The 57671-nt window shown below is 71.2% G+C and carries 41 protein-coding genes and 2 riboswitches; of the genes, 25 read left to right on the forward strand and 16 right to left on the reverse strand.

Annotated elements, in window-relative coordinates; genetic code table 11:
* Nucleotides 1-76: 76 nt before the first annotated feature.
* On the reverse strand, nt 77-928 hold the full coding sequence (locus KV106_RS04760; protein ID WP_261206607.1) for a nucleotidyltransferase family protein: 852 nt from the start codon (nt 926-928) through the stop codon (nt 77-79).
* Nucleotides 929-1061: 133 nt separating this feature from the next.
* Between KV106_RS04760 and KV106_RS04765 the strand changes: the two genes are divergently transcribed.
* The gene (locus KV106_RS04765; RefSeq protein WP_261206609.1) at nt 1062-1838 is read left to right on the forward strand and encodes a metallophosphoesterase family protein; all 777 of its coding nucleotides are present in this window, start codon (nt 1062-1064) and stop codon (nt 1836-1838) included.
* Between the two features lie 18 nt (nt 1839-1856).
* Here KV106_RS04765 and KV106_RS04770 read toward each other — a convergent pair whose 3' ends face one another.
* Nucleotides 1857-2588: a GntR family transcriptional regulator gene (locus KV106_RS04770; protein WP_209542800.1), complete on the reverse strand. Its 732-nt coding sequence runs from the start codon at nt 2586-2588 to the stop codon at nt 1857-1859.
* Nucleotides 2589-2681: 93 nt separating this feature from the next.
* Between KV106_RS04770 and KV106_RS04775 the strand changes: the two genes are divergently transcribed.
* Genes KV106_RS04775 through KV106_RS04785 form a run of 3 tightly spaced genes read left to right on the forward strand, consistent with a single transcriptional unit; the run spans nt 2682 to nt 6876 of the window.
* Nucleotides 2682-4058, forward strand: a complete 1377-nt coding sequence (locus KV106_RS04775; protein ID WP_261206615.1) for a class-II fumarase/aspartase family protein — start codon at nt 2682-2684, stop codon at nt 4056-4058.
* A 24-nt stretch (nt 4059-4082) separates the two neighbouring features.
* Entirely contained in the window at nt 4083-5438 is a 1356-nt protein-coding gene (locus KV106_RS04780; protein ID WP_057597397.1) for a cation:dicarboxylate symporter family transporter, read from the forward strand.
* Between the two features lie 13 nt (nt 5439-5451).
* A complete protein-coding gene (locus KV106_RS04785) occupies nt 5452-6876 on the forward strand; it encodes a class II fumarate hydratase (RefSeq protein WP_261206618.1) in 1425 nt (474 codons plus the stop codon).
* Here KV106_RS04785 and KV106_RS04790 read toward each other — a convergent pair.
* Entirely contained in the window at nt 6842-7546 is a 705-nt protein-coding gene (locus KV106_RS04790; protein WP_057597399.1) for a glutathione binding-like protein, read from the reverse strand. The genes KV106_RS04785 and KV106_RS04790 overlap by 35 nt on opposite strands.
* A gap of 214 nt (nt 7547-7760) precedes the next feature.
* Between KV106_RS04790 and KV106_RS04795 the strand changes: the two genes are divergently transcribed.
* The 5 genes from KV106_RS04795 (at nt 7761) to KV106_RS04815 (ending at nt 22319) form a co-directional block, all read left to right on the forward strand.
* Entirely contained in the window at nt 7761-8489 is a 729-nt protein-coding gene (locus KV106_RS04795; RefSeq protein ID WP_261206621.1) for a secretin and TonB N-terminal domain-containing protein, read from the forward strand.
* Nucleotides 8486-8998, forward strand: a complete 513-nt coding sequence (locus KV106_RS04800) for an RNA polymerase sigma factor (protein WP_057597401.1) — start codon at nt 8486-8488, stop codon at nt 8996-8998. Before KV106_RS04795 ends, KV106_RS04800 begins: the two co-directional genes overlap by 4 nt.
* Before the next feature lie 90 nt (nt 8999-9088).
* Nucleotides 9089-10084, forward strand: coding sequence for a FecR family protein (locus KV106_RS04805; protein WP_261206623.1), 996 nt, complete (start codon nt 9089-9091; stop codon nt 10082-10084).
* 193 nt (nt 10085-10277) lie between these two features.
* Complete coding sequence (locus tag KV106_RS04810; RefSeq protein WP_261206625.1) at nt 10278-21590, forward strand: filamentous haemagglutinin family protein; 11313 nt, start codon at nt 10278-10280, stop codon at nt 21588-21590.
* A gap of 102 nt (nt 21591-21692) precedes the next feature.
* Nucleotides 21693-22319: an RNA polymerase sigma factor gene (locus KV106_RS04815; RefSeq protein WP_261206627.1), complete on the forward strand. Its 627-nt coding sequence runs from the start codon at nt 21693-21695 to the stop codon at nt 22317-22319.
* Here KV106_RS04815 and KV106_RS04820 read toward each other — a convergent pair.
* Nucleotides 22316-23101 (reverse strand): IclR family transcriptional regulator domain-containing protein, encoded by a 786-nt coding sequence (locus KV106_RS04820; RefSeq protein ID WP_057596426.1) that lies wholly within the window; start codon nt 23099-23101, stop codon nt 22316-22318. The genes KV106_RS04815 and KV106_RS04820 overlap by 4 nt on opposite strands.
* A gap of 199 nt (nt 23102-23300) precedes the next feature.
* Between KV106_RS04820 and KV106_RS04825 the strand changes: the two genes are divergently transcribed.
* From KV106_RS04825 to KV106_RS04875, 11 genes are all read left to right on the forward strand, one after another.
* Entirely contained in the window at nt 23301-24215 is a 915-nt protein-coding gene (locus tag KV106_RS04825) for a shikimate dehydrogenase family protein (protein WP_261206631.1), read from the forward strand.
* Nucleotides 24216-24241: 26 nt separating this feature from the next.
* Complete coding sequence (locus tag KV106_RS04830; protein WP_261206633.1) at nt 24242-25075, forward strand: shikimate dehydrogenase family protein; 834 nt, start codon at nt 24242-24244, stop codon at nt 25073-25075.
* Between the two features lie 21 nt (nt 25076-25096).
* Entirely contained in the window at nt 25097-26296 is a 1200-nt protein-coding gene (pcaB, locus tag KV106_RS04835) for a 3-carboxy-cis,cis-muconate cycloisomerase (RefSeq protein ID WP_261206635.1), read from the forward strand.
* A gap of 35 nt (nt 26297-26331) precedes the next feature.
* A complete protein-coding gene (locus KV106_RS04840) occupies nt 26332-26757 on the forward strand; it encodes a carboxymuconolactone decarboxylase family protein (protein ID WP_057596430.1) in 426 nt (141 codons plus the stop codon).
* Nucleotides 26754-27983 (forward strand): MFS transporter, encoded by a 1230-nt coding sequence (locus tag KV106_RS04845; RefSeq protein ID WP_261206638.1) that lies wholly within the window; start codon nt 26754-26756, stop codon nt 27981-27983. Before KV106_RS04840 ends, KV106_RS04845 begins: the two co-directional genes overlap by 4 nt.
* Complete coding sequence (locus KV106_RS04850) at nt 27980-28744, forward strand: alpha/beta fold hydrolase (RefSeq protein ID WP_261206641.1); 765 nt, start codon at nt 27980-27982, stop codon at nt 28742-28744. Before KV106_RS04845 ends, KV106_RS04850 begins: the two co-directional genes overlap by 4 nt.
* A 191-nt stretch (nt 28745-28935) precedes the next feature.
* Nucleotides 28936-30801 carry a bifunctional sugar phosphate isomerase/epimerase/4-hydroxyphenylpyruvate dioxygenase family protein gene (locus KV106_RS04855; RefSeq protein ID WP_261207440.1) on the forward strand — a complete coding sequence of 622 codons (1866 nt, stop codon included), beginning with the start codon at nt 28936-28938 and terminating at the stop codon, nt 30799-30801.
* 56 nt (nt 30802-30857) lie between these two features.
* Nucleotides 30858-32270, forward strand: coding sequence for an MFS transporter (locus KV106_RS04860; RefSeq protein WP_261206643.1), 1413 nt, complete (start codon nt 30858-30860; stop codon nt 32268-32270).
* Between the two features lie 61 nt (nt 32271-32331).
* Nucleotides 32332-33027 (forward strand): DsbA family oxidoreductase, encoded by a 696-nt coding sequence (locus tag KV106_RS04865; RefSeq protein ID WP_261206645.1) that lies wholly within the window; start codon nt 32332-32334, stop codon nt 33025-33027.
* Between the two features lie 101 nt (nt 33028-33128).
* Nucleotides 33129-34712, forward strand: coding sequence for a DUF1800 domain-containing protein (locus KV106_RS04870; protein WP_261206647.1), 1584 nt, complete (start codon nt 33129-33131; stop codon nt 34710-34712).
* A 25-nt stretch (nt 34713-34737) separates the two neighbouring features.
* The gene (locus KV106_RS04875) at nt 34738-35949 is read left to right on the forward strand and encodes a DUF1501 domain-containing protein (protein WP_261206648.1); all 1212 of its coding nucleotides are present in this window, start codon (nt 34738-34740) and stop codon (nt 35947-35949) included.
* 3 nt (nt 35950-35952) lie between these two features.
* Here KV106_RS04875 and KV106_RS04880 read toward each other — a convergent pair whose 3' ends face one another.
* Nucleotides 35953-36579, reverse strand: coding sequence for a hypothetical protein (locus KV106_RS04880; protein WP_261206650.1), 627 nt, complete (start codon nt 36577-36579; stop codon nt 35953-35955).
* Between the two features lie 15 nt (nt 36580-36594).
* Complete coding sequence (locus KV106_RS04885) at nt 36595-37518, reverse strand: hypothetical protein (RefSeq protein WP_261206652.1); 924 nt, start codon at nt 37516-37518, stop codon at nt 36595-36597.
* 223 nt (nt 37519-37741) lie between these two features.
* On the opposite strand from KV106_RS04885, the gene KV106_RS04890 reads away from it, so the two are divergent.
* The 3 genes from KV106_RS04890 to KV106_RS04900 all read left to right on the forward strand — a co-directional run bounded on the left by KV106_RS04890 (nt 37742) and on the right by KV106_RS04900 (nt 40613).
* On the forward strand, nt 37742-38803 hold the full coding sequence (locus KV106_RS04890) for an NAD(P)H-dependent flavin oxidoreductase (protein ID WP_057596436.1): 1062 nt from the start codon (nt 37742-37744) through the stop codon (nt 38801-38803).
* 30 nt (nt 38804-38833) lie between these two features.
* Nucleotides 38834-39502, forward strand: a complete 669-nt coding sequence (locus KV106_RS04895; RefSeq protein ID WP_261206657.1) for an alpha/beta hydrolase — start codon at nt 38834-38836, stop codon at nt 39500-39502.
* A gap of 178 nt (nt 39503-39680) precedes the next feature.
* A complete protein-coding gene (locus KV106_RS04900; RefSeq protein WP_409976480.1) occupies nt 39681-40613 on the forward strand; it encodes a DUF3014 domain-containing protein in 933 nt (310 codons plus the stop codon).
* Here KV106_RS04900 and KV106_RS04905 read toward each other — a convergent pair.
* From KV106_RS04905 to KV106_RS04925, 5 genes are read right to left on the reverse strand one after another with little or no spacing between them, the layout of a single operon-like run.
* Nucleotides 40610-41206: a glycerol-3-phosphate responsive antiterminator gene (locus tag KV106_RS04905; RefSeq protein WP_057596439.1), complete on the reverse strand. Its 597-nt coding sequence runs from the start codon at nt 41204-41206 to the stop codon at nt 40610-40612. The genes KV106_RS04900 and KV106_RS04905 overlap by 4 nt on opposite strands.
* A 10-nt stretch (nt 41207-41216) precedes the next feature.
* On the reverse strand, nt 41217-42767 hold the full coding sequence (locus KV106_RS04910; protein ID WP_261206660.1) for an FAD-binding oxidoreductase: 1551 nt from the start codon (nt 42765-42767) through the stop codon (nt 41217-41219).
* Nucleotides 42764-44443: a glycerol-3-phosphate dehydrogenase/oxidase gene (locus KV106_RS04915; RefSeq protein WP_208510386.1), complete on the reverse strand. Its 1680-nt coding sequence runs from the start codon at nt 44441-44443 to the stop codon at nt 42764-42766. Before KV106_RS04915 ends, KV106_RS04910 begins: the two co-directional genes overlap by 4 nt.
* The gene (locus KV106_RS04920; RefSeq protein WP_261206668.1) at nt 44440-45999 is read right to left on the reverse strand and encodes an FGGY family carbohydrate kinase; all 1560 of its coding nucleotides are present in this window, start codon (nt 45997-45999) and stop codon (nt 44440-44442) included. The genes KV106_RS04915 and KV106_RS04920 overlap by 4 nt, the downstream gene beginning before the upstream one ends.
* A complete protein-coding gene (locus KV106_RS04925) occupies nt 45996-47465 on the reverse strand; it encodes an MFS transporter (RefSeq protein ID WP_261206670.1) in 1470 nt (489 codons plus the stop codon). The genes KV106_RS04920 and KV106_RS04925 overlap by 4 nt, the downstream gene beginning before the upstream one ends.
* 270 nt (nt 47466-47735) lie before the next feature.
* Between KV106_RS04925 and KV106_RS04930 the strand changes: the two genes are divergently transcribed.
* Nucleotides 47736-49301, forward strand: a complete 1566-nt coding sequence (locus KV106_RS04930) for a CocE/NonD family hydrolase (RefSeq protein WP_261206672.1) — start codon at nt 47736-47738, stop codon at nt 49299-49301.
* Here the strand turns inward: KV106_RS04930 and KV106_RS04935 are convergent.
* The 5 genes from KV106_RS04935 to KV106_RS04955 form a co-directional block, all read right to left on the reverse strand.
* Entirely contained in the window at nt 49244-49975 is a 732-nt protein-coding gene (locus tag KV106_RS04935) for a Crp/Fnr family transcriptional regulator (RefSeq protein WP_261206674.1), read from the reverse strand. The two genes, KV106_RS04930 and KV106_RS04935, sit on opposite strands and share 58 nt — an antisense overlap.
* Nucleotides 49976-49980: 5 nt before the next feature.
* Complete coding sequence (gcvP, locus tag KV106_RS04940) at nt 49981-52893, reverse strand: aminomethyl-transferring glycine dehydrogenase (protein ID WP_057607547.1); 2913 nt, start codon at nt 52891-52893, stop codon at nt 49981-49983.
* A 75-nt stretch (nt 52894-52968) separates the two neighbouring features.
* Nucleotides 52969-53340, reverse strand: coding sequence for a glycine cleavage system protein GcvH (gene gcvH, locus KV106_RS04945; protein ID WP_093344930.1), 372 nt, complete (start codon nt 53338-53340; stop codon nt 52969-52971).
* A gap of 48 nt (nt 53341-53388) precedes the next feature.
* Nucleotides 53389-54588: a glycine cleavage system aminomethyltransferase GcvT gene (gcvT, locus tag KV106_RS04950; protein ID WP_261206685.1), complete on the reverse strand. Its 1200-nt coding sequence runs from the start codon at nt 54586-54588 to the stop codon at nt 53389-53391.
* A gap of 15 nt (nt 54589-54603) precedes the next feature.
* Nucleotides 54604-54710: riboswitch (glycine riboswitch) on the reverse strand.
* A 20-nt stretch (nt 54711-54730) separates the two neighbouring features.
* Nucleotides 54731-54814, reverse strand: a riboswitch (glycine riboswitch).
* A 23-nt stretch (nt 54815-54837) separates the two neighbouring features.
* Nucleotides 54838-55389: a hypothetical protein gene (locus tag KV106_RS04955; protein WP_261206686.1), complete on the reverse strand. Its 552-nt coding sequence runs from the start codon at nt 55387-55389 to the stop codon at nt 54838-54840.
* A 203-nt stretch (nt 55390-55592) separates the two neighbouring features.
* Between KV106_RS04955 and KV106_RS04960 the strand changes: the two genes are divergently transcribed.
* Nucleotides 55593-57632 carry an acyltransferase family protein gene (locus KV106_RS04960; protein ID WP_261206688.1) on the forward strand — a complete coding sequence of 680 codons (2040 nt, stop codon included), beginning with the start codon at nt 55593-55595 and terminating at the stop codon, nt 57630-57632.
* Nucleotides 57633-57671 lie beyond the last annotated feature (39 nt).

Here is a 57671-nt window from a genome sequence, read left to right on the forward strand (position 1 = left end):
GGCATCGGGTGGCGTGGCTCGCGTGGGCAGCTCGGTCAATGCGGGGGTGGGTGTTCGCGTGAAGTGGTGAGATCGCTCAGTCCAGGGGTTTCCCGTCCTGGGCCTCGGCCCGCGCGGGAATCGCCTCGGTCCACACCGCGATGTCCTCGGGCGTCATCGTGCTCGCGGGCGTGAGGCGTCCATCGACATAGCCGAGCCGCTCGATGTCGTGCAGGAACTGCTCGCGCGAGAGCAGGGTGCCGGCGCACACGTTGTCCCCCGGGGCCGCCGTCGCGCGCAGCTCGCCGGCGAGGCGGCTCATCAGCAGCGTCATCACCCAGCCGGGCACGTGGTCGCGCTCGGCGGGATAGATGTAGCCGAACAGCGTGAGGTGCGCGAGCAGCACGCGCCAGTGCGCGCCGAAGCGCTCGAGCAGCCCGGGCCAGTCGAGCCGCTGCGCGTTGACCTGCAGCAGGTGCGCGATGTCGCCGCCGTCGTAGCGCTCGCGCTCCATGATGAAGGCCTTCGACACCAGGCAGTCCTCCACGTTGGCGACGCAGACGGAAACGCCGAGCACGTCGGCGCGGCAGTTGCCGTGGAACCAGCGCGCGTCCACGGGCATGAGGCCGTTGCCCGAATTGAAGATCAGGTCGATGAACTCCTCGCCGTCGTAGACCTTGCCGAGCCAATGCGGAAAAGTCATCTCGGTGCGCCAGCCATGCGCGAGCGCGACCTGCGCGATGCGCTCGTAGTCCTCGCGGCGGATGAAGAGGTCGAGGTCCTTGGTCGAGCGGCGGATGCCCGTGTAGCAGGCCTGCGCGAACGCGCCACCGACGAGGAACGGAACGCCGGCCTCGTCGAGCGCACGCAGCGCGCGCCGGTAGAAATCGGCCACCCGCGGCTCGACTTCGTCTTCGAGCGAGGGCGCGAGCATGGTGGAGGGCGTCATGCACGCAGTGAATGCCGCCGCGCCGACGGCAGGGCAGGGGCAAAGGACCCCATCGAATGTCAGACGGGCGCCTACAAGCGCAGCGGGATGAGGCCGATGACGGCGCCCGGCGGCGGGGCGCACGGTGCATTGCATGCCTACCCCCAAATCATCCACCCACGTCCGTTTCGCCGCCGTCGGCGACATCCATGTGCAGAAGGACTCCGCGGGTTCGCTGCGCGACTTCTTCGCGCAGGCCGCCGACGAGGCCGACGCGCTGCTGCTGTGCGGCGACCTGACCGACTACGGCACCGCCGAGGAGGCCCGGGTGCTGGCGGAGGAACTCAGCGGCCTCTCGATTCCCATCGTCGCCGTGCTGGGCAACCACGACTTCGAGTCGGGCACGCCCGAGGTGGTGAACGAGGCGCTGACGCGGATCGGCGTGCGCATGCTCGACGGCTCGGCCTGCGAGATCGAGGGCGTGGGCATCGCGGGCGTCAAGGGCTTCGCGGGCGGCTTCGGCCGCGCCTCGCTCGGCGCCTGGGGCGAGCCCGCGATCAAGATGTTCGTGCAGGAGGCGCTCAACGAGGCGATGAAGCTCGAGTCGGCGCTGGCCAAGCTGCGCACCCGGCGCCGCATCGCGATGCTGCACTACGCGCCGATCGTGGGCACGGTGCAGGGCGAGCCGAGCGAGATCTTCGCCTTCCTCGGCAGCAGCCGGCTCGAGGAGCCGCTGCTGCGCTACCCGATCGATGCCGTGTTCCACGGCCATGCGCACCGCGGCACGCTCGAGGGCCGCACCATCAACGGCACGCCGGTCTACAACGTCGCCAAGCCGCTGCTGCAGCGCAGCCGGCCCGACGTGCCGCCGTTCCATCTCTACGAAGTGCCGCGCGAGCCTGCCTCGGAACCCGAGCTGGCCGCGCACTGAGCCGACGACGACGCGGGCTCAACCCTTCGCGCGTTGAAGGCGCGTGGTGATGAAGAAGCGCTCGCCCGGGTGCGTGGCGACCGAACTCACGAGCACCTCGCCCTCGGCATCGAGGTAGCGCCGCAGGATCTGCAAGGTCGCGCTGCCGGGCTCGATGCGCAGCTTGCGTGCCATCGCCGCCGAGGCATCGACCGCGCGCACCTGCTGCACGATCTCGGCCACGCGCAGGCCGTAGTGCTGCTCGAGCAGCGCGCTGACCAGCGTGTCGGGCGCGGCGCGCACCAACGCCTCGAGCGCGGCGTACTGGGTGTCGACGTAGATGTCGGTCCAGCCCAGCGGCAGGCCCTGCGGGCCTTCCTCCATGCGCAGGCTCGAGATGCGCAGCCAGCGCGTGCCTTCCTCGCAACCGAGCAGGCGCGACAGCGCGGCATTGCTCGCGATGGTGTCGATCTCGGGCGCCAGGCGCAGGTGGGCGGCGCCGTACTGCATCAGGTCCTCCACCGAGGCCAGCGACTGCTGGAAGCCCATGCGCGCCACCGTCGATTCCACGCGCGTGCCCACGTTCTTGCGCCGCGACACCAGGCCCGCGTCCTGCAGCTCCTGCAGCGCCATGCGCACCGTGTGGCGGCTGATCCCGTAGTGATCGCGCAGCTCGAGTTCGGTCGGCAGCAGCGAGCCCAGCGGGAAGCGTCCCGAGGCGATGCCTTCCTTCAGTTCCTGGGCGATGTCGGTGAAGCGCGGCTTGTTCATGGTGGCCCCGATTTTGACCTAAGGGTAAACCCTATTCATTCATATGTCCGGACATATTAAATTAAATATGTCCGAACATATCAAGGCCCGTCCATGTCCTCCGCCTCCCTTCCGATGGCCAGCACCGTCGTCGATTCGATCCTTTTCCGCGATGCCTTCGGCACGGCGGCTATGCGCGCGCTGTTCTCCGACGTGGCGCTGATCCAGCGCTACATCGACGCCGAGATCGCGCTGGCGCGCGCCGAGGCGAAGGTGGGCGTGATCCCGGCCGACGCGGCCGAGGTCATCGCGCGCGAGTCGCGCATCGAGCGCATCGACTTCGACCACATGCGTCACGAGACCGACATCGTGGGCTACCCGATCCTGCCGCTGGTGCACCAGCTGGTGGCCATGTGCGGCGACGCGGGCCGCTACGTGCACTGGGGCGCGACCACGCAGGACATCATGGACACGGCCGTCGCGCTGCAGGTGCGCGACGCGCTCGACCTGGTCGACGCCGAGATCCGCGAGCTGCGCGGCATCCTGGCCGACCTCGCGCGCAAGCACCGCGACACGCCGATGGCCGGGCGCACGCACCTGCAGCAGGCGCTGCCCGTGACCTTCGGCTACAAGGTCGCGATCTGGCTCGCCATGTTCGACCGCCACCAGCAGCGCCTGGCCGAACTGCGCCCGCGCGTGGCCGTGGTCGAGTTCGCGGGCGCGGCCGGCACGCTGGCCTCGCTGGGCGACAAGGGCTTCGAGGTGCAGGCGGCGATGGCCGAGGAGCTCAAGCTCGGCGTACCCGCGACCACCTGGCACGTGGCGCGCGACGGCTTTGCCGAGGCGGTGAACCTGCTGGCGCTGGTCACCGGCTCGCTCGGCAAGATCGCGCTCGACATCATGATCATGGCCTCGACCGAGTTCGCCGAGGTCTACGAGCCCTTCGTCAAGGGACGCGGCGCGAGCAGCACCATGCCGCAGAAGCGCAACCCGATCTCGAGCGAGCTGATGCTCGCGGCCTCGAAGGCGGTGCGCCAGCATGCGGGCCTGATGGTCGATGCGATGGTGCAGGACTTCGAGCGCGCCACCGGCCCCTGGCATGCCGAGTGGATCGCGATCCCCGAGAGCTTCATCCTCACGGCCGGCGCGCTGCACCAGGCCAAGTTCGCGCTCGGCGGACTGATCGTCGACGAGGCGCGCATGAAGCACAACCTGGGCATCAGCCGCGGCCTGATCGTGGCCGAGGCCGTGATGATGGGCATGGCGCCGCACATCGGCCGCCAGCAGGCGCACGATGTGGTCTACGACGCCTGCCGCGCCGTCAACGAGAAGGGCGGCACGCTGGCCGAGGCGCTGGCCGCGCTGCCCGAAGTCACGGCGCATTTCGACCGCGCGGCCATCGATCGCCTGACCGACCCCTCCAACTACCTGGGCCTCGCGCCCCGGATGGTGGACCGCGCGCTGGCGCTGTCCGCGCAGGTCCGGGGCTGAGCCCGGGCACCCAAGGAGACAACCATGCTCAACGATTCCACCCTGGTCGCACCGCCGAAGAAGCAGCCCTGGTACCGAAGGCTCGGCATGCAGGTGCTGGTCGCGCTGCTGCTGGGCATCGCGGTCGGCTTCCTGTTCCCGAAGTTCGCGGGGCAGCTCAAGCTGCTCGGCGACATGTTCCTCTCGCTCATCAAGGCGGGCGTGGCGCCGCTGGTGTTCCTCACCATCGTGCACGGCATCGCCTCGGCCGGCGACGTGCGCAGCGCGGGGCGCGTGGGCTGGCGCTCGCTGGTGTATTTCGAGGTGATCTCGACCATCGCGCTGGTCATCGGCCTGCTCGCGGGCAACCTGCTGCAGACCGGCAAGGGCATGACCTCGGTGGCCGGCGCGGCCGCGGCACCGGCGGTGAAGGCCGCCGCGCCGCAGGGCTTCCTCGAGTTCATGGCGCACATCGTGCCCGACAACTTCGTCGGCGCCTTCGCCAAGGGCGAGCTGCTGCAGGTGGTGGTGCTGGCGGTGATGGTGGGCATCGGCATCCTCGCGATTCCCGAGAGCCGGCGCGAGAAGATCAACGGCGGCCTCGATATCGTCTCGGAGGTGCTGTTCTCCTTCATCAACCTGGTGATGAAGCTCGCGCCCATCGGCACCTTCGGCGCGGTGGCCTACTCGGTGGGCAGCAACGGCTCGGCGGTGCTGGTGGCGCTGGCGCAGCTGGTGCTGAGCTTCTACGCGGTGATCGTGCTGTTCATCGCGGTGGTGCTGGGGCTGGTGGCGAAGTTCGCGGGCTTCAGCCTGTGGCGCTTCCTGCGCTACATCAAGGACGAGATCCTGATCGTGCTGGGCACCGCCTCCTCGGAGAGCGCGCTGCCGCGCCTGCTCGTGAAGCTCGAGCGCCTGGGCTGCGCCAAGCAGACCGTGGGCCTGGTGCTGCCCACGGGCTATGCCTTCAACCTCGACGGCACCTCGATCTTCATGGCCATGGGCGTGATGTTCATCGCGCATGCTTACGGCGTGCCGCTCACGCTCGACCACCAGATCGGCATCCTGCTGCTGATGCTGCTGACCTCGAAGGGCGCGGCCACGGTCTCGGGTGGCTCGTTCGTGGTGTTCGCGGCCACCGTCACCTCGACCGGGCTGCTGCCGGTCGAGGGCCTGGCGGTGATCTTCGGCGTCTACCGCTTCCTGTCGATGGCCATCTCGACCTGCAACGTGATCGGCAACAGCGTGGCCACCGTGGTGGTCGCCAAATGGTCGGGCACCTTCGACGCGCAGCAGGCCGAGCGCCATCTCTACCCCGAGCGCTACCCCGACACCGCACGGGCCGACCAGGACCTCGACGACGGCGTGGCGCCCGTCGACGCCCATCCCGCGCGGGCCTGACGCGATGACTGCCATGACCGCCATGCGCATCGAACGCGACGCCTTCGGCCCCGTCGAGATTCCGGCCGACCGCTACTGGGGCGCGCAGACCCAGCGCGCGCTGGGGGTCTTCGAGATCGGCGAGGAGCGTTTTCCGGCCTGCCTGATCCATGCCTTCGGCCTGCAGAAGATGGCCGCGGCGCGCGCCAACCTGCGCTGCGGCGCGCTCGACGCGGCCCAGGCGGCGCCGATCGTCGAGGCCGCGGCCGAGCTGCGCGACGGCCGCTTCGATGATCACTTTCCGCTCACGGTGTGGCAGACGGGCTCGGGCACGCAGACCAACATGAACGCGAACGAGGTCATCGCCAACCGCGCGAACGAACTGCTGGGGCAGCCGCTCGGTACCAAGTCGCCGGTGCATCCCAACGACCACGTGAACGCCTCGCAGTCGTCGAACGACAGCTTTCCGACCGTGATGCACATCGCGACCGCGCTCGAGCTGCGCGAGCGCCTGCGGCCCGCGCTGCAGCTGCTGCGCCAGCGCCTGCAGGAACGCGCCGAGGCCTTCGCGGACGTGCTCAAGATCGCGCGCACCCACCTGATGGACGCGGTGCCGATGACGCTGGGGCAGAGCTTCGATGCCTTCGCGCGCCAGGTCGGCCACGGCATCGACCGCATCGACGCCACCTTCGCGCGCCTGCAGCTGTTGGCCCAGGGCGGCACCGCGGCGGGCACCGGGCTCAATGCGCCGCCGGGCTTCGATGCCGCCTTCTGCGAGGAACTGGGCGCGCTCTGCGGCATCGCCTTCGCGCCCAATCCCAGCAAGTTCGAGGGCATGGCCTCGCACGATGCACTGGTGGAGGTGTCGGGCGCGCTCAACGTGCTCGCGGCCTCGCTCGTGAAGATGGCCAACGACCTGCGGCTCTTGGGCTCGGGCCCGCGCTGCGGCCTGGGCGAGCTGCGCATTCCGGACGACGGGCTCACGAGCTCGATCATGCCGGGCAAGCGCAACCCGACCATCGCCGAGGTGGTGGTGCAGGCCGGGCTGCAGGCCATGGGCAACCACCTCACCATCACCATGGCGGGCGCCTCGGGCAGCTTCGAGCTCAACGTGGCCAAGCCGCTGATCATCCAGAACCTGCTGCAGTCGATCCGCGTGCTGGCCGATGCCTCGCGCGTGTTCGCCGAGCGGCTGGTGAAGGACATCGAGCCCGAGCGCGAGCGGCTGGCGGCGAACGTCGACAACGCGCTGCTGGCCGTGACGGCGCTGAACCCGGTGCTGGGCTACGACCGCGTGGCGAGCATCACGCGCGAGGCGCTCGCGCGCGGCATCGCGCCGCGCGCGGCGGCCATCGCGCTGGGACTGATCGACGGCGACGCATACGACCGGCTCGTCGACCCGGCGGCGATGGCGGGAGCCGGCCTCAGGCGGCCTTCGGAATCGTCAGCCCCGCGATGACGGCGGGCCGCGCCACGAAGCGCTCGAGCACGCGCGCCACGTTCGGGAAGCTGTCGAAGCCGACCAGCTCGCGCGCCTCGTAGAAGCCGATCAGGTTGCGGATCCACGGGAAGCTCGCGATGTCGGCGATGCTGTAGTCGTCGCCCATGATCCATTCGCGGCCGGCCAGGTGCTTGTCGAGCACGCCGAGCAGGCGCTTCGATTCGGCCACGTAGCGGTCGCGCGGGCGCTTGTCCTCGAACTCCTTGCCGGCGAATTTGTGGAAGAAGCCGAGCTGGCCGAACATCGGGCCGATGCCGCCCATCTGGAACATCACCCATTGCAGGGTCTCGTAGCGCTTCGCGGGGTCGGTGCTCAGCAGCTTGCCGGTCTTCTCGGCCAGGTAGAACAGGATCGCGCCCGACTCGAACAGCGGCAGCGGCTGTCCGCCCGGGCCGTCGGGATCGATGATCGCGGGGATCTTGTTGTTGGGATTCAGCGAGAGGAAGGCTTCCGACATCTGGTCGTTGCTGCCGAAGCTCACGAGGTGCGGCTCGTAGGGCAGGCCGATCTCCTCCAGCATGATCGAGACCTTCACGCCGTTGGGCGTGGGCAGCGAGTAGAGCTGCAGCCGCTCGGGGTGCCGGGCGGGCCACTTCTGGGTGATCGGGAAGTCGGCGAGGGAGGTCATGGCGAGGGCCTTTCTTGCTTGGAATACGGGAAGAGGGCGCTTCGGCCCGGTGGCCGGCCCCTCGGGGCGAGCCGGCGATATTGCCCGATCCGCGCCTGCGCTGCCGGGCGGCAGGAATGCTTTGGTGTAGCACCGACGTCATATTCGGGCGCCACGATGGCGGGCTTCCAGAATGGCGCACCCACCTTGCCGGCCCGATTCGTCTCCTCGCAGGGTGCGCCCGCTCGCCGCCCGTGGGCGGCGCCATGCCCTGGCGCTGTCGCTGCTGTGCGGGTTCTGGCTGCCCGCGTGGGCCGCGACCGCCGATGGCGACGCGGCGCGCGTGGATGACGCGGCCGCCCTGCCCGAGGCCGCAGCGAGCGGCGTCGACTTCGACATCGCGGCGCAGCCCCTGGCCGCGGCGCTGCAGCGCTATGCCATGCAGTCGGGCCGCCCGGCGCTGTTCGACAGCGCGGCCGTGAGCGGTCGCACCTCGGCCGCCGTGCGCGGCCATCACGCCCCCGAAACCGCGCTGCGCCTGCTGCTCGAAGGCACGGGCCTGGCCGCCGAACGCACGCGCGACGGGCCGGCCGATGCCTTCGTGCTGAGGCCGGTCGATGCGCGCGCGCTGGCGGCGCGCCAGCCAGCGGAGGGCGTGGACACCGACTACGGCGCCTGGGTGCAGGCACGCGTCTGGCAGGCCCTGTGCGCCGATGCGCGCACCGCGCCTGGCGACTACCGCACCCTGCTGCGCTTCGAGGTGGATGCGGCGGGCGCGCTGCAGAAGCCGCGTCTCCTGACCTCGACCGGCAATGCGCGCCGCGACGCGGCGGTGCGCGAGGCCCTGCAGCGCGTGCGCGTGGGCCGCGCACCGCCGCCCGCGATGGCGCAGCCGCTGACCCTGGTGCTGCTGCCGCGCGACCCCGCCGACCCCGACGCGCCGCGCTGCGGGAACCGGCCATGACCGAGGATGCACGCCCGATCCTGTCGGACTACCTGTCGCGGCACTACGCCAGCCTCAAGCGGCGCGTGACGCGGCTTTTGGGCAACGGCGACCTGGCCGGCGACGCGCTGCAGGACACCTGGCTGCGGCTGCAGAGCCGCGAGGAAGAAGACGCGATCCAGAGCCCGGGCAGCTACCTGGTGCGCGTGGCCGTCAACATCGCGATGGACATCCAGCGCCGCCAGAGCCGCTCGCTGTCGATCGACGAGGTGCAGTCGCTGATGGAGCTGTCGGACCCGGCGCCGGGCCCGGCGCGCACCGCCGAACTGCGCTCCGAGGTGACGAGCCTGCTGCAGCTGATCGACCGCATGCCCGAGCGCCGCCGCACGATCCTGATGCTGGTGCGCTGGGAAGGGCTGCCGCAGAAGGAGGTGGCGGCGCGGCTGGGACTCTCGGTGCGCGTGGTCGAGCACGAACTCAAGCGCGCCCACGACTTCCTCGATGCGCGGATGAACCATGACAAAAAATAGTTGGGGGTTTGGCGTGGCGCCGTTCGTCTGGATGGGTGAAGCACTTTTCCATCGTTTCCGCGGCGCACCGGCCTTGGCCCGCATGAAGCCATGAGGGCATCGGCCGACGACCGCGACACATCGGGCGACGCGCTGCCGGCGCAGGCGCGCGTCTGGCTGCGCCTGCTCGCTTCGGGCGAGGTCAAGGCCTCGGACGCCGAGGCCTTCCAGCGCTGGCTCCATACCAGCGAGGCGCATCGCGCGGCCTTCCAGGAGGTCAAGCAGCGCTGGGCGGCGCTGCGGCCCGTGAGCGGCGAGTACCTGCGCACCCGCCCGGCGGCGGCCGCGGCGCACGAGCGCGCGCGGCAGGGCCGGAGCTTCGGGCGTCGCGCCTTTCTCGGCGCTGCCGTGAGCGCCGCCGCGGTGGCCGGCGTGGCGGTGGTGGCCTATCCGTCGGGCGGGCTCTGGCCCGCGGCGGGCGAGAGCGTGGCCGACGAGCGCACCGGTGTCGGTGAGCAGCGCACGCTGGCGCTGGCCTCGCGGGTGCAGGTGACGCTCAACACCCAGACCCGGATCCGTCGCGAGCGTGTCGCGGGACAGTTCACCGGCATCGACCTGCTGTCGGGCGAGGCCGCGATCGACCTGCTGGCCGAGGGTGGTCCGTTCGGCGTGGTGGCCGGCGCCGGGCGCAGCCTCGCGCACGCGGGGCGCTTCGAGGTGCGGCACCTCGACGGCAAGGTCTGCGTGACCTGCATCGAGGGCGCGCTGCGCATCGAGCATCCGGCCGGCGTGCGCGCGCTGCAGGCCGGCCAGCAGGCGGTGTACGACGCGCGCTCGCTCAGCGGCATCGCGCGCGTCGCGCTCGACAAGGTGTCGGCCTGGCGGCGCGGCGAGCTGGTGTTCGACCAGGCGCGGCTGGCCGAGGTGCTGGCCGAGATCGATCGCTACCGCGCGGGCCGCGTGCTGCTGGTGAACGCCGCCGCAGGCGAGAAGCGCGTCAGCGGCCGCTTCCGATTGGCCTCGCTCGATTCGGCGCTGGCGCAGCTCGAGCACACCTTCGGCCTGCGCGCGCGATCGCTGCCCGGCGGGCTGCTGCTGCTGAGCTGAAGCGGCGCACCGAAAAAAGTTGGGGGTTTGCGCGCGGCCCGTTCGTCTTAGCGCACCGGAAATTCAGCGCACCGCCCCCGGTGCGCGGAACTCCACGACCTCCACTTTCGGGCAAGCACTTCTCATGAGCACACGCGGATCCCTGGGCGCAAGCACCCCATCGACCAACCAGCCGGCCCGGAGGCGCTTTCGCATGGCACCGATCGCGCGCGCCATTGCCGTGACGCTGGTCGCCAATGGCGCGCTCGCCGATGCGCAGGCGCAGCGCGCCTTCAGCGGCGCCTGGTTCGCCAACAAGACCACCGTACAGGGCGCGGCCGCGGCCACGGGCCGGCTGCCCAACGGCATGCCCGCGTCGATGCTGACGAACCCGGCCGGACAGCAGCGCGCCAGCGACGAGCTGCGGCGCTCGATCGGCAACCTCGACATGGCGGCGCGCACCATCGCCGCCCAGCAGGCGGCGCAGGCGGCCGCGCGCCAGGCGGCGCAGAACGACGGCACAGACATCCCCGAGGGCCTCGCGCCCGGCGGGCTCGCGGTCGACACCAACAGCCTCACCGCAGGCTGGCTCAACGCCAACGCGCCGGTGCAGACGGCCGCGGGCGGACGCACCCAGGTCGACATCAAGCAGACGGCGGACAAGGCGATCCTCAACTGGGAGAGCTTCAACGTGGGCCGCAACACCACGGTGCGCTTCGACCAGGCCGGCGGTGCGTTGCCCGACGGCAGCAATGCATGGATCGCGCTGAACCGCATCAACGACCCGAGTGGCCGGCCGAGCCAGATCGCGGGCCGGATCAAGGCCGACGGCTCGGTCTACCTGATCAACCGCAACGGCATCGTCTTCAACGGCACCAGCCAGGTCAACACGCGGTCGCTGGTCGCCTCGAGCCTCGCGCTGTCGGACCAGCAGTTCAAGCTCGGCATCAACAACCCGCAGAAGTTCGACGGCCAGGGCAACGACTTCGCGATTCCGCAGTTCGGCCTGTTCACCGCGATCAAGCCCGATGTCTACGGCCCCTCGGGCTTCGTGCCCGGCGAGGGCGGCGCGCCCGACCGCATGGGCGGCGTGGACCGCTTCGATCCCGGCGCGGCGCCGGGCGAGGTGCGCGTGGACGCCGGCGCGCGGCTGGCGGTCGAGTCGGGCGGCAAGGTCATGCTGTTCGCGCCCAAGGTGCGCAACGCGGGCCACATCACGGCGCCCGACGGCCAGGTGATCCTGGCGGCCGGCGAGAACGTCTACCTCAAGACGCCCTCGACCCAGGACCCGAATGCGCCGCGCGGCCTCGACGTGGCGGTGTCGGCCGTGCCGGGCTGGGCCTTCACCGGTGGCCAGGTGCAGGGCGCGCTGAAGCTCGTGCCGGTGTATGGCGACGCGAACTTCGTCAACAGCCTGCGCGACGTGGTGATGCCCGAGATGGCGGCGCGCGCCAAGTCCGTGGGCTACGAGGTGGTGAACACCGGCACCGTGCAGTCCGACCGCGGCAACATCACGCTGCAGGCGCAGGACGTGCGGCAGTCGGGCGTGCTGGCCGCGACCACCGCGCTCAACAACCGCAGCGGCTCGATCCTGCTGCGCGCCTGGGGCCTGGGCACGCACATGTACTCGGACGGCGTCGACGACCTGGTCAACTGGTCGGCCGGCACGCTCACGCTGGGCGAGGGCAGTCTCGCGCAGGTGCTGCCCGATGCGGGCGACCGCAGCGAGATCGAGGCCTCGGCGCTCGCCACGCGCTACCAGCCGGGCCGCGTGGCCCTGTACGGCCAGCTGATCGACGTGCGGCCAAAGGCGGGCGTGCTGGTGCCCGCGGGCACCATCGCGGCCGAGTCGGCGGTCAACCCGATGTTCACGCAACTGCCGTATTTCAAGCCCGGCAGCCTCGGCGACGCCAGCCGCATCTACATCGACAGCGATGCCTTCCTGAGCGTGGCCGGGCTGCAGGGCATGCAGGTCGACATGTCGCGCAACTTCGTCGAGGCCGAGTTGCGCATCAACGAGCTGCGCGATTCGCCGCTGCTGCTCGACTCCTGGCTGCGCGGCAAGAAGGTGATCGTCGATCGGCGCGCCAACGGCATGTTCGACGCCGGCCCGATGACGGGCGTGCAATGGGTGACCGGGCCCGACGGCAAGACGCTGGTGCCGGGCGCCTGGGTCGGCACGCCGCTGGCCGACGTGTCGGGCTGGGTCGGCGTGGGCAAGACCGACCTGGCCGAGCTGTCGGCAAGCGCGGGCAGCATCAACCTGCGCGCGGGCGGCGCGGTGATCACGCGCGCGGGCTCGGTGCTCGACGTGTCGGGCGGCTCGGTGCGCTATTCCGACGGCATGAACACCACGACCAAGCTCATGGGCGCCGATGGCCGCGTGCACACGATGGACAAGGCCCTGCCCGACATCACCTACACCGGCATCGCGGGCGAGTACGCGAGCGAGCACGCGCGCTGGGGCGTGAAGGAGAGCTGGCGCTCGCCGCTGATCGGCGCCAATTACAAGGAGGCGGGCTACACCGAGGGCCGCAAGGCCGGCGACCTGCGCATCTACGCGGGCGACGCGATGGTGCTCGAGGGCGACATGCTCGGCGGCGTGGTGGCGGGCGACCGGCCGCAGGCCAAGGCCGCGGCCAGCCTCGGCGGCCGCCTCGAGCTCGGCGAGAACACGCCCGACGGCCGGCCCTGGTCGCCGGGCACCATCATCGTGAGCCACGATCCGAAGCGGCTGGCGAAGGACTTCGGCGCGCTCACCACGCTCGGCGACGATTTCTACGTGCAACTCAAGCCCGACGAGCAGGGCTCGCGCAAGCTGAGCTTCCTGTCGGACGACATGCTCAGCCGCTCGGGCATGGGCAGCATCGTGCTCAACACCATCAACGGCGACTTCGAACTCGCGGCCGGCGCGGCGCTGCAGCTCTCGCCGGGCGCCTCGCTGACGGTGGCGGGCACCGAGGGCTCGACCCGGGACATCCGCATCTTCGGCCAGATCCGCGCGCCCGGCGGGCGCATCGGGCTGTCGTCGAGCAACGGCGCGCTCGAGATCGGCGCGCAGGGCCGGCTCGATGCCAGCGGCCAGTGGCTCAACACCTGGCGCGAAGGCCCGGCCAGCGGCGCCTGGGCCATCGACGGCGGCGCGATCTCGCTCGGCGTGGCGAAGATCGCGGCCGACCCGGCGGCGGTCTTCGACGTCTCGGGCGGCGGCCGTGTCGACGTCGCGAAGAACGGCCTGCCCACGCTGCGCGTGGGCGACGCGGGGTCGGTCACGCTGGTGGGCGTGACGCCCGAGCTCGACCTGGGCGCGCTCAACCTGCGCGCCTTCGCAGCCGGTTCGGCGGGCAGCCTGGTGCTCGACGTGCTGTCGCCGGTGCAGATCGGCGGCAGCGCCGCCACCGATGCCGAGACCGGCAAGCCGCTCGTGACGCTGCTGCCGCCCACGCTCTACGGCGAGCGCGGCTTCGGCCGCGTCACGGTCGCGGTGCGTGGCGAGGGCGGCATCGCGGTGCCCGAGGGCGTGACGGTGTCGCAGCAGGCCGCGAGCCTCGATCTCTCGAACTTCGACTGGCGCCAGCTGCCCGGCGGCGCCAGCCTGGCCGAGGCCGCGCCCATCGGCGTGCTGCGGCCCGAGGAGCGCGCGGCGCGCAAGAACGCGGCGCTGTCGCTGGGCACCGCCAACGGCCCGATCTCGGTCGGGGCGGGTGCGGTGGTGCGCACCGACATCGGCGGCAGCCTGTCGCTCGGCGCCGGTGGCCAACTCGGCACGGTCGAAGTGGCCGGGCGCCTCGACGCGCCGGCCGGCGGCATCTCGCTGTCGGGCGGCCAGGTCACGCTGCGCTCCGGCGGCGAACTGCTGGCGCGCGGCGTGCCGCTGATCTCCACCGACAGCCGCGGCCGCCAGGTGGGGGAGGTGCGCGACGGCGGCACGGTCGACATCCAGGCCGGCGAGGTGCGGCTCGAGCGGGACGCGCTGATCGACGTGTCGGGCGCCACCGGCGAGATCGACGGCGTGGCCGACACCGGCCGCAACGGCACGCAGCTGCCGAAGCCGGCGCCGAAGATCCGGCTCGACAGCGACGGCGGCCTGATCCAGGTCAAGGGCCAGGGCCTGATCGAGAGCACGCTGGTGGGCCACGCGGGCGGCCCCGGCGGTATCGGCGGACGCATCCGGATCAACATGGACGTGCCCGCCGCGCCCGGCGGTTCGCCGCTGGAGCGCCTGAGCCAGACGCTGCAGGACCCGGACTGCTTCGGCTTCTTCGTCGACGGCGCCTGCAACAACTGGCGCCAGGGCCTGGACTACGACTGGGCGCCGGGCCTGCGCAGCTTCGGCTACGAGGTCGAGGGCACGATGATCATTCCGTCGAGCCTGCTGCCGCGGCTCTCGGAGAGCAAGGAGCTGGTGCTGTCCGACCGCCTGCCGGCGCCCGGCCCGGTCGGGGCGCTCGATCCGGCGCAGTTCGGGCTGACGCCGGCCGCGCTCGACCTGTTCCGCGACGCCATGTTCGGCGGCGACCTGCTGCGCGAGATCATGCAGAAGCCGGGCCAGGCCTTCGCGCTGACGCTGCGCCCGCGGTCCTTCGCGAACGGCGGCTTCGCCGACCTCGCGCTGGTGAATTCCTCGCAGGGGCCGATCCGCCTCGACGACGCGCACATCAGGATGGGCCGGGCGATCTCGCTGCAGGGCCGGATCCTCGGGCACGCCGACACCTCGTCGTCGCTGAGCGCGCCGCACCTCACGCTGCTGACCGTGCCGGGGCCGGCCTCGGCCTCGCTCGTGGCCGAGGTGCCCGAGGCCCAGGGCGAACTGAAGCTCGCGGGCCGGTTGATCGAGATCGTCTCGGGCAACGAGGCGGGCGTGTCGCCCGAAGGCACGGTGCGCATCGGCGGCTTCGGCCGTACGCGGCTCGAGGCCGGCGAGATCCGCATCGGCGGCGCGCTGCCCGAGCAGATCAACGACGACACCCGGTTGCAGCTGAACCTCGACGTCGACGGGCAGCTGGTGCTCGCGGCCGGCCAGGTCTATCCGAGCACCGGCATGACCGGCGTGATCCGCGCCACCGGTTCGATCGCCATCGAGCGGCTCGGTGAGGCTGGCGACGCGCCGCTGTCGGCCGGCGGCACCCTGCGCCTGGAGGCACCGACGATCGCGCAGAACGGCGTGCTGCGCGCGCCGCACGGCCAGATCGAACTGGCCGCGAGCGAGCGCCTCGCGCTGGGCGCCGACAGCCTGACCTCGGTGTCGGGCGCCGGCGTGGTCGTGCCCTATGGCACCCTGCTCAACGACGAGCACTGGCACGATCCCACCAAGGCGGCGGACGCGGCCAATCCCTCGGCCGGCTCGCTGGCCGCGCCGCCGGAGAAACGCATCACGCTGAAGTCGCCCGACGTGGCGCTGGCGCGCGGCGCGACCGTGGACATCGCGGGTGGCGGCGATCTCTATGCCTGGGAGTTCGTGCCCGGGCCGGGCGGCTCGTACGACGTGCTGAACCGGCCCGGCACCTACGCGATCCTGCCGGGCCAGACCGCCACCGCGCCGGCGAGCGCCGCCGAAGCGGGCCAGCGCGTGTGGCTCGCGGGCGGGCCGGGCCTGGCGGCCGGCTGGTACAACCTGCTGCCCGCGCGCTTCGCGCTCCTGCCCGGCGCCTTCGCGGTGCAGGCCACCGGCAAGGCCTGGGGCGGCGCGCTGGCGCCGGCCACGCTGGCCTCGGACGGCAGCCTGGTGATGCAGGGCCGCGGCGGCAATGCCTTGAGCGGCCAGCAGGACGCGCAGGCCTCGGCCTGGCGCGTGATGTCGGGCGGCACGCTGCGCAAGTACACCGAATACAACGAAGCCACGGCCAACGACTTCTTCTCGTCCGACGCCTTCAAGCTCACGCAGTACCGGCTGACCGGCCAGAACGTCGTCACGCCGCGGCTGCCGCGCGACGGCGGTGCCGTGGTGTTCGATGCCGGCAAGCGGCTCACGCTCGACGGCACGCTGCGCTCGGCGCCCGATGCGGGCGGCCGCGGCGGGCTGGTCGACATCGCGGGCGGCAAGATCGCGATCGTCGGCGCCGGCCTGGACGCGGCCGGCCTGCAGGCCGACGGCTACCTCGTGATCGATTCGGCGAGCCTGTCGAACTTCGGCGCCGGCAGCCTGCTGGTGGGCGGCAAGCGCCAGGGCAATGCGCTCGGCCTCGAGATCGACGTGACGGCCACCGACATCGTGGTGCGCAACGGCGAGGGCTCCGAGCTCAGCGGGCCCGAGATCATCCTCGCGGCCAGCGAGCAGGTGGCGATCGAGGGCGGCAGCCGGGTGCGCGCCAAGGGCGCGGGCGGCCGCGGCTCGGGCAACCTGGTGATGAAGCCGAAGGCGCCGGCGGTCTACACCGATCCCGACGGCAACCTCGACGACAACGGCGACGGCGTGATCGACGCCAGGGACGCGGCCGACGACGTGCTCACCTCGCCGACGAAGGACTGGGGCGCGCTGGTGCGCCTGGCCACGGGCGACGCGGTGCAGGTGCTGCGCCAGAACGTGGACACCACGCGCGGCGGCCTGGTCACGATCGGCGCGGGCGCGCTGGTCGATGGCGGCGCCGCGCTGCTGATCGACGCGACGCGCACCACCGAGCTCGCGAGCTCGGCCCGGATCGCCGGCGCCGATTTGTCGGTGGCGGCCGGCCGCATCGGCTTCGGCGGCGGCACCGAGGGCATGGTGCTCGACAGCGGCGCGCTGGCGCAGCTCGCGAACTCGCAGCGCCTGACCCTGCGCAGCTATTCGGACTTCGACTTCTACCGTTCGCTCGACCTCGGCGCGGCCGGCCTGCGTTCGCTGACCTTCGACGGCGCCGCCTTCGTCGGCCGCGGCGCGGGCGACGTGACGATCCGCGGCGATGCAGTGACGCTGATCAACAGCGGCGGCGGCACGGGCGGCAGCGGCACCGGCAACGGCGCCTTCACGCTCGATGCCGGCACGCTGGTGCTGGGCGCGGGCCGCAAGGACTTCACCGGCTTCGGCGCGGTCACGCTGGCGGGGCGCGACCAGATCGTCGGCGAGGGCGCGGGCGCGGTGGACACCGGCGCCGCGGCGCTGACCCTGGCCACGCCGCTCTTGACCGGCCGCGGCGGCGCGGCCCAGACCATCGCCACCCAGGGTGCGCTGCGCGTGACGGGCGGCGAGGCCGGCGCGGGCACGCCGACCGACCTGCAGGACAGCCTGGGCGCGCGCCTGAGCCTGAGCGGCAAGACCATCGACTTCGGCGGCCGCGCGGTCGCGCTCGGCGGCAGCATCGGCATGACGGCGACCGGCGGCAGCCTGGTGGTGGGCGAGGGCGCCCGGATCGACGTGGGCGGCTTCGCCAAGCGCTTCTTCGACCTGGCCGAATACGCCGACGCGGGCCGCATCGACCTCGCGGCCGTGGGCGGCGACGTCCGGCTCGAGGCCGGCAGCCGGCTCGGCCTGGCGGCACACGCGGGCGGCGGCAGCGCCGGCACCCTGGGCCTGGCCGCGTCGAACGGCGGCACCGTGGTGCTCGACGGCACCATCGCCGCGCAGGCCGGCGCCGGCGGCAAGGCCGGCAGCTTCTCGCTCGACATCGAGGCGCTGCCCGACTTCGCGGGCTTCAGCCAGCGCCTGAACGACGCCGGCTTCAACCGCTCGCGCCAGTTCCGCATCCGCCAGGGCGACGTGGTGCTCGGCGGGCTCACGACGGTCGAGGACTTCGGCCTCACCGCCGACCGCGGCAGCATCGACATCGCCGGCACCGTGGACGCGCGCTCGGCCTATGGCGGCACGATCCGCATCACCGGCGGCAACGGCGTGGCGATGCGCGACGGCGCCAAGCTGCTGGCCGGCGCGACCGGCGAACTCGGCAGCGGCCGCGTCACGCTCGAGGCGGCCGGCGGCCGGCTCGAGCTGCGCGGCGGCCAGATCGACGTGGCGGGCAACGAGGGCGGCAAGGTACGCCTGCGCGCGCGGCAGAACGCGGGCCACGACGAGATCGAGGTCGGCGCGCTGAACGTCGCGGTCACGGGCGCGCGCTCGGCGGTGCTCGAGGGCACGAGCAGCTACGAGGCGCAGGACGGCACGGTCGATGCGGTCAAGGCCCAGGCGATCGCCGATGCGCGCCGCTTCAGCGCCGCCGCCGGCGCGATCGCCGGCCGCCTGGGCACCGGGCTCGCGGTCATGCCGGGCATCGAGATCCGCAGCGCCGGCGACCTCGCGCTCAACGGCGACTGGAACCTGTTCGCCGATCTGCCGGGCGCGCGCGACGGCACGCTGACCCTGCGCGCCGGCGGCAACCTGCTGATCAACGGCCACCTGAGCGACGGCTTCGACAAGGCGGACCGCGGCGGCGTGCTGCAGCCCGGTGCCTCGTGGAATCTGCGGCTGGTGGCGGGCGGCGACCTCGATTCGGCCAACGTGCTCGCGCTCAAGCCGCTGGCCGCGCAGGCCGAAGGCAAGGGCTCGGTCGTGATCGGCACCGCCAACACGGCGCAGCCCAGCGACAGCGATCCCGCACCCGACAACGGCGCCGGCAAGCTGGTGCGCACCGGCACCGGCGACCTCGAGCTGCGCGCGGGGCGCGACCTCACGCTGGCGCACAAGGAGTCGGCGATCTACACCGCGGGCCGCAAGGACACGACGGCGTGGAGCGACTTCACCACCGCCAACCCGAACGCGAGCTACGGCGTCGACGGTGGCCACCTCGACATCGGCGCGCAGGGCAGCATCGATGCCGCGCCCGCGGGGCAGCGCTTCACCGAGTGGCTCAACCGGCAGGGCACGCTGAACGCGCAGCGCTACTTCGGCCCGTACACCAACGGCGAGAACGCCGTGGGCCCCGACGGCGTGTACGGGCCCGTGATCCATCCGACCGAGCAGTCGAGCTGGTGGATCGACTACGGCCGCTTCCAGCAGGGCGTGGGCGCGCTCGGCGGCGGCAACGTGACGGTGCATGCCGGCGGCGACCTGCGCAACCTGCTGGTGGCGCTGCCCACCAACATGCGCGTGCGCGGCGGGCTCTCGGCGGGCGAGGCGATGAGCGTCGAGATGCGCAACGGCGGCGCGATGCAGGTCGAGGCCGGCGGCGCGATCCGTGGCGGCCAGTACTACGTGGCGCGCGGCACCGGCGAGATCCGCGCGGGCGAGACCGCCGTCGGGCGCACCGTGACCCTGAGCCGCGACGACAGCGTCGGCGGCATCACGCGCACCAGCTACGGCGTGGCGCCGGTGCTCGCGCTCGGCGATGCCACCCTGAGCCTGCGCACCGCGGGCGACCTGGTGTTGCAGACGGTGGTCGATCCGCTGCTGGTCACCTACGGCGAGGGCCTGCGCGCCGACGGGCAGCAGCTCAACTACGGCGCCTACATGAGCGGCTACACCGACCGCAGCGCGCTGAAGCTGGTCTCCACCGGCGGCGACATCCATTTCGTCAACCGCGACGAGTTCATCTTCCGCGACGTGCTGCTGCGCAGCTTCGACCGCGACACGCTGGTCGGCTTCGGCGGCAACCGCTATCCGGCGCGGCTGTCGGCGGTGGCGCTCAATGGCGGGCTGTCGATCGAGGGGCCGCTGTACGTGCTGCCGGGCACCACCAACGACGTCTCGCTGGCCGCGAAGAACGACATCCGCTTCGCGGCGCCGCTCGCGATGGCCTATGCCACGCCGGCGATGATGCCCTCGCCGACCATGCCCGCCGGTGCCGGCTCGCCCTTCAGCCAGATGAACATGGAGGACATGCTCGACAACTGGATCAACTGGTCGGGTGCCTCCTTCATCAAGGACCCGTACCTGCGCAGCGTGAGCAATCCCTCGGTGCTGCCGCTGGCCGGCGACTACGAGCCCAGCCGCATTTATGCGGCCGAGGGCTCGATCTTCGGGCTCGACCTCAAGGCCAACGAACAGACCTGGGTGCGCGCGGGCAAGGACATCCGCGGCGTGCGCGTGGCGGGGCGCAACCTGCGCGCCTCCGACACCACCTTGCTGGAGGCGGGCAACGACATCCTGGCCACCGTGCGGGTGGCGGCGCTCGATCGCGACAACGGCACCGGCACCGGCCTGACCGGCAACATCGAGATGCAGGGCCCGGGCACGCTGACGCTGGCGGCCGGGCGCGACATCTACGCCGACAACCTGCAGGTGCGCACGCTGGCCAACCAGCGCTACGACCGCAACAACCGGCCGGTGCCCGATACCCAGGTCAACGGCCTGCCCGCGAACGGTGCGGCGATCACCGCCATGGCCGGGCTCAACGGCGCCGTGGGCTACGACGCCTTCGCCGCCGCCTACCTCGATCCGGCCCGCGTGGCCTCGATGCCCGACTACCTCAAGACCCGCGCGCCCGACGGCACGCAGGTGCCGATCTACCTGGTGGACCAGGTCGAGACGCGTCCTGGTGGGCAGGAGAAGACCGTGCGCCGCGGCCTGGTGTCGTACATGTTGGACATGACCGGCGAGACGCTCGCGCCGCTCGAGGCCTGGACCCGCTTCCAGGCGCTGCCCGAGCCGGCGCGCCAGCAGTTCCTGCGCCAGGCCTTCCTGCTCGAGCTGCGCGAGGCCGGCCGCGACCAGAACGAACCGGGCACCGGCGGCCTGCCGCGCAACGGCGGCTACAACCGCGGCTATGCGGCGATCGACACGCTGTTTCCGGGCAAGGACTGGAAGGGCGACGTGGCGGCCAACACGCTGATGCTGCGCACCATGGCCGGCGGCGACATCAACGTGCTCACGCCCGGCGGCGGACTGCAGGTGGCGGCGCTCGGTGCCACCGTGCCGGCCGGCTACGGCTTGGTCACGCTGGCCTCGGGCCACATCGACATCTTCGCCAAGGACGATGTCACGGTGAACCAGTCGCGCATCCTGTCCTTCGTGCCCGAGGTGACGAAGCAGGGCAGCGACCAGATCATCTGGTCCACGGTCGGCAACATCGACGCCGGCCGCGGCGCGAAGACCCTGCGCGTGCCCTCGGCGCCCGAGGTCGTCACCGACCTCGATGGCGTGACCGTGGTGCGCGAGAAGTCGGACATGAGCGGCAGCGGCATCGGCACCGTGGGCGACGGCGACGTCGACCTGGTCGCGCCCAGCGGCACCGTGAATGCCGGCGATGCCGGCCTGCGCGTGGCGGGCAACCTCAACATCGCCGCGCTGCAGGTGCTCAACGCCGACAACATCCAGGTCAAGGGCGAGACCAAGGGCCTGCCGGTGGTCGCGGCCGTGAATGTCGGCGCGCTGACCAATGCCAGCGCGGCCGCGGCCCAGGCCGCGGTGGCCGCCCAGGAGAGCCTGCAGCGCGACCGCGCCGCGGCGCGCCAGGCATTGCCCTCGGTGTTCACCGTGCGCGTGCTCGGCTTCGGCAACGAGCCGGCCGAAGGCGGCAGCCGCAACCCGCCGCCGCCCGCGGCCGGGCGCGCGGGTGACAGCGCGGTGCGCTACGACCCCGCGAACCCCGTGCAGCTCGTGGGCAACGGCCGGCAGTTCGATGCCCGGCAGGTGGCACGGCTGACCGACGAGGAACGCCGCGCCTTGCAGGGCCGTTAGGCCCCACGCCATCCGGCACTCGCGTCCCGTCTCCCGTGAACCGGGGGCGGGGCGGCAGCGTGCCCCTTTTCGTCAGCCGATGCACACCGAGACGGAGCCGCCATGAGCCTGAACATCCCGTGCCGCACTGCAGACCACTCCCTCGACGACGCCTCCTGTGGCGAGCCGCCCGATCCGGCGCCGCGTTGTGCCGCGCTGCAGGCCATCCTGGTCGCGAACTACGAGCATCTGCGGCGGCGGCTGCTGCGCCACCTGGGCTGCCCCGACCTCGCGAGCGAATGCCTGCACGAGGTCTGGATGCGACTGGGCGAACTGGGTCTTGCGCACGACGTGCAGAACCCGCTGGCCTATATCCATCGCATGGCCTGCAACCTTGCCGTGGACCGGCTGCGCAGCCTGCGGCCGTGGCAGTACGCGGGGGAAGAGCAGGTTGCGCTCGATGAATTGGTCGACCGTGCGCCTGGGCCCGAATCGATTGCACAGGCGCGTTCCGATGTGGCCGCGGTGGAGCGGGCGATGGAGCGGTTGCCGCGGCGCCATCGCGCGGTGCTGATCGCGTTGCGCATCGATGAGATGACGCGGGTGGAAGCGGCGGCGCGATTCGAACTGTCGTTGCGCAGCGTGGATACGGCGTTACGGCAGGCGCTGGACTATTGCGCGGAGAGTGCGGGACAGGAGGTGCTGACCGGCGTGAGCAGCTCGCGGCGCGCGCTGCGGGCAGTGGTCTAGATCAAGTTGCGCATCGCCTGCGCCGTCTCCCTCAACACCGGCAACACCCGCGCCACCGCGTCCTCCGAGCTTTCGTGCCCCATCGGCATCGTGATGTTGAGCGCGCCCACCAGCGTGCCGTGGCGGTCGCGCAGCGGCACCGCGATGCCTCGCGAGTTGAGGTCGAGCTGCTGCTCGGACAGCGCCCAGCCCTGGGCGCGGATGCGCGCGAGCTCGAGCTTCATGCGTTCCATGCTGGCGATGGTGTGCGAGGTGAAGACGGTGAGCTGGCGCGTGGCGAGCCATTCGTCGAGCTCGGTGTCGCCGCGCAGCGCAAGCATCAGCATGCCCGAGGCCGTGACCTGCGCGGGCACGCGCGCGCCGAGCACGTAGCCGGTGCTCATGCTGCGGTTGGGGCCGTTGCGCGCGATGTAGACCACCTCGTCGCCGTCCATCACGCTGAGGTAGGCGATCTCGTTGGTGCCGGCGGCCACGCGCTGCAAAAAGGGCTGCACCACGCGCGGCAGCCGCGCCGATTCGAGGTACGACTGGCCCAGCCGCAGCACGCGCGGCGTGAGCCAGAACAGCTTGCCGTCGCTCGCCACATAGCCCATGTGCTGGAGGGTCAGCAGGTAGCGGCGCGCGGCCGTGCGCGTCATGTTCGTGCGCTGGCCGGCCTGGCTCGCCGTGAGGCGCGGGTTGGCGTCGTCGAAGGCCTCGATGATGCTCACGCCGCGCTCCAGGCCGGCGATCCAGTCGCGCTTGTCGAGGCCGGGCGGTGCGGGTGGGTCGTCGTTGCTCATGACCGGGAGTGTGCCTGCGCCGCCGCCCGGCCGCAGTGCCCGATGCGTGGGCAAAAACCCTAGGTTTGAACGATTGACGATCTCGAAAGATCGATGATCGAACGAAATGGTCGTCTGACGTCAGCAGGCTCGGGACGAAAGGACTATAAAGCCGGGCATCCAGCCTCGAAACGAGCGATTGACGAACGGAAAGACGCCCATGAGCCTCCCCATCAGCGGCAGCACCCAGGCCTACCTGATTCCCGGCGACCCGGTGCGCAATGTGCGGCTGCCGCGCATGTTCAACGCCGCCTTCGAGCGCTTCGGCATCGACGCGGTGCTGCTGCCGATGCAGGTGCCGGTGCGCGACTTCGCGGTGTTCTTCAAGTCGGCCTTTCTCGCGCGCAATGTGCGCGGCATGGTGATCGCGCCGCCGCACAAGCCGCTGGTGGTCGACCTGCTCGAGGGCGCGGGCCTGTTCGGCCGCGTGGCCGGTTCGGTCAACGTGGTGCGCCGCACCGAGGCCGGCCAGCTCGAGGGCGACCTGTTCGACGGCGAAGGCCTGATCGGCGCGCTCGACCGCTTCGCGATTCCGTTTCGCGGCAAGCGCGTGCTGATCCTCGGCGCGGGCGTGAGTGCGGCGGCGATCGGCGTGGCGCTGGCCGAGGGCGGCACGGTCGATGGGGCGGAGTACATCGCCTTCTACGACAGCTCCGCGGGCAAGGCCGCGGGCGTGGCCGCCAAGCTCGATGCCTTCTTCGACGCCCGCGTGGTGGCGGTGGACAGCAACGCGCCCGAGGGCTACGACCTGGTCGTCAATGCCACGCCGCTGGGCCTGACCGACGACGATGCAGCGCCGGTCGACGTGGCGCGCATGGATGGCCACGCGGCGCTGTTCGACATCCTGCTGCGCAACCAGCCCACGCCGCTGGTGCGCGCGGCGCGTGCACGCGGCCTCAACGCGCAGGCCGGCTTCGAGATGCTGATCCAGCAGATGCCGCACTACTTCGACTACTTCGGCCATGCCGATGCGGCCGCGGCGCTGCGCGCCGACTCGGACTTCCTGCGCGAGATCGTCTATCCCGACGCGATGCGCGCCGAGATCGCCACGCCGTTGCGTTACGGCGCGGCCTGAACCTCTTTTTTTATTTGGCTTCGCGCATGATTTCCGGCAAGACCACGCTCATCGCCCACCTGGGCTATCCCACCGAGGCCTTCAAGGCCCCGATGATCTACAACCCCTGGTTCGAGCAGCAGGGCATCGACGCGGTGGTGGTACCGATGGGCGTGAAGCCCGAGGACTACGCGGCCTCCCTCGCGCAGATCTTCCGCTTCAGCAACCTGCGCGGCGCGCTGGTGACGATGCCGCACAAGGTCACGACCATGTCGCTGGTCGACGAGGTCACGCCCACCGCGCGCATCGCGGGCGCCTGCAACGCGATCCTCAAGCGGCCCGACGGCACGCTGCTGGGCGACCAGTTCGACGGCGCGGGCTTCGTGCGCGGCGTGGAGCGCAAGGGCCGGCCTTTCCGGGGCGCGCGCGTGCTGGTGTCGGGCGCGGGCGGCGTGGGCTCGGCCATCGCGGCCTCGATCGCGGCGGCCGGCGCGGCCGAGCTGATGCTGTTCGATGCGCATGCGGCCTCGGCCGAGGCGCTGGCGGGGCGGCTGCGCGAACACTATCCGCAACTGAAGGTGGCCACCGGCTCGAAGGACCCGGCGGGCTTCGACGTGATCGTCAATGCCACGCCGCTGGGCATGAAGGCCGACGATCCGCTGCCCTTCGACATCGAGCGCATCGACGCCGGCACTTTCGTCGGCGAGGTCGTGATGAAGACCGAGTACACGCCGCTGCTCGAGGCGGCGCGCGCCAGGGGCTGCGCGGTGCAGGTCGGCACCGACATGCTGTTCGAGATGATCCCGGCCTACCTCGAGTTCTTCGGCTTCGGCAGCGCGACGGCCGACGAGTTGCGCGCCAGCGCGAAGCTCCAGTACTGACATCCCCACGACAAGAACACCATGAGCATCTTCGAAGGCTTCCTCTCCACTTCCGAAACCCTGGGCGCCTTCAGCGACCGTGCCTTCGTCGATGCGATGCTGCGCTTCGAGGCCGCGCTCGCGCGCGCGCAGGCCGCCGAGGGGCTGATTCCCGAGAGCGCGGCGCACTCGATCGTCGGCAGCTGCAAGGTCGAGCTGTTCGACGTGGCCAAGATCGTGCGCGAGAGCGGCCGCGCGGGCAGCGTGGCGATTCCGCTGGTGAAGGCGCTGCGCGAAGCGGTCGGGCTCTTCAATGCCGAGGCGGCGCCCTTCGTGCACTTCGGCAGCACCAGCCAGGACGTGATCGACAGCGCGATGTCGCTGGTCACGCGCGAGGCGGTGGCGCTGATCGAGACCGACCTCGCCAAGGCGGCCGAGGCGCTGCTGCAGCTCGCGGTGCAGCATGCCGCCACGCCGATGCTCGCGCGCACGCTGATGCAGCCGGCCTCGGTCACCAGCTTCGGCTTCAAGTGCGCGGGCTGGGCCGCGCCGCTGGTACGCAGCCGGTTGCGGCTGCGCAAGGCCGCGCGCCATGCGCTGCAGTTGCAGCTCGGCGGCGCGGTCGGCACGCTGGCGCAGATGGGGCCGCAGGCGGGCGCGGTGCGCGCACGCATGGCGAAGGAGCTGGGCCTGGCCGATCCCGGCGCGACCTGGCACACGCAGCGCGACGAATGGGTGGCACTGGGCTGCGAGCTCGGCCTGCTGACGGGCAGCCTCGGCAAGATCGCGGTCGACGTCTCGCTGCTGGGCCAGTACGAGGTGGCCGAGGTGGCCGAGCCCAGCGAGCCCGGGCGCGGCGGCTCGTCGGCCATGCCGCACAAGCGCAACCCGGTGGCGTCGATGGTGGCGATCGCCGCCGCGCATCGCGCGCCGCAGCGCGTGGCGGCCTTGCTCGGCGCCATGCCGCAACAGCACGAGCGCGCGCTCGGCGCCTGGCAGGCCGAGCTCGGCGAATGGCCGCAGCTGCTGATGTCTGCGCACGGCAGCGTGCGCGCCATGGCGGCGGCGCTGCCGGGCCTGCAGGTGGATGCCGCGCGCATGCGCGCCAACATCGACCGGCTGCGCGCCGAGCTGCCGCGCGACGCGGCCGACGAATGGTTCGATCCCGCGCTGGCCGTGCGCGCCGGCGAGATCGCGCTGGCCGAGGTGAAGGCACTGCGCGCGCAACTGCTGCCCACCTGAGATTCGCAAGAACACACGAACAAGGATTCCCGGACATGACTTCCTCTTCCGACACCCCCGCCGATGGCTACGAATCGGGCCTGCTCAACCGCCGCCGCGTGCTCGGCGACGCCTGGGTCGACCGCTCGCTGGCCAACCGCAACAGCTTCAATGCCGAGTTCCAGGAACTGATCACGCGCCATGCGTGGAACGACATCTGGGGCCGCCCCGCGCTGGGCGACAAGACGCGCCGTTTCATGGTGCTGTCGATGATGCTCGGCATCCACGCCTACGAGGAATTCGCGATGCACGTGCGCGCGGCGCTCGACGGCCCGCCCGAGTCGCGGCTCACGCCCGAGGACATCAAGGAAGTGATCATGATGGCCGCCATCTACTGCGGCGTGCCGGTCGCCAACCACGCCTTCGGCATCGCCACCGGCATCCTGCGCGAGAAGGGCCTGCTGCCTGCGGCGGCGCAGTGAGCGCGCCGCAAGGACCACCAGCAAACCTGAAGGGCCGCTGGCACGCCGGCTTCGCGCTGCTGCTGCCGTTGCTGCTCGCGGCCCAGCCGGTGGCCACCGACAGCTACCTGCCGGCACTGCCCGCGATCGCCAGGGAACTCGGTTCGGCCAGCACCAGCCTCACGCTGTTCGTGCTGGCCTTCGGCTTCGCGCAACTGCTGTGCGGACCGCTGGCCGATCGCTTCGGGCGCCGGCCGGTGCTGCTGGCGGGCCTGGGCTGTTATGCGCTGGCCGCGCTCGGCGGCGCCTTCGCGGGCAGCGTGTTCATGCTGGCCGGCTGGCGCACCTTGCAGGGCTTGTCGATGGCGGCGATCCTGGTCTGCGCGCGCGCCGCAGTGCGCGATCTCTATCCGGCCCACGAGGGCCCGCACGTCATGGCGCGCGGGCTCACGGGGCTGGGCGTGGTCGGGCTGGTGGCGCCGCTGCTCGGCGCCTGGCTGGTGCAGGGCGGGGGCTGGCGCTGGGTGATGGGCGCGATGGCGCTCTATGCGCTGGTGCTGTTCGCGCTGTGCTGGCGCTCCTTCGGCGAGACCCGGCCGAGCTTCGTCGACACGTCCTCGGCACCGCGCGGCAGCACGCGCGTGGTGTTCGCGAGCCGTGCCTTCCGCGCCTGGGCCTCGGTGGCGGCCTCGACCTATGGCGGGCTGTTCTGCTTCCTGCTGCTGTCGCCGATGGTCTACATCGGCTACCTCGGCTGGTCGCCCGCCTGGTACGGCTGGATCCCGGCCGGCGGTTCGCTGGTCTATATCTTCAGCACCACCATGTGCCGCCGGCTGCTGCGCCGCCACGGGCCGGTGCGCACCGTGCAACTGGGCGCCTCGCTGAGCATGGCGGGCGCCGCGATCCAGGTGCTGGGCTGCTGGCTCGCGCCGCTGAGCGCGGTGCCGCTGCTGGCGGGCCATGCGGTCTATTGCCTGGGCCACGGCATCCACCAGCCCTGCGGCCAGGCCGGCGCGGTGGGCGACCTGCCGCAGCTCGCGGGCCGCGCCGTCTCGTGGTCGGGCTTCGGCATGATGATGGTCGCCTTCTGCGTCGGGCAGTTCGCCGCGCTGTTCGTCGATGCCGACTACTCGAACGGCGCCTGGCCGATGGTGATCCCCATGGTCGCCGCCGCCTGCTCGCTGCTGGCCATCGCCTTCTTCTGGCTTCCCCGTCTTCATCCCCTCTCGAAGGAACCCGCACCATGACCCGTCTGAACCTCGTCCGCGAAGGCAATGGCCCGATCGTCGTGCTGAGCCATGCGCTCGGCTGCGACCTCCGCATGTGGGACGGCGTGGCCGCGCAGCTCGCGCGTGCCCACACCGTGCTGCGCTACGACCACCGCAACCACGGCGCCTCCGAGCGCGTGCCGGGCGCTTTGCGCATCGAGACGCTGGCGCAGGACGCGGCCGAGCTGATCCAGCGCGAGGCCGGCGGCGAGCTGGTGCACTTCGTCGGCCTGTCGATGGGCGGCATGACGGCGCAGGCGCTGGCCGTGCGCCATCCCGAGCTGCTGCGCACCGTGACCATCGCGAACTCCTCGGCCCACTATCCCGACCAGGCACCCTGGCGCGCGCGCGCCGAGACCGTGGCCGCGCGCGGCGTGGCCGCGATCGCGCCGGGCGCGGTGTCGCGCTGGCTCACGCCGGCCTTCGCCGCCACGCCAGAGGGCCGGGTGGCCGCCGAGCAGCTGCAGGCGGTGCTGCTGGCCAACGATCCGCAGGCCTACATCGAGAGCTGCAACGCGGTGGCGGCCATCGATTTCCGCGACAGCAACCGCCGCATCGCGGTGCCCACGCTGGTGATCGGCGGCCTGCAGGACGAGGCCACGCCGTTCGCGATGTCGGAAGCCATTGCCGCCGCGATCCCCAACGCGCGGCTCGCCAGCATCGATGCCGCGCACGTGAGCGCGGTCGAGCGGCCGGTCGAATTCGCGCAGCTGCTGATCGATTACTGGCGCAGTCTCTGATTCGGTGAGGGCATCGATGGCCCGCCGGACCTAGGTGTAACCCCTGATTCGTGCGAAATTCGCACGATGGCGTTCGATGATCGATCAAAGGTCGCGCTAAATGGTTGTGGGCACGGGCCGGCGTTCCTAAAGTCGCTCCCGTGAACACGCTCCAGCCCTCCGCCGACCTTTCGCAGCGCGCCGCGCCGCGCATGCACCGCTCGATCGCCACCGTCTCGCTCAGCGGCACCTTGCGCCAGAAGCTCGAGGCGATCGCCGCAGCGGGCTTCGACGGCATCGAGCTGTTCGAGAGCGACTTCGTCAACTTCAAGGGCACGGCCGTCGAGCTGCGCGGCCTCGCGGCCGACCTGGGCCTGGCGATCGACCTCTACCAGCCGTTCCGCGATTTCGAAGGCATGCCCGAGCCGCAGTTCCGCCGCGGCCTGGAGCGCGCCGAGCGCAAGTTCGAGCTGATGGCCGCGCTGGGCGTGCCGCTGATGCTGTGCTGCTCGAACACCTCGCCGCTCGCGCTCGATGATCCCGCGCGCGCCGCCGCGCAGCTGCATGCGCTGGCCGAGCGCGCCGCGGCTCACGGCCTGCGCGTGGGCTTCGAGGCGCTGGCCTGGGGCCGCTTCACGTCGCGCTATGGCCAGGCCTGGGACATCGTGCGGCGTGCCGGCCATCCCGCGCTGGGCCTGATCCTCGACAGCTTCCACACGCTGTCGCTGCGCGACGACCCGGCCGGCATCGCCGACATCCCGGGCGAGAAGATCTTCTTCCTGCAGATGGCCGATGCGCCGCAGCTCTCGATGGACGTGCTGCAGTGGGCGCGCCACCACCGCGTGTTCCCGGGGCAGGGCGACTTCGACGTGGCGGGCTTCTACGTGCAGGTGCTGCGCGCCGGCTATACCGGGCCGCTGTCGCTGGAGATCTTCAACGACCTGTTCCGCGAGACGCCGAACCGCCGCACCGCGGTCGATGCGATGCGCTCGCTGCTGTACCTCGAGAGCCAGGTGCGCGAGTCCGTTCCCTCGGCACGGCCCTTGTTGTTCGATCCGCCGAATGCGCCGGCCTTTCGCGGACTGTCCTTCATCGAGTTCGCGGCCGACGAGTCTTCGGCCGGCGCGCTCGGCACGCTGCTGCAGCAACTGGGCTTTCGCCGCGCGGGCCGCCATCGCTCGAAGGCCGTCACGCTCTACCGCCAGGGCGACATCCACATGGTCGTGAATGCGCAGCCCGAGAGCTTTGCGCGCACGCGCTTCGAGGCGCACGGCACCTCGGTCTGCGCGCTGGGCGTGCGCACCGACGATCCCCAGGCCGCGGTGGCGCGCGCCACCGCGCTGTGCTCGCAGCGGCACGACAGCCCGGTCGGCCCCGGCGAGCAGGCCGTGCCCGCGATCGTGGTGCCCGGCGGCAACCTGCTGCATTTCATTCCGTCGTCGCTCGGCGCCACGGGGCTCTACGAGGCCGACTTCATCCTCGAGCCCGAAGCAGCGCAGGGCGATGGCGCCGGCCTGCGTGCCATCGACCACGTCGCGCTCGGCCTCGCGCTCGACCAGCTCGACACCTGGGTGCTGTTCTCGCGCGCCGTGCTCGGGCTCGAGGTCGGCGAGAGCCTTGAGCTGGCCGATCCCTTCGGCCTGATCAAGAGCCGTGGCGTGGCCGATGCCACGCGCAGCCTGCGGCTCGTGCTCAACGTCTCGCTGAGCCAGCGCACGCGCACCGCGCGCACCGTGCATGCGCAGGGCGGCGGCGCGGTGCACCACGTGGCGCTGCGCAGCGACGACATCTTCGCGTCGGTGGCGCGGCTGCGCGCCAACGGCGTGCGCTTCGTGCCGATCTCGGACAACTACTACGACGACCTCGCCACGCGCATCGAGCTCGATGCCGCGTTGCTCGAACACATGCGCGACGCGGGCGTGCTGTTCGACCGCTCGCCGGCCGGCGACTACCTGCACATCTACACCGAGAGCTTCGAGGACGGCCTGTTCTTCGAGGTGGCGCAGCGCATCGGCGGCTACGACGCCTACGGCGCGCTCAACGCGCCGGCGCGCATGGCCTCGCAGGCCCAGGACTGATTTCCCTTTCGTTCATCCATTCACCCGCTCATCCTCGTCCACACCGGAGACAACCCATGGCGAACACCAAGGCTCACGAGCCACAAGGCAAGCACCAGTCGAAGAAGGCCGCCGCCAGCGGCTGGATCGGCTCGGCGCTCGAGTACTACGACTTCTTCATCTACGCCACCGCCGCGGCGCTGATCTTTCCGCAGATCTTCTTTCCCAAGGGCGACCCGACCACGGCCATCATCGCCTCGCTCGCGACCTACGGCGTGGGCTATGTCGCGCGGCCCATCGGCGCCTTCGTGCTCGGCCACTGGGGCGACACGCACGGGCGCAAGCAGGTGCTGATCCTGTGCATGTTCCTCATGGGCTTCTCGACCGTGGCCGTGGGCCTGCTGCCCACCTACGACCAGATCGGCCTGGCGGCGCCCGCGCTGCTGGTGATCCTGCGGCTGATCCAGGGCTTCGCGGTGGCCGGCGAGATCTCGGGCGCGAGCTCGATGATCCTCGAGCACGCGCCCTTCGGCCGGCGCGGCTTCTTCGCGAGTTTCACGCTGCAGGGCGTGCAGGCCGGCCAGATCATGGCGGCCGCCGTGTTCCTGCCGCTCGCGCACTACATGCCGGAAGAGGCCTTCAACTCGTGGGGCTGGCGCATTCCCTTCCTGCTGAGCTTCGTCGTCATCATCGCGGGCTACATCATCCGCCGCGAGGTCGACGAGACCCCGGCCTTCGCCGAGGCCGACAAGAAGGGCGAGGTGCCGCGCTCGCCGATCGTGCAGGCCTTCACCGACAGCTGGGCCGACATGCTGCGCGTGGTCTGCATGGCGCTGATGAACGTGATCCCGGTGGTCGCCACCATCTTCGGCGCCGCCTACGCGGTGCAGTCGGCCTACGGCATCGGCTTCCAGAAGGACGTCTACCTGTGGATCCCGGTGCTCGGCAACATCCTCGCGGTGCTGGTGATCCCGTTCGTGGGCAACCTGTCGGACCGCATCGGCCGCAAGCCGCCGATCATCGTCGGCGCGCTGGCCTCGGGCCTGCTCTCGTTCGCCTACCTCTATGCCATCAGCGTGCGCAACGTGCCGCTCGCGATCTGCATGTCGCTATTGATGTGGGGCATCGTCTACCAGGGCTACAACGCCACCTTCCCGAGCTTCTATCCCGAGCTGTTCCGCACCCGCAACCGGGTGTCGGCCATGGCCATCTCGCAGAACATCGGCACCACCTTCACGGCCCTGCTGCCCGCGCTGTTCGCCGCGGTCGCGCCGCCCGGCTCCAGCAACATCTGGCTCACCGTGGGCAGCATCACCTTCGCCGTGACCGTGCTGGCCGCGCTGGCCGCGATCAGCGCGCGCGAAACCTACCGCGTGCACATGAACGACCTCGGCGATCCGGATGCCGTGCCGGTCGACAAGGCCGAGTACGACCGCCTGCGGGCCCAGACCCTGGGCGCGAGCCCGGTGACGGCGCGCGCCACGGCCTGACGCCGCAGGGGTGGGGCGGCGGAAGACCTTGCACCTGACAAGGCCGCCGCCGCGCGGAAGAATGGCGGCCATGACCAGCCCATCCTCCTCCCACCTCAAGATCGATTTCGTCTCGGACGTCTCCTGCCCCTGGTGCGCCGTCGGCCTGGGCTCGCTGGAGGCCGCGATCGCCCGCGTGGCGCCCGGGGTGACGGCCGAGCTGCACTTCCAGCCCTTCGAGCTCAACCCGCAGATGCCGCCCGAGGGCCAGGACACCTTCGAGCACCTGAACCAGAAATACGGTTCCACGCGCGAACAGCAGGCCCAGATGCGCGAGGCGATCCGCCAGCGCGGCGAGGCCGTCGGCTTCGTGTTCAACCCCGAGGGCCGGCCGCGCATCTACAACACCTTCGACGCGCACCGGCTGCTGCACTGGGCCGAACTCGAGGACGCGGCCAAGCAGGTCGCGTTGAAGAAGTCGCTGCTCAAGGCCTACTTCACCGATGCCGAGAATCCCTCCGACCCCGAGGTGCTGGTGCGCCTCGCGGCAGCGGCGGGTCTCGATGCGGCGCGGGCACGCGAAATCCTGGCCAGCGACGAATACGCGGCCGAGACCCGCGCGCGCGAACGCATGTACACCGACGCCGGCATCCACTCGGTGCCCGCGATCATCATCAACGACCAGCACCTGATCTCGGGCGGCCAGCCGGTGGAGGTGTTCGAGCGCGCGCTGCGGCAGATCGCGGGCGCGCAGCCCAGCGCGGTGGCGTCGGCCTGAGCCAGGGGGGCGTTTCGCCTTGAAACGAAGCTGACCGGCAGCTTTACACGGCGCTGGCATCCTGGGTCAACCGCGCACCGACGGCGCGGGTTGAACCCACCATGCACATCTCTTCGATCCGGTCGCGCCTCGCACGGGGCGCATGGATGGCAGCCGCCGCGCTGTGGCTCGCGGGCTGCGCGCTCGGCACGCGGCCCGACGCGACGCCGCTCGCTTTGCGCGGCGCACCGCCCGATGCACTGACCCAGCTGCGCTGGCTCGACCGCGTGAGCTGGGGCGCGAACGCGAGCGGCCAGGCCGAAGTCGAGAAGCAGGGCCTCGTGGTGTGGATGGGCCGGCAACTGAAGCCCGCGCCGCAGCCGCTGCCGGCAGAAGCCCAGGCGCAGATCGACACGATGGAGATCGCGCGCACGCCCGTGGACACGCTCGCGATCGCGCTCGATGCCGAGCGCAAGTCCGCCGATGCGCTGGCCGACGAGGACCAGAAGAAGGCCGCGCGCCAGGCCTACCAGCAGCACCTGAGCCGGCTCGCGCGCGAGGCGCAGCAGCGCTTCGTGTTGCGCGCGCTCTATTCGCCGAACCAGTTGCAGGAGCAGATGACCTGGTTCTGGATGAACCACTTCAACGTCAGCCAGCGCAAGGGCGGCGACATGCGCGCGCTGATCGGCGACTACGAGGAGAACGCGATACGCCCGCATGCGCTGGGGCGTTTCCGCGACCTGCTCGGCGCCACGCTGCACCATCCCGCGATGCTGCGCTATCTCGACAACGCGCAGAACGCCGCCAACCGCATCAACGAGAACTACGCGCGCGAGCTGATGGAACTGCACACGCTGGGCGTGGGCAGCGGCTATTCGCAGGCCGACGTGCAGGAGCTCGCGCGCGTGCTCACCGGCGTGGGCGTGAGCCTGCAGCCGGCCGATGCGCCGCCGCCGAAGCTCAAGGCCGCGATCGCCGCCGACTACCGGCGCCAGGGGCTGTTCGAGTTCAATCCCAACCGCCACGACTACGGCCCCAAGACGCTGCTGGGCGAGCCGATCCGCGGCCGCGGCCTGGCCGAGGTCGACGAGGCGCTCGACCGCCTCGCGCGCGCGCCGGCCACCGCGCGCTTCGTCTCGCGCAAGCTCGCCGTCTATTTCGTGGCCGACGATCCATCGAACGCGCTGGTCGAGCGCATGGCCGCGAGCTTCACGCGCAGCGACGGCGATATCGCCGCCACCCTGCGCACGCTGTTCGAGTCGCCCGAGTTCACGGCCTCGCTGGGCCGCAAGTTCCGCGATCCGGTGCACTACGCGATCGCGGGCGTGCGGCTGGCATACGACGGCCGCGTGGCGGCGAACGTCGGCCCGTTGCTCAACTGGATCGACCGCATGGGCCAGCCGCTCTACGGCCATGAGACGCCCGACGGCTATCCGCTGCACGAGGCGGCCTGGGCCAGCGCGGGGCAGATGAACACGCGCTTCGAGATCGCGCGCATCCTCGGTGCGAACGGTGCCGTGCTGTTCCGCACCGATGCCAAGGCGCCGCTCGAGAGCCCGGCCTTCCCGCCGCTGGCCGAGTCGCCCGCGGTGCGCGAGATGCAGACCGGCTTCGGTGCCGGCACGCGCGAGGTGCTCGCGCAGGCGAAGAACCCGTCCGAATGGAACACGCTGCTGCTGGCCGCGCCCGAGCTGATGCGCCGCTAGCGCCCCCTTGAAGAAGGACAAGCCGATGCAACGCCGAGAACTGCTCCGTTTCGCCGCCGCCGCGCCGCTGGCCGGCGCCGCCGCCCGCCTGATCGCCGCGCCGGCCGCCGAGGGCGCCAAGCTGCTGGTCGTGTTCCTGCGCGGTGCCTACGACAGCACCAGCCTGCTGGTGCCCACCTCGAGCGATTTCTACTACGCCTCGCGGCCCGGCATCGCGATCGGGCGACCGGGCACCAGCGGCGGCGCGCTGCCGCTCGATGCCGACTGGGGCCTGCATCCCGCGCTCGCGCAGAGCGTGATGCCCCTGTTCCAGCAGAAGCAGGCTGCGTTCATCGCCTTCGCCGGCACCGACGACCTCACGCGCAGCCACTTCGAGACGCAGGACGGCATCGAGCTGGGCCAGGCGCTCGATCGCCGGCGCGACTACCGCTCGGGCTTCCTCAACCGCCTCGCTGGCGTGCTCGGCGCGGGGCCGCTCGCCGACGTCTCGCCGATGGCCTTCACCGACCAGTTGCCGATCTCGCTGCGTGGCGATGCGAGGGCCGCCAACATGGCGCTCGCGGGCAATGCGCGGCCCACCCTCGATGCGCGCCAGAGCCAGCTCATCGCCTCGATGTACCGCGACACCCCGCTCGCGCAGACCGTGGCCGAGGGCTTCCAGGTGCGCGACGAGGTGCGGCGCGCGATGCAGGCCGAAATGGATGCAGCCAGCCGCAACGCCATGACCTCCAAGGGCTTCGAACTCGTCGCCCGCCGCATGGCCGCGCTGATGCGCGAGCGCTACGACCTCGGCTTCGTCGACGTCGGCGGCTGGGACACCCACGTGGGGCAGGGCGCGGCCACCGGCTACCTCGCGAACCGCTTCGAGGAACTGGGCCGCGGCCTTGCGGCCTTCGCGCAGGAGATGGAGCCCGAGAACTGGCGCCAGACCGTGGTGGTGGTCATCAGCGAGTTCGGCCGCACCTTCCGCGAGAACGGCAACAAGGGCACCGACCATGGCCATGGCACGGTCTACTGGGTGCTCGGCGGCGGCCTCTCGGCGCAGGCCGGCGGCCGCGTGGTCGGCGAGCAGCAGGCGCTGACGGCCGCCACGCTGTTCCAGAACCGCGACTATCCGGTGCTCAACGAATACCGCGCGGTGCTCGGCGGTCTGTTCCAGCGCATGTACGGGCTCTCGCCCGCGCAGGTCGCGAAGGTGTTCGACGGCGTAACGCCGAAGGACCTGAAGCTGGTGTGAGGCTCACCAGAACTTCCACCAGGGCCTGCGCACCGGCGCGGGCGCGGCCGAGGTTGCGGGCCGCTTCGCGCGCGCGGGCACGCCGCCCATTGCATTCGCACTGAAGCGCACGCTCGGCGAAGCCTTCGCGGCGGCGGCGGCGCGCGCGCGGCCGTAGTTCATCGTCGGCGGCGCGAAGTTCGACGGCATGCCGTCGTCGTGCACGGCCAGGGTGCCGCCCGCGCGTTCCACCAGCAGCTGGTAGTAGTGCCAGACGTTGTCCTCGGGGCCGTTGACGATGCGGTTGTAGGCGCGGCGCCAGGGCCAGAACAGCTGCTCGCGCTGGGCGCTGCGCATGCCGGGGTAGCTGTCGTCGCCGAGCGCGACCACGCCCCATTCGGCGCCATGGTTGCGGCGGAACACCTCGCCCACGTAGCTGCCCAGGCCCTTGGCGTAGTCGAAGACCTGTGCGTCGCTGGGCTTGTCGTTGCGCGCGCGCAGGTGCAGTTGCTGCAGCAGCGCCTCGACCTTGCGGATGCTGGCGTCGGTGAAGTCGAGCGCCACGTCGAAGTTGCGGCGCGCGCGCTCGATCATCTCGGCCGCGGCCTCGGTGGCCTCGGCTTCGATGCGGCGGTCGGGGATGAAGCCCATCGCTCGGCGCCCGTCTCAGAACGAGGGCACGGGATTGCGGCCCTGCACCAGCGCATAGGCGCCGTTGCGCAGGCTGTAGATTAGCTGCTCGTCGACGGTCTGCACGCGCAGGTCGTTCGCATCGCGCGTGCGCGCGCCCTTGAAGACGATCTGCAGCTCGCCCGGATCGTCCTGCGTGCCGAGCGCGAACTCGGGCTTGCCGTCGATGCGGTAGCAGGGGCCGCGCGGCGCTTCCTCGGGGCGCGTGGCCTGCAGCACCGACTCGCAGGCGCCGTCGGCACCGCCGTTGTCGGCGCCCAGCGGCACGCCCTCGATCAGTTGGCGCACCTCGGCCGCGCCGATCTCGTAGACCGAGAGCCAGCTGCCGCAGTAGCCCTGCCAGCAGCTGCCGCTCGTGACGGTCAGCACGAAGCGCTGCGGCGCGATGCGCTCCACGCGCGTGAGGCCGATGTTGCCCGAGAAGCCGAGGTAGTCGACGCCGTCGTTGCGGCCCGCGAGCTTCCAGCCCGCGTCGCCGTGCTCGAAGAAATAGGCACCGAGCCATGCGCCGGCCACATGGGCATCCATCGGCTGGCCGCGGTCGTCCACCGGCACGGTCTCGGTGAGCAGCACGGCATGCGTGTCGTCGAGCCGGACCACCTCGCGCGGCGAGACCTGCGCACGGGTCGGAGAGAAGCCCTCGGTCATCGGCTTGCCGTCGTTGCCGATCTCGGGCAGCTGCACGTCATCGGTGCGGCTCGCGGTCTCGCCGGCGGGCGGCGGCTCGAACAGCAGCGCCATCAGCGCATCGCGCTGCAGCGTGGCCGAGAATTCGGGCCGGGGCGCGGCGGGCGGCGCCGGGTCCGCGGCGGCGGGCGTGGCCTCCGCGGCGGCCGTGTCCTGTGCCGAAGTCGCACTTTCGGATTCGTTCTTCGTGCAACCCGCGAGCAGCATGAACATCACGGTACTAACGGCGAGCCCCGCGAGCGATGCAAGGGGCCGGCGGTGCGGAACAGGGCGGTTCGACGGGGTCGTTGTGCGCATGCGGGCATTGTTGCTCAAGCCGCGCCGATGACCCCGCGCGGGCGGCGCGACCGCGCTTCCCTTCAGAATCGGGCGTGCGGCGCGCGCATCGGCACGCCGCCCCTTCCGAAGAATCCCCGTTCGCACTGGAGCCTCTTTCATGACCACCACCTCGACGCTGTTGCAACTGCTGGGCACCGAACTGCCGCTGATCCAGGCTCCCATGGCGGGCGTGCAGGGCAGCGCGATGGCGATCGCCGCGAGCAATGCGGGCGCGCTGGGCTCGCTGCCCTGCGCGATGCTCTCGAACGACGCGATCCGCACCGAAGTCGCGGCGATCCGCGCGGGCACGACGAAGCCCTACAACCTCAACTTCTTCTGCCACCAGCCGCCGGTGCCGAGTGCCGAGCGCGAGGCCACCTGGCGCGCCGCGCTCGGTCCCTACTACGCCGAGTTCGGCATCGACCCCGCGGGCATCGCGGCCGGCCCGGGCCGCAATCCGTTCAGCGCCGAGATCGCCGAGCTGCTGGCCGAATTCCGTCCGCCGGTGGTGAGCTTCCATTTCGGACTGCCCTCGGCCGAGCTGCTCGCGCGCGTGAAGGGCTGGGGCGCCAAGGTGCTGGCCTCGGCCACCACGGTCGAGGAGGGCCGCTGGCTCGCGGCGAACGGCGCCGACGCGGTGATCGCGCAGGGCCTCGAGGCCGGCGGGCATCGCGGCCATTTCCTGTCGCACGATCTCACGGCGCAGCTGGGCACCTTCGCGCTGCTGCCGCAACTGGCGCAGACCTTGCGCGTGCCGGTGATCGCCGCGGGCGGTATCGCCGATGCGCAGGGCGTGGCGGCCGCGATGGCGCTGGGCGCGGCGGGCGTGCAGGTGGGCACGGCCTACCTGCTGGCCAACGAGGCCACCACCAGCGCCATGCACCGCGGGGCGCTCAAGAGCGAGGCCGCGCGCCACACGGCGCTGACCAACCTGTTCACCGGCCGGCCCGCGCGCGGCATCGTCAACCGCGTGATCCGCGAACTGGGCCCGATCGGCCCCGCGCCCGAGTTCCCGCTCGCCACCTCGGCGATCGCGCCGCTGCGTGCCAAGGCCGAGGCCCAGGGCAGCGGCGACTTCTCGCCGCTGTGGTCGGGCCAGAACGCGAGCGGCTGCCGCGAGCTGCCCACCGCCGATATCACGCGCTCGCTCGCCGAAGGCTTCAAGGCCTCGGTGCGCTGACAGGACCTTCCGCTTTCCTCTTCCATCGACATGACCACGCTCCAACTGCCGCTCCAATTCCTCGAACAACCGACCGCCGCCGGCACGCGCGATCCCTGGCTGCTGGTGCTGATGCATGGCGTGGGCAGCAACGAGCAGGACCTGTTCGGCCTCGCGCGCCTGATGCCGCCGCAGTTCCATGTGCTGAGCCTGCGCGCGCCCTACGTGCTCACGCCGGGCTCCTATGCCTGGTTCGAGTTCGAGGTGCTGCCGGACGGCCAGCGCCGCATCGACGAGGACCAGGAGCGCGAGAGCCGCTTCCTGGTCGGCGAGATGCTGGCCTCGGCCTCGGCGCAGCTGGGTATTCCACCCGAGCGCGTGGTGGTCGGCGGCTTCAGCCAGGGCGGGATCATGGCGCTGTCGCTGCTGCTGACCAGGCCCGCGTCGATGCGCGCCGCGATGGTCTGGCACAGCCGGCTGCTGCCGCAGGTGCTGCCCCAGGTGGCCGCGCCCGAGGCCTTCGAGGGCAAGTCGCTGTGGGTGAGCCATGGAAGCGCCGACAACGTGATTCCGTCCGCGGCCGCGCAGGCCACGCGCGAACTGGCGCGCGGCCTGCCGCTCGCGCTCGCGGGCAGCGATTTCCCCGGCGGCCACGAGATCCGGCCGGCCGAGCTGCAGGGCACGCTGGCCTGGCTGCAGTCGCTCACGGCGGCGCACTGAGCGCCGAGCGCGCGCCCCGGAAACCGGTGGCGCCGCAGGCGTGTCGAAGGTGGGCTGAACTTCCGTGTGGCGAGGGCGTCACACGGGGTTACGAGGACCGGCGCGTTCCGGTCCTCTTGTTCGTGCAACATGACGGTACGTCATCACGCACCGCACGCCACAGGAGAGACACGCCGCCATGCCCGAGAACGACAACAACGACTTCCGTGCCGAACGCGACATGAGCACCGCGGGCGAGACCCGCGACTACGCACCGCGCCGCGAACGCTCCATGCTGCCGTGGGCACTGCTCGTGCTGGTGCTGCTGGTGGCCGGCTACTTCGGCTGGCGCTGGTACCAGCAGCAGCAACAGCCCGTGGCGCCGCCGGTGGCCGCCACCACGCCCGAGGACGCACCGCCCGCACCCGCGCCGGCCCCCGTGGCCTCGGGGCCGCAGAATCCGGTCGACGCGCTCGCGCCGCCCGATGCCGCGCTGCCCTCGCTGGCCGATTCCGACTCGCGCGTGCTGAAGGCGCTGGCCGAACTGCTCGGCGGCAAGAACGCCAATACCTTCCTGCGCCCCGACGGCGTGGTGCGGCGCTTCGTCGCCACGGTCGACAACCTCGCGCGCGAGCAGGCGCCCGCCAGCGCCTGGCCGGTGCAGCCCACGGGCCAGCGCTTCATCACCGAAGGGCAGGGGGCCAACCAGACCATCGCGGCCAACAATGCCGCGCGCTACAACGGCTTCGTGCTGCTCGCCGAATCGGTCGATCCGGCCAAGGCCGCGAGCGTGTACGCGCGGCTCTATCCGCTGTTCCAGCAGGCCTATGAAGAGCTCGGCTATCCGGGCCGCTATTTCAACGACCGGCTGATCGCCGTCATCGACCACCTGCTGGCCGCGCCCGAGCCCAAGGGGCCGGTGCAGGTGCGCCTGGTCGAGGTCAAGGGCGACTATCCCTCGCAGCGCCCGTGGACGCGCTACGAGTACGTCGATCCCCAGCTCGAGTCGCTCAGCGCGGGCCAGAAGATCATGGTGCGCATGGGCCCGGAGAACGAGCGCAAGCTCAAAGCCAGCCTGCGCGCGCTGCGCCAGCAGATCGCCACCGGCGAGGTCGCGAAGAAGAAATCCTAGCCCGCCGCGCCGGTCTTCGGCGCCTGGATGTCGAGGCTCCACATCGCGGTGTCGCTGGTCGACACCGCCACCGCGCCGGCCGCGAGCGCGCTGCGCACGTCGTTGGTGGTGATCACGAAGCCCGAGGCGACGATCGGCGGCAGCGCGTTGCGCTCCTTGATCGAGATGTGCGGCAGCATCGGCGCGGGCATCAGCTGGACCAGGTTCGGGTCGCTCTGCTCGAGCGCCTTCACGCTGCGCGGCCAGGTCGAGCGGTCGGTCACGAACACCTTCTGCATGGTCAGCAGGCCGGCGCGGTTGGCGCGCTGGATGGTCGCCACGCGCGTGGACACCAGGCTGGTCGCGCCGATCTCGGCCAGGTACTCCACGCCGCCCTTGTCGGGCGAGATGCCCTCGCAGCTGTCGATGTTGACGATGGCGATCTTGTCCGCGCGCGTGATGGTCGCGACCACGGCCTGCAGCCGGCGCAGCTCCACGTTCGCGACGATGGCGATCTCGCTCGCGCTGTCGACGAAGCTGTCGATCTGCTCCGCGCCGTAGAGCGTCGCGATGATCGGGTGCCGCGCGAGGCGCGCGCCGAGGGAACGGTCCATTCGATGGGGCTCAGTCTGCGGAAGGGGGCAGCTCGTCGGTGAGGCCGAGCTTGCCCGGGTTCAGGATGTTCTTCGGGTCCAGCGTGCGCTTGATCGCCTGCAGCACCGGGAAGGCGCTGCCCAGCGAGTCGGCCATGTAGGGTGCACGCAGCAGCCCGACGCCATGGTGGTGGCTCAACGCGGCATTGTGGCGCACCAGCACCGCGTTGGCCGCGTCCCAGGCCGCGCGGTACCAGCGCGCGCGGTCCGCCACCTCGACCTCGCCGCGCAGCGAGAAGTAGAGGCAGGCGCCGTCCACGTAGGCGTGCGACTGGTGGGCCGAGCCGGCCAGCGTGCCGGGCACGGCGTTGATCGCGGCCACCACCTCGTCGTAGATCGCGCTCAGGTCGCTCCAGCGGCCGCTCATCTCGAGCGTGTCGGCCACGAAGCCCGGGCTGCGCTTGAAGCCCTCGGCGCTCTTGCCCGTGAGGTAGCGGGTGTCGAGCCAGCGCTCGAAGATCACGGGCCCGTCGAGCTCGCGGCCCAGCTCGCGGCAGGCGCGCTCGCTGATCGCCATGACCGCGTCGACCATCTCGGGCGCGCCCTCGTCGGCGATCAGCAGCACGTGCGTGTCGGCCAGCTCGAACTGCACCTTGCTCTCGAGCGCGTCGTACAGCCGCAGCGCGGCCGGGTTGGCGCCGCGCTGCATGATCTGGCGGCAGGCCTCGAGGCCGGTGGCGAAGCTGTCGAAGCCGAAGGCGATGGCGCGGCCGTAGTCGGGCAGGCGGTGCAGCTTGAGCCGCACGCGCACGATCACGCAGAGCGTGCCCTCGGAGCCGATGAACAGCTGCTGCAGGTCGGCGCCGACCGCGGCGCGCGAGTAGCCGCCCACGGTGACGAGGCTGCCGTCGGCCAGCACCACGTCCATGCCGAACACCATGTCCTCGATCTTGCCGTAGCGCGTCGAGAGCTGGCCCGCGCCGCGGCAGGCGACCCAGCCGCCGACCGTGCTGATGCCGAAGGACGAGGGCCAGTGGCCCATGGTCATCCGGTGGTCGCGCTGGATGGTCTCCTCGAACACGTCGCCGAACATGCCGGCCTCGACCTCGACGATCTGGCTCTCGGCATCGAAGCCGATGAAGCTGTTGAGCTCGCAGACGTCGAGCACGATGCCGCCGCGCACCGGCAGCGCCGCGCCGGTCACGTTGCTGCGGCCGGCCGACACGGTGACGGGAATCGATGCCGCATGCGCGATGCGCATCACGGCCTGGATCTGCTCGACGCTCGACACGCGCACGATCGCGGCCTGCGGCGTGGCGGGGCGGCCGCCGGTCTCGCTGACCATGGAGCCGGCCCACCAGTCGCGGGTCCAGGCCACCACGTCGGCGGTGGCGGTGAGCACCTCGTCGGCGGCCTGGCGCAGCGCTTCGAGCTGCGCGGGCGGCACCGCGATCGGCGCGCGCTGCAGGCCCGCCGGGCCGTCGGTGGCCGCGATGGTCTTCGCATAGGCCGGTGGCGTGTGCGCACCGACGATGTAGTTGCGGCGGTTGTAGCCGCGCTGGATGGCGTCCTTGCTGATCATCTGCTTTCTCCCATGAGGATGGATTTTTCGTGTGCGAGGGCGGCGCGGTAGCTGGTGACCTGCTGCGCCGTCTCGGCGGGGGACAGGCCGAGTTCGGCCTGGAGGATTTCGCCCACGCGGTCCGCGGCGCGGCCCGAGGCGTCGCGCGCCATCAGGCGCGCGCGGATGCGCCGCGACAGCACGTCGTCGACGGTGCGGGCGAGTTCGTGGCGCACCGCGTAGACGATCTCGGCCTCGCTGTAGGGCAGGCCTTCGACGATCGGCTTCTGCAGGCCGGGGTCGTCCTGCAGGATGTCGCTGACGAAGCGCGCCTCGGTGCCGTAGCGCTCGCCCAGGTGGGCCGAGAGCCCGCCCGAGGCGGTGATCGCCTGCGCGTCGTAGCCGGCCGCGCCGAGCAGGAAGGCCGACTTGGTCTTGCAGCCGGCGCGCCGGCCCAGCACCTTCTGCGCGGCATCGATGGTCTGCTCGGCCATGTGGCGCGAGGTGGTGAGCTTGCCGCCGACGATGGTCAGCAGCCCGTCGGAGGCGGTGCGGATCTCGTGGTTGCGCTTGATCTCGAGCGTCTTGCCGCCGGGCGGCGCCACCAGCGGACGGCAGCCCGCGATGCTGCCGACCACGTCCTCGGCGCGCAGGTCGGTCTTGAGCGCCGAGCGTGCGCCCTCGAGCAGGAAGTCGAGCTCCTCGCGCGTGCAGCAGACGTCGTCGAGGTTGCCCTCGTAGTCCTCGTCGGTGGTGCCGAGGTAGGAGACGTTGCCCCAGCGCGTGATGGTCGCGCGCCGGTTGCGGCCCGGCACCGGGATGGTCACGGTGCAGTCGTTGCGGATCTTGAGCCAGGGGATCGCCACGTGCACGCCCTTGGCCGGGCGCACGTTGAGCGTCTTCTCCTCGTTCTTGCGCCGACCGTCCCAGTCGCGCAGCCAGACGCCGGTGGCCATCACCACGACGCGGGCGCGCGCGCGGATCTCGCGGCCGTCGGCCTGCACGATCGCGCCGTCGACCTTGCCGTGCGCGTCGCGCGTGATCTCGATCGCTTTCGCGTGGTTGAGCACCGCGGCACCGTGGAAGGCGGCGGTGCGCGCCACGTTGAGCGTGAGGCGCGCGTCGTCCACGCGCGCGTCGAAGTACATGAAGCCGCCGGTCAGGTGCTCCTCGCGGAAGGTGGGGCAGTGCGACAGCACCTCGGCCTTGCTGAGCTTCTGGTGCAGGATGCCCTCGCGCCAGCCGCCCGCGATGTCGTAGGTCCACAGCAGGCTCTCGAAGGCCTTGGCCAGGCGCTTGTCGAACACGCCCTCGCGCTCCATCACCGGGAACAGGAAGGGCAGGCGCTGCACCAGGTGGCGCGCGTTGCGGCGCAGGCGCTGGCGCTCGAGCAGCGAGTGCCGCACCAGGCCCAGGTTGCCCTGCTCGATGTAGCGCAGGCCGCCGTGCACCATCTTCGAGGACTTCGACGAGGTGCCGAAGGCGAAGTCGTCCTTCTCGACCAGCGCGACGCGGTAGCCGCGCAGGCTGGCATCGAGCGCGGCATAGGCGCCGGTGATGCCGCCGCCGACGATCAGCATGTCGAAATGCTCGTCGCCCAGGCGCGCGAGCAGGTCGGGGCGGTGCAGGCGCAGGGGCTCGGTGGCCGTCATCTCGGCGCGGTCCCTGGCCGGTCGAAGGGATGGCAGGACCCTCATCGTGGAAGTTCTCCTGGCGTGGTGGAAAGTGGTGGGTTCTTGAAGCGCTGCGCATGCGCGAGCTCGGAGTCGACCCGTGCCTGCCATTGCGCGCGCCGGGCCTCGCGCTCGTCGGCGCCGATCGCGGGTTCGAACACCGCGTCGGTGGCCAGCGTGGCGCGGGCCTCCTGCAGCGAGGGCCACAGCAGGCCCGAGGCACCCGCGAGGAAGGCGGCGCCGCGCAGGCTCGCGCGCTCGGTCTCGGCCATGCGGCGCACCGGCATGCCGCTGAGGTCGGCCTGGATCTGCAGCAGGGTCGAGCTGCCCGACAGGCCGCCGCCGACCACGAGTTCGGACACCTGCAGGCCCGAGACCTGCTCGTTGGCCGCGATGCACGCGGCCACCGAATGCGCAATGCCCTCGAGCACCGCGCGCGCCACCTCGGCGCGCGTGGTCGCCATCGAGATGCCGGTGAGCGAGGCGCGCGCGGCCGGCTCCATCGCGGGCACGCGCAGGCCCGTGAGGGCGGGAACGAAGCTGACGCCGTTCGCGCTCGCGGCCTCGGCCGCCAGCGCGCCGATCTGCGCCGCGTTCTCGAACCACTGCAGCTTCTCGCAGACCCAGTTGAGCGCTGAGCCGGTAGTGGCCACATAGGTCTCGACCGCGAAGTGCGAGACGCCGCCCGAACGCCGCGCCGTCATGGCGAGCGTGCCCGGATGCAGGCCCGCGTCGAGGGGCGGCACGGTGCCGGTGATCACGTCGACGAAGCTGCCGGTGCCGTGCACGCACATGGCCTGCGCGCGGTCGAGACAGCCCAGGCCGACGGCGCCCGCATGCTGGTCGCCCGCGCAGGCGAGGATCGGTACCGCGATACCGAGCAGCTCGGCGCGCGTGCGGCCCAGGTCGCCGGCATCCTCGCGCAGCGCGGGCAGCAGCGCGCGCGGAAAGCCCAGGGTGTCGATCCACTCGAGCTGGTAGCGGTGCTCGGCCAGCACGTAGGCATTGCCCGAAGTCACGTTGGTCGGCGTGGTCACGCATTCGCGCCGCTCCGACAGGTGCCACAGCAGCCAGCTGTCGATGGTGCCGAAGCCGAGCCGGCCTTGCTCGAAGGCATGCGCCACGGCCGGCGTGTCGCGCAGGTGGTGCGTGGCCCAGAGGTAGGGCGAGCGCACGCCGACCGGGCGGCCGAGCTGGCGCATCAGCGGCGCGTCCCACTCGGGCGCGAGGCGCGTCAGTTCGTCGACATGGCGCGTGTCCTGCCAGACCATCACGGGCACCAGCGCGCGGCCCGTGCGGGTGTCCCACAGCACGGCCGAACAGCGCTGGGTGGCGATGGCGAGCGCTGCGATGCGCTTGCCCTCGGCCTGCGCGCGCGCCACGCTGGCGCGGCACACGGCCAGGGTCTTCGCGAGGATCGCGTCGGCGTCCTGCTCGACCACGCCGGGGCGCGGCGTGTCGACCGAAAGGGGCGCGTACTCGAGGCAGGAGACATGGCCGTCGCGGCCGACGACCGCGGCGCGCGTGCCCGAGGTGCCTTCGTCGATGGAGAGGATCACATCCTCGGTGATGGAGATCATCGGTTCATTTTTCCCACGGCGGGTTGGAGCGAATCGGAAGGGATGCCGGTGCGCGCGTCGTCCTTGAACTGCGGCGCGCCGGCTTCGTTGTCGGGATTGATTCCGGTACGGGTCGGGTCCCAGCGGATCGCGAAGCAGATCGCGCTCGCGACCAGCGGCACCGCCGAGAGGATCAGGAAGGTGTGCTCGAGCCCGTACTTCTCGCGGAACAGCGGGAACACCAGCAGGCCCAGCGCCGCGCCGATGGAGCCGAGCGCGCCGATGATGCCGTTGGCGCCCGCGCGCAGTTCGCTGCGGAAGGACAGCGAGGACAGGCTCTTGCCGTTGGCGCCCGGTCCGCCCGAATGGAACAGGATGAACAGCGAGGGCACCGCCACCGCCAGCCACAAGGGCATGCGGCCATGGAACAGGCCCAGCGTCAGCAGCATGAGGAACACCATCGCGAAGCCGAAGGCCGAGGCGCGGCGCAGGCCGAGCTTGCGGCCGATCCACGGCGAGAGGAAGCCGCCGAAGATGCCGAACACGTTGAAGGCCAGCGCGCCGATGGTGGCCTGCGCGAAGTCCTTGCCGAACAGCGTGGCGCTGATCAGCGGCAGGTACCAGCCGACCGCGAAGTACTGGATCGACTGGCCGATCTGCACCGTGGCCGCGAGGATGGTGCGCGGCAGGTAGACGCCGCGGAAGATCAGCAGCACGTTGGCCGCGCCGCGGCGGGCCTGGTTCGTGACCGGCACGCGCTCGTGGCGCGGCGCGGCGGCGAAGCGCTCGGCATAGATGCGGCTCATGGCGGCGGCGGCCTCGTCGAGCCGCTCCTTGCGCGCGAGCCAGACCGGGCTCTCGACCAGCAGCGCGAACTGCAGCAGCAGGATCGCGAGGCCGAATACCGCGGTGGCGGCCACCGAGTAGCGCCAGATCGAATCGCCCACGTTCCACGAATAGAACATCAGCGCCAGCAGCAGGTTGCTGCACACGGCCAGGTACCACATGCCCTGCCAGGTGTTGAGCCGGCTCTTGAAGCGCGCCGGCGTGAACTCGGCCAGCACCGCCATCGCGATCGCGAAGTCGATGCCGTAGGCCGCGCCCACGAAGAAGCGGCCGACCAGGATCGTCTCGAAGCCCGGCGCGAACACCACGATCACGGCGCCCGTGACGGCCAGCACCTTGGCGAGGATCAGCGGCCGGATGCGGCCCCAGCGGTCGGCCATCCAGCCGCCGATGGGATTGAAGGCGATCGCGACCCACGAGGCCATCGAGGTCATCAGCGCGACCTGCGCGGCGCTCAGCGAGAGGTTGCGCGTCATGGGCCCGAGGCCCGCGCTCAGTGCGGAATTGGAAAAGGCGTCGAGGAACAGTCCGCCGAGTGCGAGCCACCAGATGACGGCGGCCCGGCCCTTGATGCCCTGGCGTGAATCCAGGTAGGCGATGACATCGTCGATGCCGCGGATCTTGAGCGCGTTGGGTTGCACAGTTGTCTCCATTGGAATAATCCGCAAGAAGACGATGCAAACCATGCAGGCGCGACAAAGCCATCTCACAGATGGTCTTTAAATCTGAACCTGCGCCGAAATTCTAAGTGCGAAGTTTTCAATCCGTCAATGAATGTGATTCGAGGCGGTGTTAACCACTAGAACCGCCAGAAGCCACCGTGTTGCATCTGTTCCCGCGGGGACAAACAGCGGCGGCCCTCGTTCCTAGAGTCGCGTGCTTCGAAAGACACGACGAGGAACGAACGAGACATGAAGACCCTGATCCACGCCATCGCGCTGTGCGCCGCCGCCTGCATGGCCTTGCCGGCGGCGCACGCGGCCACGGTGCAACAGCACGCGCTGCAATCGACGGTGCCCGATCCGCTCGCGGGCGCCGACGCGGCCAGGGGCACGAAGGTCGCGTTCACGCTGTTCCTGCCCGATGCGAAGCCCGAGGGCGGCTATCCGCTGGTGCTGCATGCGAGCGGCTTCGGCCTCGGCCGGCTGCGCGAACTGCCGCCGCGCGACACGGACCCGGGCGCGAGCTACTGGTCGCGCGTCGACCGCCTCGTGCCCACGCTGGTCGAGCGCGGCTATGCGGTGATCAGCTTCGACCATCGCGGCCATGGCGACAGCGGCGGCGACAGCCGCATCATGGATCCGCGGGCCGAGATCGTCGACATCCGCAGCCTGATCGACTGGGCCGAGCGCGAGCTGCCGCTGCGCAAGGGCGCCGACGGCAGGCCGCGCATCGGCAGCATCGGCGGCTCGTACGGTGGCGGCTACCAGATGCAGCTCGCGCAACTCGAGCCGCGCATCGCGACCGCGATCCCGTCGATGACCTGGTACGACCTGCAGCATTCGCTGGCGCCGCAGGGCGTGCTCAAGCAGGGCTTCGTGCAGTTCGAATGCTTCATGGCGCAGCGCGGCAAGGTGCGCGACGGCGGGCTGCTGCGGCCGCTGTGCGAGACGGCACCGAAGCCCGGTGCCTGGGCCTGGAACGACATGGGCGCCGATGCGCAGCGGCTGCGCGATGCCTACCAGGCGCACGGGCCCTCGGGCCTGAGCTGGTCCGGGCAGCCGTCGCGCCGCGTCGATGCGCTGGTGGTGCAGGCCAGCGAGGACGTGCTGTTCGACATGGACGAGGGCCTGCGCAACTGGCGCCAGCTGAAGGCCGGCGGCGGCGACGTGCGGCTCATGGTGCTGCGCTCGGGCCATGTGAATCCGCGCGCGGGGCAGCGCGACAAGCCGGCGCGCTGCGGCAGCGTCGATGCCATGGACGCGATGCTCGGCTGGCTCGATGCCAAGCTGCGCGACATCGAGCCGTCCGCGCCTTCGGTGCCCCAGCTGTGCATCGCGCTCGACGACGGCACGGCCTTCGAGGGCACGGCGCCGATCGCGGCGCAGTTCGGCGCGGCACTCGCGCGGACCGAGGTGCGCGCCGGTTCGCCGGCACCGGTCTTCGTTCCCTTGCCCACCGATGCGCCACGCGGCGCGGTGCTGGCCGGCGTGCCCGAGGCCGAGCTCGACGTGCGGGCGGCCGGCGGACCCGGCGTGGCCCTGGTGGGGCTCGCGCTGCGCCGCAACGGCGAACTGATGCTGCTGTCGGACCAAGTGGTGCCCGCGCCGCCGGGGCGGCAGCGCATCGCGCTCGGCGGCGTGGCCGCGCGCCTGCGGCCCGGCGACGAGCTCGGCGTGGCGCTGTTCGCCACTCATGCGCAGTACGTCTGGGCGCCTGCTTCGGGCGCACCGGTGGCCGGCATCGCCGGCGACAACGCCTATGCGGTCTCGGGCCGCGTGTGGCTGCCGCTCGCGGCCGAGGGCGCGGCGCGGTAGGCGCGCAGCGCATCGAGGTCGCGCAAGGTCACGACCTGGTAGCCCAGCGTCAGCAGGCCCTCGGCCTCGAGCCGCCGCAGCGCCGCGTTGAGCCGCGGGCGCGACATGTTGCAGTAGAGCGCGAGCTCGGCCTGCGAGACCTGCAGCTCGAGCGAGCGCGGCGGAAAGCCCGCGGGACTGAACAGCGAGGCCAGGCTCTGCGCGACCTTGGCGACCGGGTCGAGCGTGCGGTCCGACAGCGTGACGGCCATCGACTGCGTGAGCCGCTCGCTCAGCAGCTGCAGCACGAAGCGGTTGAAGGCGCGGTTGCCGTCGAGCAGGTGGAAGAAGGCGGCCTTCGGCATCTTGATGATCACCGCGTCGGACAGCGCGACCGCGTCGCAGAAGCGCGGTTCGTTGCGGATCAGCTCGACCTCGCCGACCCAGCTGAAGGCCTGGCCCATGAAGGTCACGGGCTTGCCCGAGGCCGAGGTGGTGCACAGCTTCATGCTGCCGCGCCCCATGCCGACCCAGTGCTCGGCCGGGTCGCCGCGATGCCAGATGGCCTGGCCCGCGGCGAGTTCGACGAAGCGCAGCTGCGGCAGCAGCACTTCGGCCTCGTCGTCGCTCAGCGTGTGGGCCCAGACGCAGCCGCGCCAGCGCGACTTGAGCGAGGCGATCTCGCCGGGGTCCATGCGGCTCAGGCCGCTTCGGTTTCCTGGTATTCGCCCACGGGCACGCAGCTGCAGAACAGGTTGCGGTCGCCGTAGACGTTGTCGACGCGGCCGATCGGCGGCCAGTACTTGGCATCCTTGAGCCCGGCCAGCGGGAAGGCGCCGAGTTCGCGCGCATAGGGATGGCCCCATTCGCTGCCGAGCAGGCTCGCGGCCGTGTGCGGCGCGTGCTTGAGCGGGTTGTCGTCCTTCGGCCAGACGCCTTCCTCGATGCGGCGGATCTCGCCGCGGATGGCGATCATCGCCTCGATGAAGCGGTCGAGCTCGGCCAGCGGCTCGCTCTCGGTCGGCTCCACCATCAGCGTGCCCGGCACCGGGAAGCTCAGCGTGGGCGCATGGAAGCCGTAGTCGATCAGGCGCTTGGCGACGTCCTCGGCGGTGACGCCGCTGGTGTCCTTGAGCGGGCGCAGGTCGAGGATGCACTCGTGCGCGACGTGGCCGTTGGGGCTCGCGTACAGCGTGGGGTAGTGGTCCTTGAGCCGCGCGCTGATGTAGTTGGCGCTGAGGATCGCGGTCTCGGTCGCGGCCTGCAGGCCCTTCGCGCCCATCATGCGGCAGTACATCCAGCTGATCGGCAGCACGGCCGCATTGCCCAGCGGCGCGGCCGACACGGCACCCACGCCATGGCCCGACACGCCCGCGGTCGCATGGCCCGGCAGGTAGGGCACGAGGTCCTCGACCACGCAGACCGGGCCCACGCCCGGGCCGCCGCCGCCGTGCGGGATGCAGAAGGTCTTGTGCAGGTTCAGGTGGCTCACGTCGCCGCCGAACTCGCCCGGCGCGGCCACGCCCACCAGCGCGTTCATGTTGGCGCCGTCGACATACACGCGCCCGCCGTGCGCATGCACCAGCTCGCACAGCTCCTTCACGCGGGTCTCGAACACGCCGTGCGTGCTCGGGTAGGTGATCATCACCGCGGCCAGGTTCTTGCCGTGCTTCTCGCAGGCGCGCTTCAGGTCGTCGAGGTCGACGTTGCCCTGCGCGTCGCAGGCCGTGACCACCACCTGCAGGCCCACCATCTGCGCGCTCGCGGGATTGGTGCCGTGCGCCGACGAGGGAATCAGGCAGATGTTGCGGTGGCCCTCGCCCTTGGCCTCGTGGAAGGCGCGAATCGCCAGCAGGCCCGCGTACTCGCCCTGCGAGCCGGCATTGGGCTGCAGGCTGATGCCCGCGTAGCCGGTGGCTTCGCAGAGCCAGGCGCGCAGCTGGGCGTCGAGCTGGGCATAGCCCTGCAGCTGCTCGGCCGGCGCGAAGGGATGGATGTTCGCGAACTCGGGCCAGGTGATCGGGATCATCTCGCTGGTCGCGTTGAGCTTCATGGTGCAGCTGCCCAGCGGGATCATGCTGCGGTCGAGCGCGAGGTCCTTGTCCGACAGGCTGCGGATGTAGCGCAGCATCGCGGTCTCGCTCTTGTGGGTGTTGAACACCGGGTGCGATAGGAAGGCGCTCGCGCGGCGCAGTTCCTGCGGAATGCGCGGCGCGGTGTTGGCGGCCAGCTCCTCGAAGCGCGGCATCGGCGTGCCGGCGGGCACGAACAGCGCCCACAGGGTCTCGACGTCGGCGCGCGTGCTGGTCTCGTCGAGCGAGATGCCCAGGTGCTGCTGCAGCCGCTGGCGCAGGTTCACGTTGGCGGCCTGCGCGCGCTCGAGGATCTTCGCGGTGTCGTCGCCTGTGCGGATGGTCAGCGAATCGAAGGCGGTCTCGTTGACCGGCTCGCGGCCCATCTGGGCCAGGCCGCGCGCGAGGATCGCGGTGAGCGCGGCCACGCGTTGCGCGATGCGCGTGAGGCCGTCGGGCCCGTGGTAGACCGCGTACATGCTCGCGACCACGGCGGGCAGCACCTGCGCGGTGCAGATGTTCGAGGTCGCCTTCTCGCGCCGGATGTGCTGCTCGCGCGTCTGCAGCGCGAGGCGGTAGGCAGGGCGGCCATGGGTGTCGACGCTCACGCCGACCAGGCGGCCCGGCAGCGAGCGCTTGAAGTCGTCGCGGCAGGCCAGGTAGGCCGCGTGCGGGCCGCCGTTGCACAGCGGCATGCCGAAGCGCTGGGTGGTGCCGCAGACGATGTCGGCATCCCATTCGCCGGGCGGCGCGAGCAGGGTCAGCGCCAGCAGGTCGGCCGCGACGCAGAAGGCCGCGCCGTACTGATGCGCGTGGCCCGCGAGCGGGCGCAGGTCGTGCACGTGACCGGTGGTGGCCGGGTATTGCGCCAGCACGCCGAAGAATTCGCCGCTGGCCATCAGGTGCGGCAGGGTTTCGGAAGCGGTGCTGACCTTGACCTCGATGCCCAGCGGCGCGGCGCGGGTCTTCACCACCTCGATGGTCTGCGGATGGCAGTCGCCCGAGACCAGGAACACGTTGCTCTTGCTCTTCACGCTGCGCTTGGCCAGCGTCATCGCCTCGGCGGCCGCGGTGGCCTCGTCGAGCATCGAGGCATTGGCGATCGCCATGCCCGTGAGGTCGCACACCATGGTCTGGAAGTTGACCAGCGCCTCCATGCGGCCCTGCGAGATCTCGGCCTGGTAGGGCGTGTAGGCCGTGTACCAGGCCGGGTTCTCGAGGATGTTGCGCAGGATCACGCCCGGCGTGTGGGTGCCGTAGTAGCCCTGGCCGATGAAGTTGCGGAACACCTTGTTCTTCGCCGCGATCGCCTTGAGCTCGGCCAGCGCATCGGCCTCGGTGGCCGGTGCCGGCAGCCGCATCGGCTTGCTGCGCCGGATCGCCGCGGGCACGATGCCGTCGATGAGTTCGGCGCGCGTGGCCGACCCGATCACGGGCAGCATGCGCGCCTCGTCGTCGGCATCGATGCCGATGTGGCGGGCGATGAATTCCTCGGCGTTCTCGAGTTCTTGCAGGGTGGGCAGGGCGGCGGGGGTGGGCATGGCGGGCGGGGGAAGAGAAGGGGGAGCGGACTTCCGGACGCGAGCCTTCGCGTCCGGCCATCCGGTTTCAGGGGGTCAGGATTCCTCGGCGAACTTGCCGTAGGCGGTTTCGTCCATCAGCGCGTCGAGCTGCGCCGGTTCGGACAGCTTGACCTTGAAGAACCAGCCTTCGGCCAGCGGCGCGCTGTTGGCGAGCGAGGGATCGGCGCGCAGGGCCTCGTTGACTTCGGTGATCTCGCCCGAGACGGGCATGAACACGTCGGCCGCGGCCTTCACCGATTCGACGACGCCGGCGACATCGCCCTGGGCGAAGCTCTTGCCGACCTCGGGCAGGTCGACGAAGACCACGTCGCCCAGCGCGTCCTGCGCATGGACGGTGATGCCGACCGTGGCGTTGCCGCCCTCGGCCTGCACCCATTCGTGGTCCTTGGTGTACTTGATGCTCATGTCGAAAAACTCCTCGTGGATAAAAAGTGGCCGATGCCGGGGCGTAGGTTAGCCGCGGTAGTAGCGGGTCGGCACGAAAGGCAGCGTCGAGACCTCCATCGGCACCGGCTTGCCGCGCACGATGGCCTGCACCCGGGTGCCGGGCTCGGCGAAGGCGGTGGCCACGTAGCCCATGGCGACCGGCCGGTCGGCCGTCGGGCCCAGCAGGCCGCTGGTGACCTGGCCGATGTCCTGGCCCTCGAAGGACTGCAGCGGCGTGCCGTCGCGCACCGGGATGCGCTCGAGCGCGACCAGGCCGACGCGGCGGCGCTTGAGCGTGTCGTGGTCGAGATGGCCGGCCGCGCCGGTGGCGGCGGTGAGCTGGGCCAGGATCTTCTCGGCGCCGGGGAAGCCGCCCGCGCGCGCGCCGCCCGTGCGGCGCACCTTCTGGATCGCCCAGTTGAGCGAGGCCTCGACCGGCGTGGTACTGGTGTCGATGTCGCTGCCGTAGAGGCACAGGCCGGCCTCGAGCCGCAGCGAGTTGCGCGCGCCCAGGCCGATGGGCTTGACCTCGGGCTGGGCCAGCAGCAGTCGCGCCAGCGCCTCGGCGTCCTTCGCGGCGACCGAGATCTCGAAGCCGTCCTCGCCGGTGTAGCCGCTGCGCGTGACGAAGGCGGCTATGCCGCCGATCTGCACCGCGCCGCCGGTCATGAACACGAAGCGCTCGATGCCGGGCGAGAGCCTTGCCAGCGTGGCCGCGGCCTGCGGTCCCTGCAGCGCGAGCAGCGCCTGCTCGGGCAGCGGCTGCACCTGGCAGCGCTGGCCGATCCTCTGCTGGATGTGGGCGATGTCGGCCACCTTGCAGGCGCCGTTGACGATCACGAACAGCGAGCCGTTGCCTTCGTTGAAGAACATCAGGTCGTCGAGGATGCCGCCCTGGTCGTCGAGCAGCAGGCCGTAGCGCTGCTTGCCCGCGGGCAGGTCGATCACGTCGACCGGCATCAGGGTCTCGAAGGCGGCCGCGGCGTCGGGGCCGGACAGGCGCAGCTGGCCCATGTGGGAGATGTCGAACAGGCCCGCGGCCTCGCGCGTATGTTTGTGCTCGGCCATCAGGCCGGCGGGGTACTGGACCGGCATCGAGTAGCCGGCGAAGGGCACCATGCGGGCGCCGAGTTCCAGGTGCAATGCGTGCAGCGGGGTCTTGAGCAGTTCGGATTCGGGGGCGGAAGCAGCCACGGGGCACTCCTGGGGGCAGCAATCGAATGCCATGGCTCGCGCCATGGGGCCACCCCTGCTGTCCGCTTTACCTGAGAGATTCGCCCCACGATCGGGGTTTGCTCCTTCGGTGGGCCTGGCGCCTGCGGCACCGGCCTCTCTCCAGCAAGGAAACGCCGTCCCGCGAGGGCCGGCGCTGTGTCAGTCCTTTTGCCTGAGCGTTCGGGGGTTCCCTGCGCCTTCGGCGGCCCCGTGCGGGGCTCTCTCCTGACCCGGGCGAGTGTAGTGGATTGCGGCGCCGGTTCAGTGCATCACTTCGGCCGGCGGCAGCAGCCGCTCGATGCGCTCGCGCAATGACTCCGCGCGCTCGGCGCCGGCCGTCTTCTCGACCTCGGTCAGCATCAGCGCGGCGATGGTCAGCATGGCCTCGCGGTCGCGCGCCTCGCGCAGCGCGTCGCGCATCTGCAGCGCGAAGCGCGGATCGCGGCGCACGAACATGCGCTCGCAGATGTCGAACAGGAACATGCGCGTGGTGGCCAGCGAGCGCTTGCCGTCGAAGGCGTCGGCGGCGGTCGAGACGTGGATGGGTTCGGCGGCCGGCGCGGGCTGCGGTTCCGGCGCCGCGGCCTCCACCGCCTCCACCACGGCCACCGTGCGCGGGTCGTGCAGGTAGCCGCGCTCCACCAGCGTCATCAGGGCCTGCTCGGCATCGCCGCGGCTCGCGAACAGCGGGCTGAAGTCGGTCAGCGAGCGGCGGCCGTCGGCCATCAGCAGCAAGGCCCGTTCGCGCTGGCTCAGGGTGCGCTGTCCGCCCTGGAGTTCGTCGCGCGCCTTGTCGGTCTTGGTGGGAAACATGCGGTGCCGCCGGGTCCGGGATGGAGCCCGAGCATCGCGGATGCGCGTGACATCTTCATGAAGCGCGGAACACCAAAGGCTTAAGCATCGCCCGTGCGAGCGCTGCGGGTTTCGCGCTTCCGTTCGGCAACCCGGCAAGCCCTCGCGACAAGACCGGAACGCGCTCCGGACGGCGCGGGCTGCACCGGATGTTGCCGACCCCGATGAGCACGAGCCCGACCTTTCGCGACCTGCCGATGCGCGCGCCGGCCATTGCGGCGAACACCGCCGCGCGGGCCGAAGCCTATCGCGCCGACATCGACGGCCTGCGCGCCGTCGCGGTGCTCGCGGTGGTGTTTTTCCACGCCTTTCCGCGCGCGGTGCCCGGCGGCTTCATCGGCGTCGATGTCTTCTTCGTGATCTCGGGCTTCCTGATCACCTCGATCCTGCTGCGCGCGCAGGCCGAGGGCCGCTTCAGTTATCGCGACTTCTATGCGCGGCGCGTGCGGCGCATCTTCCCGGCGCTGCTGCTGGTGCTCGCCACGGTGCTGGCCTTCGGCTGGTGGGTGCTGCTCGACGACGAGTTCAGGGCGCTCGGGCGGCAGGCGGGCGGCGGCGCCTTCTTCGTGGCCAATCTGGTCTTCTGGCGCGAGGCCGGCTACTTCGACGCCGCGGCCGAGCTCAAGCCGCTGCTGCACCTGTGGTCACTGGGCATCGAGGAGCAGTTCTACATCCTGTGGCCGGTGCTGATCGCGCTGAGCTGGCGCCGGCGCTGGCCGCTGCTGCGCGTGCTGTGGCTGGTGGCGATCGCCTCCTTCGCGATCAACGTGCTGGGCATCCATTCGCATCGCGGGGCCTCGTTCTATTCGCCGCTGTCGCGCGCCTGGGAACTCGCGGCCGGCGGCATCGTGGCCTGCCTGCAGCTGCGGCCGGGCCACGCGCCGCCCGCGGGCTGGCGTGCCCACCTGCTGTCGCTGGCGGGCGTGGCGCTGATCGCGATCGGCCTGGCAACGGTGCGCGCCGACAAGGCCTTTCCGGGTGGGTGGGCGCTGCTGCCGGTGGCGGGCGCGGCCTGCTGCATCGCGGCCGGCGGCGGCGGCGTGCTGAACCGGCGCCTGCTGTCGAACCGCGTGCTGGTGTGGATCGGCCTGCTGAGCTATCCGCTGTACCTCTGGCACTGGCCGGTGCTGAGCTTCCTGCGCATCGTGCTGCCGCGCGAGCCGCACGAGCTCACGGGTCTGGCCGCCTCGGTGCGCGTGGCGGCGCTGGCCGCGAGCCTGCTGCTGGCCGCCGCGACCCATGGCTGGCTCGAGCGCCGGCTGCGCGCTCGCGCGGGCGGCGCCACCGTGCGCTGGCTTGGCGCCGGCATGGTGCTGGTCGCGCTCGCGGGTTGCGCGGTGCAGGCCGGGCTGCCGGCGCGGCTGGACGGGCCGGCGCTGCAGCGCATGGCCGATGCGGCGGCCGACCGCGACTACCACGACGGACCGACCACCGGCGAACTCGGACCCTTCGTCACCTACCGCATCGGCGAGGGCGCGCACAAGGTGCTGCTGATCGGCGACAGCCACGTGATGCAGTACGCGCCGCGCGCCGCGGCGCTGGCACAGCGCGCGCCCGAGCGCATGGCGAGCTCGTACTTCACGGTGTTCCTGGCCTGCCCGCCGATCCCCGGCGTGTTCGCGCGCCAGGGCATCGAGTGCGGCGCGCGGCGCGACGAAGGGCTGCGCATGGCGCTCGAGGGACCGTTCGAGACGGTGCTGGTCGGCGCCTGCTGGAACTGCTACTTCACCGAGACCCTGGGCCTGCCGATGGGCTTCGACCTGCGCGAGGGCGAGGCCGCCTATCCGATCGAGCGCAGGGAAGGGGAGGCGCGCGCGCTGGCCGCGCTCGAGGGCCTGCTGGCAGCGCTGGTGCAACGCGGCAAGAAGGTCTACCTGCTGCTCGACAACCCGGGCGGCAGTGGGTTCGACCCGGCGCGCATGCTCGAGGGCAGCCGGCTCGGTTCGTTGCGGGTGTCGCGCGAGGTCACGACGCCGCAGCCGCTGTCGCAGGCCGCGCTCAACGACCAGCTGCTGCGCATCGCGGCGGCCAGCGGCGCCAAGGCCATCGACGTCACGCGCCGGATGTGCCGCGGCGGCCGGTGCGATCGCACCCTGCCGGACGGCAGCCCGGCCTTCATCGACGAGCAGCACCTGCGGCCGGCCTTCACGCGCGCGCATGCGGACTGGCTCGACGAGGTGCTGCTGCGCGGCCCGCCGCCCTGAGTCATGCATCCCTGAAGCACATTGTTGCAATCGGGCATT

Source organism: Variovorax endophyticus, assembly GCF_025376855.1.
Lineage (GTDB): Bacteria > Pseudomonadota > Gammaproteobacteria > Burkholderiales > Burkholderiaceae_C > Variovorax.

Bases quoted from the DNA above. Each gene is read 5' to 3' on its own strand.
- KV106_RS04785 (WP_261206618.1), top strand. From the start codon at position 5,452: ATGACCGCCATGCGCATCGAACGCGACGCCTTCGGCCCCGTCGAGATT.
- gcvT (WP_261206685.1), bottom strand. From the start codon at position 54,588: ATGGCATTCGATTGCTGCCCCCAGGAGTGCCCCGTGGCTGCTTCCGCC.
- KV106_RS04790 (WP_057597399.1), bottom strand. From the start codon at position 7,546: ATGACCTCCCTCGCCGACTTCCCGATCACCCAGAAGTGGCCCGCCCGG.
- KV106_RS04830 (WP_261206633.1), top strand. From the start codon at position 24,242: ATGATTTCCGGCAAGACCACGCTCATCGCCCACCTGGGCTATCCCACC.
- KV106_RS04780 (WP_057597397.1), top strand. From the start codon at position 4,083: ATGCTCAACGATTCCACCCTGGTCGCACCGCCGAAGAAGCAGCCCTGG.
- KV106_RS04840 (WP_057596430.1), top strand. From the start codon at position 26,332: ATGACTTCCTCTTCCGACACCCCCGCCGATGGCTACGAATCGGGCCTG.
- KV106_RS04900 (WP_409976480.1), top strand. From the start codon at position 39,681: ATGCCCGAGAACGACAACAACGACTTCCGTGCCGAACGCGACATGAGC.
- KV106_RS04890 (WP_057596436.1), top strand. From the start codon at position 37,742: ATGACCACCACCTCGACGCTGTTGCAACTGCTGGGCACCGAACTGCCG.
- KV106_RS04825 (WP_261206631.1), top strand. From the start codon at position 23,301: ATGAGCCTCCCCATCAGCGGCAGCACCCAGGCCTACCTGATTCCCGGC.
- KV106_RS04960 (WP_261206688.1), top strand. From the start codon at position 55,593: ATGAGCACGAGCCCGACCTTTCGCGACCTGCCGATGCGCGCGCCGGCC.
- gcvH (WP_093344930.1), bottom strand. From the start codon at position 53,340: ATGAGCATCAAGTACACCAAGGACCACGAATGGGTGCAGGCCGAGGGC.
- KV106_RS04800 (WP_057597401.1), top strand. From the start codon at position 8,486: ATGACCGAGGATGCACGCCCGATCCTGTCGGACTACCTGTCGCGGCAC.
- pcaB (WP_261206635.1), top strand. From the start codon at position 25,097: ATGAGCATCTTCGAAGGCTTCCTCTCCACTTCCGAAACCCTGGGCGCC.
- KV106_RS04910 (WP_261206660.1), bottom strand. From the start codon at position 42,767: ATGATCAGCAAGGACGCCATCCAGCGCGGCTACAACCGCCGCAACTAC.
- KV106_RS04860 (WP_261206643.1), top strand. From the start codon at position 30,858: ATGGCGAACACCAAGGCTCACGAGCCACAAGGCAAGCACCAGTCGAAG.
- KV106_RS04805 (WP_261206623.1), top strand. From the start codon at position 9,089: ATGAGGGCATCGGCCGACGACCGCGACACATCGGGCGACGCGCTGCCG.
- KV106_RS04915 (WP_208510386.1), bottom strand. From the start codon at position 44,443: ATGAGGGTCCTGCCATCCCTTCGACCGGCCAGGGACCGCGCCGAGATG.
- KV106_RS04850 (WP_261206641.1), top strand. From the start codon at position 27,980: ATGACCCGTCTGAACCTCGTCCGCGAAGGCAATGGCCCGATCGTCGTG.
- KV106_RS04820 (WP_057596426.1), bottom strand. From the start codon at position 23,101: ATGAGCAACGACGACCCACCCGCACCGCCCGGCCTCGACAAGCGCGAC.
- KV106_RS04875 (WP_261206648.1), top strand. From the start codon at position 34,738: ATGCAACGCCGAGAACTGCTCCGTTTCGCCGCCGCCGCGCCGCTGGCC.
- KV106_RS04880 (WP_261206650.1), bottom strand. From the start codon at position 36,579: ATGGGCTTCATCCCCGACCGCCGCATCGAAGCCGAGGCCACCGAGGCC.
- KV106_RS04760 (WP_261206607.1), bottom strand. From the start codon at position 928: ATGACGCCCTCCACCATGCTCGCGCCCTCGCTCGAAGACGAAGTCGAG.
- KV106_RS04955 (WP_261206686.1), bottom strand. From the start codon at position 55,389: ATGTTTCCCACCAAGACCGACAAGGCGCGCGACGAACTCCAGGGCGGA.
- KV106_RS04895 (WP_261206657.1), top strand. From the start codon at position 38,834: ATGACCACGCTCCAACTGCCGCTCCAATTCCTCGAACAACCGACCGCC.
- gcvP (WP_057607547.1), bottom strand. From the start codon at position 52,893: ATGCCCACCCCCGCCGCCCTGCCCACCCTGCAAGAACTCGAGAACGCC.
- KV106_RS04870 (WP_261206647.1), top strand. From the start codon at position 33,129: ATGCACATCTCTTCGATCCGGTCGCGCCTCGCACGGGGCGCATGGATG.
- KV106_RS04865 (WP_261206645.1), top strand. From the start codon at position 32,332: ATGGCGGCCATGACCAGCCCATCCTCCTCCCACCTCAAGATCGATTTC.
- KV106_RS04775 (WP_261206615.1), top strand. From the start codon at position 2,682: ATGTCCTCCGCCTCCCTTCCGATGGCCAGCACCGTCGTCGATTCGATC.
- KV106_RS04765 (WP_261206609.1), top strand. From the start codon at position 1,062: ATGCCTACCCCCAAATCATCCACCCACGTCCGTTTCGCCGCCGTCGGC.
- KV106_RS04855 (WP_261207440.1), top strand. From the start codon at position 28,936: ATGCACCGCTCGATCGCCACCGTCTCGCTCAGCGGCACCTTGCGCCAG.
- KV106_RS04930 (WP_261206672.1), top strand. From the start codon at position 47,736: ATGAAGACCCTGATCCACGCCATCGCGCTGTGCGCCGCCGCCTGCATG.
- KV106_RS04920 (WP_261206668.1), bottom strand. From the start codon at position 45,999: ATGATCTCCATCACCGAGGATGTGATCCTCTCCATCGACGAAGGCACC.
- KV106_RS04810 (WP_261206625.1), top strand. From the start codon at position 10,278: ATGGCACCGATCGCGCGCGCCATTGCCGTGACGCTGGTCGCCAATGGC.
- KV106_RS04770 (WP_209542800.1), bottom strand. From the start codon at position 2,588: ATGAACAAGCCGCGCTTCACCGACATCGCCCAGGAACTGAAGGAAGGC.
- KV106_RS04815 (WP_261206627.1), top strand. From the start codon at position 21,693: ATGAGCCTGAACATCCCGTGCCGCACTGCAGACCACTCCCTCGACGAC.
- KV106_RS04905 (WP_057596439.1), bottom strand. From the start codon at position 41,206: ATGGACCGTTCCCTCGGCGCGCGCCTCGCGCGGCACCCGATCATCGCG.
- KV106_RS04935 (WP_261206674.1), bottom strand. From the start codon at position 49,975: ATGGACCCCGGCGAGATCGCCTCGCTCAAGTCGCGCTGGCGCGGCTGC.
- KV106_RS04885 (WP_261206652.1), bottom strand. From the start codon at position 37,518: ATGTTCATGCTGCTCGCGGGTTGCACGAAGAACGAATCCGAAAGTGCG.